Source organism: Catellatospora bangladeshensis, assembly GCF_016862575.1.
Lineage (GTDB): Bacteria > Actinomycetota > Actinomycetes > Mycobacteriales > Micromonosporaceae > Catellatospora > Catellatospora bangladeshensis.
This window is the reverse complement of the sequence record NZ_BONF01000002.1, coordinates 1-57671: the sequence shown is the minus strand read 5'-3', so window position 1 is coordinate 57671 and position 57671 is coordinate 1. Positions and strand designations below refer to the sequence as shown.

The following is a 57671-nucleotide window of genomic DNA, read 5'->3' as shown; positions in this document are numbered from 1 at the left end:
ACGTGCGGTTTTCGTGACCAACCGGGCACCGTGTGAACCGTGTCTGAAACGTGACTATCCGATCTGCAACCGAACGGGTTCGCCGTGGGTCTTACTGGGGTACCACCGGTCACACTGGCACCAGGTGACGCACGAAACGGGGCGGCTATGAAGCGCAGCACTCTGAAGGTCGCGGCAGGACTGTTCGCGGCAGCCCTGCTGCTGCTCGGCGCGCCCGCGTACGCCGCACCGACACCTTCGCCGAAGCCCAGTCCCTCACCGGTGGTGAGGAGCATCACGATCAGCGGCGAGTCGCTGTCGGCGCCCATCACACTGCGCTCCGATCAGCACCCCAAGGAGTTCGGCGCGATGATCACCGAGGTGGACTGGCTGGCGAGCCGGCCCGGTGTGACCAAGTCGCCCGCGGCCGACAAGCTGGGCCCGAAGTTCACCGTGGTGACCGCGCTCAACGACGTCGACAAGCAGACCTACGACATCTACCCGCAGGCCGTCGGCGGGCCTCGGGTGTTCCGCCCGGCCGCCCAGCCGGACAAGCGCAAGGTCGCCGCGGGCTGGTTCATCGGCCGCCTGACCATGGAGACCTCGCTGCGCCAGGCCGGTGTGCCGCTGGGCAGCGCCGAGCTGGGGCAGGGTGGCGGCAAGGGCGGCGGCCTGCCGGAGTCGGGCGCGGCCGAGCCGGACATCCAGGCCATGGTCGGCGACTGGCAGCGCTTCGTCGGGCTGAACGGCGCGGTCGTCGTCGTGATCGCACTCGGCGTCTTCGCCATCGCGTACGCGTTCCGGCGGACCGTCTGACCTGGGCACCGCCGCCCGGCTTCCCGGCGCGGCGGCGGTGCCACATACTGGCCGGATGCGGAAGCTCCGGACCTCCCTGCGCACCCTCGCCGCGCTCGCGCTGGTCGCGTTCAGCCTGACCGGCTGCATGAAGCTCGATTTGGACATGACCGTCAACAGCGACGACACGCTGGACGGCACGGTCGTGCTGGCGCTGGACAAGTCGGTGCTCAAGCTGAGCGGCAAGGACCCGGAGCAGGCCTTCGCCAGCGCCGAGAGCGGGATGTCCGACCTGCCGGAGGGCTCGCGCACCGAGGTGTACGACGACGGGAAGTACTACGGCAAGAAGATCGTCTACGACGACCTGCCGCTGGCGGACTTCAACTCCGGCAAGCCGGGCGCGCCCTCGCTCACCCATGCCGACGGGAAGTACGTCTTCACCGCCGACCTCGGCACCGGCGTCGCCGACCTGGGCAGGCAGGCTGAGCTGATGCGCCCGTTCCTGAGCGGCATCCGGATCACGTTCGCGGTCACCTTCCCCGGCGAGGTGGTCGAGCACGACTCCCGCGCGGTCGTCGACGGCCGCACCGTGCGCTGGGACCTGCAGGTCGGCGAGGACAACAAGCTGCGCGCGGTCGCGGAGGACAGCTCCTTCCCGTGGCCCGTGGTGGCCGTGGTGGGCGGCGTGCTCGGCCTGCTCGTGATCGTCGGCATCGTCGTGCTGGCCGTGTGGCTGAGCCGCCGCCAGCGTGCGGCGCAGGCCGTCGTGGACTCGGCGCCGGCCTACCCGGCGGCGGGCCCGGCGCCGGACCCGGAGACCGCCGCCCCGGCATACCCGCCCACACAGGCTTATCCCACGATCCCGGGAGAGGCGCGCCACCAGCCGTGACGGCTCTGGCCAAGCGGCGTCCCGGGTTCACCGCCGCGCCGGGCGGTGCGCCGTGAGCCGCGGTTCGGCGGGCCGGCGGCTACCTATCATGGGGCACATGACCGACGGGGAGCCGCTGGCCGCGACCCTGCGGCAGATCGAGCGGTCCGCGGGCGCGCTCGCCACCGCCAGCGTGTCGCGCATGGACGAGACGCTGGCCTGGTTCCGGGAGCTGCCCGCCGACCAGCGTTCGTGGGTCATGCTGGTGGCCCAGGCCGGAGTGCAGTCGCTGGTGCAGTGGCTGCGCCAAGGGGCGGGCGCCAGGGGAGGCCCGCAGGCCGTCTCCGACGAGGTGTTCGACGTCGCGCCGCGGGCGCTGGCCCGCAGCATCAACCTGCAGCAGACCGTGGCCCTGATCAAGGTCACCATCGACGTGGTCGAGGAGCAGGTGCCCCACCTCGCCGCAAAGGGTGAGGAGCAGCAGCTGCGCGAGGCGGTGCTGCGCTACTCGCGCGAGGTCGCCTTCGCCGCGGCCCGGGTGTACGCGCGCGCCGCCGAGTCCCGCGGCGCCTGGGACGCCCGGCTGCAGGCGCTGCTGGTGGACGCGCTGCTGCGCGGCGACTCGGCGGACGTGCTGGCCAGCCGCGCGGCCGCGCTCGGCTGGACCGACGCGCCGCCGGTCGCGGTGGTGGTGGGCCGCTCCCCCGGCGGCGAGGCGGCCGTGGTGCTGCACGGCGTGCACCGGGCGGCCCGGCGGGCCGACGTGGAGGTGCTGGGCGGCGTGCACGGCGACCGCCTGGTCGTGGTCATGGGCGGGGCCGCCGACCCGGTCGGCACGGCCGAGCGCCTGCTGCCCGCGTTCGGCGCCGGACCGGTCGTGGTCGGCCCGGCCGTGCCGTCGCTGGAGGCGGCCACCGAGTCGGCCCGCGCAGCGATGGCGGGCTACCGGGCCGCGCCCGCCTGGCCCGCCGCGCCCCGCCCGGTCGCCGCCGACGACCTGCTGCCCGAGCGGGCCCTGGCCGGGGACGGCGAGGCCCGGCGCATCCTGCGCCACTCGGCGTACGGCGCGCTCGCCCGGACCAGCGGGGAGCTGCTGGAGACGCTGGACGCGTTCCTCAACCACGGCGGCGCGCTGGAGGCGACGGCTCGCGCGTTGTTCGTCCACCCGAACACGGTGCGTTACCGGCTGCGCCGAGTGGCTGAGGTCACAGGCTTCGGACCGCTGACTCCCCGTGACGCGTTCACCCTGCGGATCGCCCTCGCGCTGGGCCGCCTGGAGCCCGGTACGCAGGGAGAACAGCAGTCCAAGCCAGCATGAACCGGACAAAATTCCGCCACCGTCCGCCGATCTTTGTGGGGTACCCACAACTTCGGTAGGAGGATTTAGTCAACCCCGGCAACGGCGCGCTGGTCCGTGATCCCTCAGGGTTGAATACGTGCTCGCCGTACTCTCCCCGGGCCAGGGTGCCCAGAAACCCGGTTTCCTCAAGCCGTGGCTCGACCTCGACGGCGCCGCCGAGCGGCTGCGGTCCTGGTCCGAGCTCGCCGGCGTCGACCTGGTGCACCTCGGCACCGAGGCCGACGCCGAGGAGATCAAGGACACCGCCAAGACCCAGCCGCTGCTGATCGCCGCCGCGCTGCTCGCCGCCGAGCAGCTGCCCGTGCAGGGCGTCTCGGTCGTCGCCGGGCACAGCGTCGGTGAGCTGGGCGCGGCCGCCCTGGCCGGCGTGCTGACGCCCGAGTCGGCGATCACGCTGGCCGGTGTACGCGGCCGCGAGATGGCCGCGGCGTGCGCCCTGGAGCCCACCGGCATGGCCGCCGTGCTCGGCGGCGACGAGGCCGAGCTGCTGGCCGTGCTGGACAGCCACGGCCTCTACGCCGCCAACCGCAACGGCGCCGGGCAGATCGTCGCAGCCGGCGCGCTGGACGCGCTGGACAAGTTCGCCGCCGCCCCGCCGGCCCGCACCCGGGTCATCAAGCTGCAGGTGGCGGGGGCGTTCCACACCCCGTACATGGCCCCGGCCGAGGCCGCGCTGGCGTCGTTCGCCGCCGGGATCACCCCGGCCGACGCGCTGCGCCCGCAGCTGTCCAACGCCGACGGCGCCGCCGTCACCAGCGGCGCGGACATGCTGGGCCGCCTGGTGCGCCAGGTCACCGCGCCGGTGCGCTGGGACCTGTGCATGCGCGCCCTGGCCGACCTCGGCGTCACCGCCGTCATCGAGCTGCCGCCGGCCGGCACCCTCGCCGGCCTGGTCAAGCGTGAGCTGCGAACCGGCACCCCGGAGATCGTCACGCTGAACACACCCGACGACCTGCCCGCCGCGAAGGACCTGATCGCGCGCCACGGGTCGGCCCCGTCGTCCGGATCGGAGAGCACCTCATGACCACCAGCGGCAGCAAGATCCTCGCCTTCGGGCACTACCAGCCCTCGCGGGTCGTCACCAACGACGACCTGGCCCAGATGGTGGACACCAACGACGAGTGGATCCAGTCCCGCGTCGGTATCAAGGAGCGGCGTATCGCCGACAGCGAGACCGTCGCCGACATGGCCGGATTCGCCGCGGAGAAGGCGCTGGCCGCGTCCGGCCTGACCGCCGCCGACATCGACCTGGTCGTGGTCGCCACCTGCTCCTCGGTGGACCGCAGCCCGAACGTGGCCTGCCGGGTCGCCGACAAGCTGGGCGTGGCCGGCGCCGCCGCGTTCGACGTGAACACCGCCTGCTCGGGCTTCTCGTACGCGCTGGCCACCGCCGACCACGCGATCCGCGCGGGCGCCGCCCGCCACGCCCTCGTCATCGGCGCCGAGAAGCTGTCGCAGATCACCGACTGGTCCGACCGCAGCACCTGCGTGATCTTCGCCGACGGCGCGGGCGCCGCGGTCATCACCGCGGTGGCCGAGGGCGAGGAGGCCGGCATCGGCCCGGTGGTGTGGGGCAGCGACCCGAGCGACGCGATCGCGATCGAGGGCTGGCAGCCGTACATCACCCAGGAGGGCCAGAAGGTCTTCCGCTGGGCCACCTCCACCGCGCCCCAGGTCGCGCTCGCGGCCTGCGAGAAGGCCGGCGTCGCCCCCGGCGACCTGGGCGGGTTCGTGCCGCACCAGGCCAACCTGCGCATCATCGAGCCCCTCGCGCGGAAGATCGGCGTGGACCCGGCGGTGCTGTCGCGGGACATCGTCGAGTCGGGCAACACCTCGGCCGCGAGCATCCCGCTGGCCCTGTCCAAGATGATCGAGCGCGGCGAGGTGAAGTCCGGCTCGCCGGTGCTCCTCGTCGGCTTCGGCGGCGGTCTGACCTACGCGGGTCAGGTCGTGCGCTGCCCCTGAGCCCCACCCGTGGCTTTGCACCACCGTTCATCAGTTAACCCAACCGAAGGGAAACCGAGTTCCATGGCTACTCGTGAAGAGGTCGTCACCGGCCTGGCCGAGATCCTCGAAGAGGTCGCCGGCGTGAACCCCGACGACGTCTCCGAGGAGAAGTCGTTCACCGAGGACCTCGACGTCGACTCGCTCTCCATGGTCGAGGTCGTCGTGGCCGCCGAGGAGAAGTTCGGCGCGAAGATCCCGGACGACGAGGTCCAGAACCTGAAGACCGTCGGCGACGCTGTCTCGTTCATCGTCGCCAACTCCTGAAGTTGCGAGATTTGACGTGACCAAGCCTGACGTTGTCGTCACCGGTATGGGCGCGACCACCCCGCTCGGCGGGGATGTCGCCTCCACCTGGGACGCGATGCTGGCCGGCCGCTCCGGGGTCAGTCCGCTGACCCAGGAGTGGGCCGATCAGCTGACGGTGAAGATCGCCGCCCAGCTGGCGGTGGAGCCGAGCGAGGTCCTCGACCGCGTCCGGCTGCGCAAGCTGGACCGCTCCGAGGCGCTGGCGCTCATCGCCGCCGCCGAGGCGTGGGCCGACGCGGGACTGGCCGACACCGGCCTGGACCGCGAGCGGCTCGGCGTCGTCGTCGGCTCCGGCATCGGCGGCGCGCAGACCCTGCTGGCCCAGGACGACATCCTGGAGGCGTCCGGCGCGCGGCGGGTCAGCCCGCACACCGTGCCGATGCTGATGCCGAACGGGCCGGCCGCCTTCGTCGGCCTGGAGTACGGAGCACAGGCCGGCGTGCACGCCCCGACCAGCGCCTGCGCCACCGGCGCGGAGGGCCTGGCCTGGGGTCTCGACATGATCCGCTCGGGTCGTGCCGACGTCGTGATCGCCGGTGGCACCGAGGCCGTGATCCACCCGCTGCCGATCGCCGGCTTCGCCTCGATGCGCGCCATGTCGACGCGCAACGACGAGCCGGAGAAGGCGTCCAGGCCGTGGGACAAGGGCCGCGACGGCTTCGTCCTCGGCGAGGGCGCGGGCATCGTGGTGCTGGAGCGGGCCGACCACGCCGCCGCGCGCGGCGCCCGGGTGTACGCCCGCCTCGCCGGCGCGGGGATGACCTCCGACGGGTACGACATCGTGCAGCCCCACCCCGAGGGCACGGGCGCCGCCCGGGCCATCGCGAAGGCGCTGCGCGACGCCGGTGTGGACCCGGCGGACGTCAACCACGTCAACGCGCACGCCACGTCGACCCCGGTGGGCGACATGGCGGAGATCGCGGCGCTGCGGGCGGCGCTGGGTGAGCACCCGGTGCTGACCGCGACCAAGTCGATGACCGGGCACCTGCTCGGCGCGGCCGGGGCGCTGGAGTCGATCGCGACGATCCTGGCGATCCGCGACTCGGTCGTGCCGCCGACGATCAACCTCGACGACCCCGACGACGCTCTGACGATGGACGTGGCCGCGCTCAAGGCCCGCCCGCTGCAGATCGCGGCCGCGCTGAACAACTCGTTCGGCTTCGGCGGGCACAACGTCGCCCTGCTGTTCACGAAGGTCTGATCCGGCCCGCCGACATGCTCGGCAGCCGGCGCAGCCCGGCGACGCCCAGGCGCCCACTCGGTGCCTGGGCGTCGCTGTTCGCGATCGGAGTGCCCGGGCGTCGCTGTTCGCGACCGGAGTGCCTGGCCCGTCGCTGTTCGCAGCTTGAAGTCCCGCGTCACCGTCCGCACCCTCCCTCGGCGTTAGGAGACCCGGATGACCCCGACCTCGGCCGGCGCCGCCGTCGACCACCGCGATCCGCAGGTCAGGCTGCGGTCCCTGTTCGACGCCGGCACCGTACGCGCGCTGACCGCCGCCGACGGCTCCGGTGTGAGCAGCGCGCGCGGCGAGATCGACGGCATGCCCGCGGTCGCCTTCGCCACCGACGCCACCACCATGGGCGGCGCGCTGGGTGCCGACGGCTGCCGGCACATCGTGGACACCATCGACACCGCGGTGCGCGAGCGCCTGCCGGTGGTCGGCCTGTGGCACTCCGGCGGCGCCCGGCTGGCCGAGGGCGTCGCGGCGCTGGACGGGGTGGGCCAGGTGTTCGCGGCGATGGTGCGCGCCTCGGGCCGCGTGCCGCAGCTCTCCGTGGTGCTCGGCCCCGCGGCCGGCGGTGCCGCGTACGGGCCGGCGCTGACCGACATCGTGATCATGAGCAACGCGGGCCGGATCTTCGTGACCGGCCCCGAGGTGGTCCGCTCCGTCACCGGCGAGCAGGTCGACATGGAGCGCCTGGGCGGCCCCGAAGCCCACGGCAAGCGCTCCGGCGTGGTCCACCTGACCTGCAAGGACGACGACGCGGCGCTGGCCGAGGCGCGCCGGCTGGCCCGGCTGCTGGGCAGGCAGGGGCGGCTCGTCCCGGCCGACGTGACCGACGACCGCGACCTGTCCGCGTCCATGCCCGCCGCGTTCAACCGCGCGTACGACGTCAAGCCGGTGGTCGCGGCCCTGCTCGACGAGCCCGGCGTGGAGCTGCACGCCAAGTGGGCGCCGAACGTGGTGACCGCGCTGGGCCGCTTCGCGGGCCGCACCGTGGGCGTCGTGGCCAACAACCCGATGCGCCTGGGCGGCTGCCTCGACTCGGCCGCCGCCGAGAAGGCGGCCCGCTTCGTGCGCATGTGCGACTCGCTGGGCGTGCCGCTGATCGTGCTGGTCGACGTGCCCGGCTACCTGCCCGGCCTGGGCCAGGAGTGGGACGGCGTGGTGCGCCGCGGCGCGAAGCTGCTGCACGCGTTCGCCGAGGCGGTCGTGCCCCGGGTGACCCTGGTGACCCGCAAGGCGTACGGCGGCGCGTACATCGCGATGAACTCCCGCGCGCTCGGCGCGAGCGCCGTCTTCGCCTGGCCGAACGCCGAGGTCGCCGTCATGGGCGCGGGCGCCGCGGTGAACATCCTGCACCGCCGCAGACTGGCCGCCGCCCCCGCCGCCGAACGCGAGGAGCTGCGTACCCGCCTCGTCGAGGAGCAGACCCGCAACGCCGGCGGCGTCAACCGCGCCGTCGAGATCGGCGTGGTCGACGACGTCATCAAACCCGCCGACTCCCGCCGCCGCATCGCCGAGGCCCTCGCCGCCGCCCCCGCCGCCCGCGGCGCCCACAGCAACATCCCCCTCTAGAAGGAAGGGCACCTTCTTAACGTTTTCCGTAGTAGAAGGTGCCCTTCTTAACGTCGGTGGGCAGGGGCGCTCCCCCGCATGGGCAACGGGGTCACGGGCCGCGTCGACAAGCGGCATCCGGCCCCGACACGGGCGCCGCATTAGGCTGATCAGGTGGCACATTCGCATCCGGATCCAGCGTGCGCCCTGGCGCACGGCGACCTGACCGCGCAGCACGGCATGCGTACCCTCGTGGCGGTCTTCGCCTCGCCGGTCGCCGCTCACCTGCTGCACTTCGGCCACGACCTCGGCTACCGCACGGTGCTCGTGGAGCCCGACCTGAGCCGGGTCGACGCCGCGTCCCGTCCCGGCCACCTGCGCCTGGCCAGCTCGGTCGACCCGTCCTTCGCCGACGGGGACGCCGACGTGGTGGTCACCGACCACGACCGGCCCGAGCTGGGCGCGCTGCTGGACGCGGCACTGCAGACGCGGGCACGCTGGATCGGCGTGATGGGCAGTCCCCGGCACACCGCGCCGCACGTGGCGGCGCTGCGCGAGCGGGGCGTGCCCGACGACGCCGTCGCCCGGGTGCACCGGCCGATCGGGCTGAACATCGGCTCGCGTACCCCCGCCGAGATCGCCGTGGCCACCCTGGCCGGCCTCATCGCGGACCGCAACCACCGCCCCGGCGGCTTCTCGTTCTAGATCCACCGACTTGCCCGGCAGATGGGCGAAAGCCAGCCCAAGATACGCCCACCTGCCACGCAAGTCGGACGATCTTGGCCGCGAACCGGCCGGGGCCGCGCCAGGCGTGGACCGTCAGGAGCAGGTGGTGCGGGGTAGGCCCTTGATCTCGACGGGGGCCTTGCCGGTGGGCTTGGCCTTGCCCGCGAGGACGGGGGCCAGGGCGTCCATCGAGAGGTCGCTGGAGGAGTACGTCGCCACCAGCACCTTCGAGGTGGACTGGGCCAGCAGGTACGGCACGTCCATGTGCACCGTGACCGCGGCGCCCGCGCTCAGGTCCTCGGCCGTGTCCCCGTAGCCGACCAGGTGCACCACGCTGCCGCCGGTCTCCACCACGGACACGCCCGCCTCCTTCAGCGCGGCGGCCAGGCGCGCCCGTGCCTTCTCCCGGCCGGACGCCGCGGTGACCCGCACCGGCCCGGTCACCAGCGGCTGGCCGCAGGCGCCCCGCAGCAGCGTGACCGACGCGGCGGCGACCGGGGACACCTGCTGCGCGTGGGTGCCCACGGTGGACAGCGCGGGCGCGGCGGCCTCGCCGAGGCTCAGCTTGAGCTTCAGCACCCGAGTCGCGGCCTCGGTGAGGCGCTCGCGGGAGAGCTTGCCCGCCTTCAGGCCGTCCACGAGGCCCTGGTGCGCCTGCTTCACGTTGGGCACCATCAGCAGCAGGTCGTTGCCCGCGTTCAGCGCGGCGACCGCGGCCTCACCGGGGGGCAGCTTCATGGCCGGGGCCATGTTCATGCCGTCCGACACCACGACGCCCTGGAAGCCCAGCTCGCCGCGCAGCAGGTCGGTCAGCACCTTCTTGGAGAACGTCGCCGCCACGCCCGGGTCCACGGACTGCACGTCCAGGTGGCCCGACATGATCAACGGCGCGCCCGCGGCGATGCCGGCCTTGAACGGGGCCAGGTCGTCCTTGTCGAGCAGCTGGCGCGACTGGGCGAGCACCGGCAGCTCGGAGTGGCTGTCCGCGGTGGTGTGCCCGTGGCCGGGGAAGTGCTTGAGGGTGGCGGCCACCCCGCCCGCCCGCATGCCCTTGATCGCGGCGACGACCTGGTCACCGGCGGCCTTCGGGTCGGTGCCGTACGAGCGCGAGCCGATCACGTTGCTGCCCGCCGCGCCGAGCACGTCGGCGACCGGGGCGAAGTTGACGTTCACGCCGACCGCGGCCAGCTCGGAGCCTGCCGCGCGCCAGGCCGCCTCGGTGAGCCGGGGGTTGCCCGCCGCGCCGAACGCCATCGCGCTGGGCAGCGCCGTCACCCCGGTGGTGAGCCGGGACACCACGCCGAACTCCTGGTCCATGCCGATCAGCAGCGGCACGTCGGCCTCCAGCCGGGCCGCGGCGTTCTGCAGGCCGGTGGTCAGCGCCCGCACCTGCTCCGGGTTCTGCACGTTGTTGACCGGCTGGTTGGCGGCGGTCGGGTCGTCGCCGCCGAAGCCGATCAGGATCATGCCGCCGAGCCGGTACTTCTCCACCATCTGCGCGGGGGTGTCCACCCCGGCCAGGGCCTGGTTGGCCGCCTTCGTCCCGGCCGAGACGTCGGTGGCCGAGCGGCCGTACGCGAACGGCATCAGCACCTGGCCGGCCAGGTCCGCGTCGGACATCCGCTTCACCATGGCGGCGACCTTGGCCGACGGATCGGCCGGGTCCTGCATCGGCAGCGCTCCCCCGTGGTCGGGCGCGGTGCCGCACGCGGCCGCCGCGACCGCCACTGCGCACAGGCCCGACACCGTCGCGCCGAGCCTGCGGAACCACTTCTGCGTTGACGAGGTCACGCGGGACATCCCACCAGCCGGACGGGACGGGGTCAACCGTTACACGCATCCCCGCATCGTCCGTACGGCCTAACCCGCCCTCGTCAGCAGCGTGACCGGCGCCCCTTCCGCCGCGTAGCGGTACGGCTCCAGCTCGGCGTCCCAGGGGGTGCCCATGGCCAGGTCCAGCGCGTGGGCCAGCGCCTCCGGGCTGCGGCTGGACGTGATGATGGTGCGCAGCCGGTCCTCGCCGAGCTGGATGTCACCGGCCGCGCCCATCGCCGCCCGGAACAGGCCCCGGCCGGGGACGTGCATGAACCGCTCGCCGTCCACCCCGGGACTCGGCTCCTCGGTGATCTCGAAGCGCAGCATCGGCCACTGGCGCAGCTCGGCGGCGATGTCCGCGGCGGTGCCGGGACGGCCCGACCAGCCGCACTCGGCGCGCCGGGCGCTGGGCTCGACGGGCTGCACCGACCAGTGCAGGTTGACCGCGCCGCTTTTCAGGGCGCGCGAAATCGCCCACTCGACGTGAGGACACACGGCGAGCGGGCTCGAGTGGACGTGTACGACGCCACGCGTGGGCACGGTGACCTCCCGAGACGGACAGGCTCGTCTTCCCCTACGGCCTGACGACTCCGGCGATCTCACCCACTATGACTGGTGGGACGGATGTGGCGCCAGAGAATCGCGAAACTCGCCGGATGAAATGTCCGACCGGCCCGCGGCGACGTGTCCGTCACACCGGAAGGCGACGCCGGTCAGGGATCGCGTGGACGTCATGTAGAGTTCTCTGGTCAACCAGACTTCAAGGAGTACGTCGTGGCGAGCAACACCTCCAAGACCGCGCGCGCGTCTGTCCGGGCCGGTGAGGCCAAGGGTGGCGCGCTGAGCGTGCTCGGTGAGTTCAAGTACATCATTCCGCTGAACAACGGCAAGCACGCCTACGTGCGGAACCTCACCAACGGCAAGACCGTGCACCTGAGCACGACCTCGGACGCCTTCATCGAGGAGATCCGCGTGCTCGCGGGCGCGGGTCACGCCACCAAGATCCGTGCCGAGCTCGTCGCGCTGAACACCGCGCACCCGGGCCACGGCTGGGACGCCACCGAGAAGCGGCTGGCCGAGGCCGGCATCTTCGAGGGCTGAGCAGCTCCCTCACCCGCACGTCCAGAAGCCCGCAGGCCACGCGCCCGCGGGCTTCTCGTCGTACCCAGGGAGTACGTGAAGATCGCCGTCTCGTGTCGAAAGGCGGCGCCAACCCGCACATTCCGACACGAGACCGCGATCTTCGCACGGCGTGGGCCGGGTCAGAGGAGGTCTACGACGCCGGTGTCGAGGTCGTACACGGCGCCGACGATCTGGACGCGGCCGGCGGCTGCGGCCTGGGCCAGGCGGTCGGCCAGGCGGAGCTGCTCGGCGGTGCGGGTCACGTGCCGGCGCAGCGCCTTGGCCTGCACCTGCGCGTCGTTCAGGCCGGCCTCGGTCACCGCGGGCGCGATCTGGTCCACCAGGTAGCCCATGAAGCCGTCCGGGCGGCTGCCGGTGCGCAGCGCGTCGACGGTGGCGGCGACGGCGCCGCAGCGCTCGTGGCCGAGCACCATCACCAGCGAGGCGTGCAGTTCGGACACGGCGAACTCGACCGAGCCGACGACCGAGCGGTCCAGCACGTGGGCGCCGGAGCGCACCACGCAGATGGAGCCGAAGTTCTGGTCGAACACCGCCTCCAGCGGCACGCGGGAGTCGATGCAGCCCAGCACGACGGCGTAGGGCTCCTGCCCGCCGGAGCGCGAGGCGGCCTCGGCGACGTGGTGCCCGTAGCGGGGACGGCCCGCCACGAACCGGCGGTTGCCCGCCATGAGATCGGCCAGCGACTCTGCCGGCCCCCGGCGCGTGCCGGGCGTGTCCAGGGTGTGGTCGGGGGGCGCGGTCTTCGACTGCGTCATGCGATCAGGGTCGCCGCTAGGCGGCCGTGACCGGAAGACTACTCAGAAGTAGTGCGACCCTTCTCACGGCCGCAACGCCGCGATCCGACACCCCCGCGCGCCCACTAGGGGCTCGAGCCTGATGCGACAGCCCTGCCGGTCGGGTATCTTTCGAGCGTCCCGGGCGGCGTACGACCTCGGGTGCTGCTCACGGGAGAAGGTGAACGATGGAGTTCGTCGGCCAGTGGCTGGAGACCCTCCCGGCCCTCGTCGTGTACCTGCTCGTCGGCCTGGTCATCGGCACCGAGAGCATGGGCATCCCGCTGCCGGGCGAGATCGTCCTGGTCAGCTCGTCGCTGCTGGCGGCGACCACCCAGCACATCTCCCCGTGGGGCGTGGCGATCGCGGCCGCGAGCGGCGCGATCGTCGGCGATTCCATCGGGTACGCGATCGGCAAGCGCGGCGGCCGCCCGCTGCTGGAGCGCCTGGGCCGCCGCTTCCCGAAGCACCTGGGTCCGGAGCAGATCGTGCGCGCCGAGACGATGTTCGGGCGCTGGGGCGTGTGGGCGGTGTTCTTCGGCCGGTTCATCGCGCTGCTGCGCATCCTGGCCGGGCCGATGGCCGGCGCGCTGAAGGTGCCGTACCGGAAGTTCCTGGTGGCCAACGCGGGCGGTGGGCTGGTCTGGGCGTTCGGCACCACCTTCGCGATCTACGCGCTGGGCGAGGTGGCGGAGCACTGGCTCAAGCGTTTCTCGTGGGCGGCGCTGATCCTGGCCGTGGTCGCCGGGCTGGGCACCACCTGGTGGTTCAAGCAGCGCGCGAAGAAGGCGCTGGCGGAGACCGGCGGGGCCGAGCCGGTGGCGGGCGAGTCGCCCGCGAAGCGGCCCGCCAAGGAGCGGGTCGGCTGATCTCCAGTTTATCGGGTCGTACCGCACGCCACATCGGCCCGGTGATCGATCTTCGAGTCGGAGGCAGCCCGTACCCTGGCGAGGCACCATCGCCGCAAGGCCCGGCCCGGGAGACGCATGTCTGACAACACCCTGCACGACGAGATCGCCATCGAGCAGCAGCACGTGGACCGCGTGTACGCGCGGCTCGCGCGGCTGCGCGCCGACGCCGCGAAGGCCGAGGCCGACGGTTATCAACTCGCCCGGGTGGGCACGTACGGCTCACTGGTCGAGCGCGACGCGATGGTGTTCCACGCGGCCCGGCGCCGGCACGCCTTCGACGCCGAGCACGAGGGCCTGGTCTTCGGCCGCCTCGACATGCACCCCGATCACAGCGGGGCGGGCGCCGACGAGGTCGCGGCCGACCCGGAGGCGGCGGCGTGGGCCGAGCGGCCACGCTACATCGGGCGTCTCGGGGTGCGCACCGAGACGGCCGAGCCGCTGCTGATCGACTGGCGGGCCCCGGCCGCGGCGGCCTTCTACCGGGCCACCGCCGCGCAGCCGCTGGGCGTGATCCGCCGCCGGATGATCTCGTCGTTCGGCGAGAAGGTGACCGGCCTCGAGGACGACCTGCTGGACCCCTCGGCCGCGCCGGAGGGCATGCGGGTGGTCGGCGACGGCGCGCTGCTCGCCGCGCTGAGCCGGGCCAAGGGCACCGGCATGCGCGACATCGTCGCCACCATCCAGCACGAGCAGGACCTGGCGATCCGCTCCCCCGCGTCCGGGGTGACCATGGTCGAGGGCGGTCCGGGCACCGGCAAGACCGCCGTCGCGCTGCACCGCGCGGCCTACCTGCTGTACGCAGACCGGGCGCGCTTCGCGGGCGGCGGGGTGCTGATCGTCGGCCCGTCGCCGGTGTTCGTCGAGTACATCGAGACGGTGCTGCCCGCCCTCGGCGAGGAGTCGGCCACGCTGCGCTCCGTCGGGCAGCTCGTGCCCGGGTTCGACGCGACCCGCGAGGAGACGGCGGCCGTACGCGCCGTGAAGGGCTCGCTGCGCATGCGCCGGGTGCTGCGCCGCGCCGCCGAGGCCGCGCCGCCCGGCAACCCCGACGGTCTGCGCCTGCGCTACCGCGGCGAGTGGCTGGAGCTGACCCGCCACGAGGGCGAGGAGATCCGCCGCCGGATCGGGCGCGGCAACCCGCGCAACGCGATCCGCGCGAAGGCGTTCGGCGCCGTGCTCGACCTGCTCTGGGAGCGGATGAAGGCGAAACAGCCGCGGCTGGAGCAGGCCCGCTTCGACGAGGAGCTGTCCGAGCACGAGGGCTTCCGCGACTTCCTCAAGGCCTGGTGGCCGATCGTGAGCCCGGTGCAGGTGCTGGGCTGGCTCGCCGAGCCGAACCGGCTGCGCCGCGCCGCCGAGGGCACCCTGTCGTACGAGGAGCAGAAGCTGCTGTCGCGTGCCCTGGCGCCGCTGCGCGAGCAGGGCCCCAGCATCGACGACGTGCCGCTGCTCGACGAGCTGCACGACCTGCTCGGCACCCAGCCCAAGCCGAAGAGGCGCAGGCGGGAGGCGTTCACGGTGGGCGGCATCCGCGAGGCCGCGACGGTGTACGAGCGCGCCCGCGCCGCGCAGGCCGCCACGCCGCGCGAGGTCGACTACCGCGACTACGCGCACGTGGTGGTCGACGAGGCGCAGGACGTCACACCGATGCAGTGGCGCATGATCGGCCGCCGGGGGCACGCGGCGAGCTGGACCGTGGTCGGCGACCCGGCCCAGTCCGCCTGGATCGGCGGCGCCAACGAGATGATCCGGGCCCGGGACGAGGCGCTCGGCGGCCGCAAGCGGCACCCGCACCAGCTCACCACGAACTACCGCAACTCGACGGAGATCTTCGCGGTGGCGGCCGAGGTGATCCGGAAGGTGTCGCCGGACCTGCCGCTGCCGAAGGCCGTACGGACCACCGGCATCGAGCCGGTGCACCGCCTGGTGCCCGCCGCCGAGCTGGACGGCGCGGTGCGCGACGCGGTGGCCGCGCTGCTGTCCGAGGTCGAGGGCACCGTCGGCGTGATCGCCCCCGACGCGCGGGCGCGGGACCGGATCCGGGCCCGCCTGTCCGAGTGGGACACCGACCGCCTGCGCGTGGTCACCGCGCTGGCCGCGAAGGGCATGGAGTACGACGCCGTCGTCCTGGTCGAGCCCGGCGCCGTCGACGCCGGCACCGACGCGGGCAGGCGCACCCTCTACGTCGCCCTCTCCCGCGCCACCCAGCGCCTCACCACCATCGCCACCCACCCCTGGCGATAAGGAAGGGCACCTTCTTAACGCTATGCGTAGAGGAAGGTGCCCTTGTTAACCCCTTGGCCTGTGCCCGTGCCTGTGGTGGTCTGACGCGCCCGCAGCGGCCACGCGCCGGGTGCGCTCGCCATGATCGGTGTTTCGTGTCAGAAGGTGTGGCCAGACCGCACTTCTTGACACGAAACGCCGATCATGGAGCCTGGGCCACGCCGCTGGCGCGAGGCCGCACCCTGCGGCGCGTTAAGAAGGGCACCTTCCTCTACGCATAGCGTTAAGAAGGTGCCCTTCCTTTCAGCGCCAGGTGTCGGCGTAGGTGGTGGTGCAGGGGGTGGTGGGGGTGGTACGGGAGCGGTTGGGGTCGCTCTCCCAGGTGACGTTGCCGGAGGCGTCCTTCTTTATGTACTTGTAGGTGAAGGTGGTGCCGGGCGGGAGGTTGATCGTCGCGGCCCAGACGGGGTAGGCCGCGCTGGACAGGGCCACCGCGCTGGCGGTGTTCCAGCTGCCGAGGGCGGGGACGGAGCCGATCACGTAGACGTTCTGGCCCCAGACCGTGGTGGCGTTGACCGAGAACGCGGCGGCGATGCTCGCGCAAGCGGTGCCGCTCGGCGAGGGTGACGCCGACGGCGAGGCGGATGGGGACGGGGTGGTGCCGCCGGTCACGTTCCAGGTCTCGCTGTAGGTCACGGCGCAGGCGCCGGTCGGGACCGTGTGATTGCGGTTGGCGATGCTTTCCCAGGTCACGGTGCCCGAGCTGGTCTTCTTGATGTACTTGTACTCGAAGTAGGCGCCCGCCGGCAGGTTCACGGTGACCCGCCAGAGCGGGTACGCCGCGCTCGACATGGCCACGGCGTTCGCCGTGTTCCACGAGCCGAGCTGGGCGATGCTGCCCGCGACGTACACGTTCTGCCCGGTGGTGGTCGTGGTGTTCGACTCGAAGGTGACGGCGACGGTCGTGCACGCCGTGCCACTGGGGGACGGTGAGGCCGAGGCCGAGGGCTGGGGTGAGCTGCTCACCATCGCGCCGGTGTAGATCGCCAGCGCGCTGTTGCCGGCCACCGAGACCGTGGCCTGGCCGGACGAGTTCACGGTCACCGTGCTGCCGGAGCAGGCACCGGCCGTGAAGTCGCCCGTGGCCACGTTGCAGTACACGCCGGCGGGCAGGCCGGTGCTGAAGGTGGTGCTCCAGGCCGACCCGTCGCGGTTGAACGCGGCATAGCCGATGTTGCCGCGCGAGAAGCCGATGCGGGACGAGGACGGCGAGGTCCAGTTGCCGACACCGGTGCCGTTGACCGCGTTGTGGAAGCCGACCAGGTTGGCCACCACGGTGCGGCGGTGCTCGCACTCCCAGCCGGAGCCGCAGGTCACCTGGTTGGTGGTGCCGTTGCTCGCGGCGGGCGGCCCGGCCTCCGGGTTGGTGAAGGTGAAGCTGCTCATCAGCTGGGGCGTGCCGTACGGGTACGCCAGGCTGAACGCCTGCGCCAGCGCGTGGGTCTGCCCGTCCTTGTAGGTGAGCCGGGCCCGCCCGTTGCGCTGTGTGTCGTGGTTGTCGATGAAGTTGACGGCGTCGCCGCTGCTCAGCGCCATCTGCGAGGCGAGGTTGGTCAGGTTGGACAGGTTCGCGTCACGGAACGCGTTGCCGACCACGTCGCCGTAGCGGAACTCGGTGACGTCGCCGATGCCCGCGTACTCGCCGGGCGGGAAGGCGCTGTCCTCGATCACCTCGTGGAACACGTACGGCGCGCCGCTGACGCCGCCGAGGATCGCCTGGAGGTCGGCGACGGGCATGTGCTTGGCCGCGTCCACCCGGAACCCGTCCACCCCGAGCGACACCAGGTCGTTGAGGTACGCGGTGAGCCTGCCGCGCACGTAGCTCGACTCGGTGGCCAGGTCGGAGAGGTTGACCAGCTCGCAGTTCTGCACCTCCCAGCGGTCGCCCCAGCTGACGATGTCGTCGTTGCCGTTGCGGCCGCAGTGGTGGAAGTCCTGATTCTGATAGATCCCCGGGTAGTTGTACTGCGAGTACGTCGAGCCGGCCGAGCCGGTCCCGGTGGAGGCGCCGCCTGTCATATGGTTGACGACCGCGTCCACATAGATCTTCACCCCGGCGTTGTGGCAGGTGGTGATCATGTTGGCGAAGGCGGCGCGGTCGCCGCGGCGGGACACGAGCTGGTAGCTGACCGGCTGGTAGTCCTGCCACCAGGGGTAGCCCTGGCCGCCGAGCACGACGTGCTCCTGCGGCGGGGACACCTGCACTGCTCCGTAGCCCTTCGGGCCGAGCACGCTGGTGCACTCGCTCGCGATGGAGGCCCAGGGCCATTGGAAGAGATGCACGATGACGTCACGGTTGCCCGGGTTGGCGTCGGCCTTGGCGGGGACCAGGTCGGGGCCGGGTGTGGGGCGGGCCGCGACAGCGGCGGCGAGGCCCGCTGCCAGCAATAATGAGGCGAGCGCCGCGGCGAGGGGGCGGTTGCGTCGGGACACGAGTCTCCTCCTGGGTCAGGGAGGGGGCGGATGGAAACTCTTGCGCAAGTTTCAAGGATGTTAGCGCCGCATTGACTCGCCGTGAAGAGCGTCTATCTGCCGGACTTGCCGTACAAATCGGAGCTTCATACAGTTCCGTTTTCAGGGATCACTGTCGGATTCCGTATTGCGCAACGGATTCCCGCACGCAGAGCGCTCCACACCGATCATTCATACTGAAAAGTCTTTCAAAGATTTTTTCGGGTGCGAGCGAGCACACACTGTCTGTAACCAGACCGCGAATTCGTTTTCATGATTGCGTCATCCGTCCTTACCTTGAGTTCACATCCCTCACCGAGACGGAGTGAACCTTGTCTGCCAAGGAGAAGTCCGGGCACGCGATCGTGCTCGGCGCCAGCATCGGCGGCCTGCTCGCCGCCCGCGTGCTGAGCGAGTCGTTCGAGAAGGTCACCATCTTCGACCGCGACGCGCTGCCCACCGACGGCACCACCGGACGCAAGGGCGTGCCGCAGGGCGACCACACCCACGGCCTGCTCGCCCGCGGCCGCCAGGTGCTGGAGGAGCTGTTCCCCGGTCTCGCCGCGGAGCTGACCGCGGCGGGCGCGGTCCCGGTCGACGTCCAGGGCGACGTCGTATGGATCAACGACGGCCACCGCCTCGCGGCCAAGCACACCGGCCTGGCCGGCCTCGGCGTGACCCGGGTCGGCCTGGAGGCCGGCGTGCGCCGCCGGGTCGCCGCGCTGCCCAACGTCGAGCTGCGCGAGCGCCACGAGGCGCTCGGCCTGCTCGCCTCCGCCGACCGCAGCCGGGTCACCGGCGCCCGGGTGCTGCCCGCCGGCGGCACCGAGCAGCACGTCGACGCCGACCTGGTGATCGACGCGACCGGCCGGGGCAACCGCGGCCCGACCTGGCTCGCCGAGCTGGGCTACGAGAAGCCGGCCGAGGAGCACGTCGACCCGGTCACCTACTACGTCTCGCGCACCTACCGGCGGACCCCGGGCCAGGTCAGCGCGACCGCGTTCGTGATCAGCCCGTCGCCGGAGCTGCCGTACGGCTCCGTAGCGGTGCCGGTCGAGGGCGACCGCTGGATGATCACCCTGATCGGCGTGGGCCGGGACAACGTGCCGCCCGCCGACGAGGCGGCGTACCCGGAGTTCGCCCGGCAGCTGCCCGGGGACGAGCTGTTCCAGCTGGTCACCAAGGCCGAGCCGATCGGACCGGCGCTTAAGCTGCGGCTGCCGGTGAGCGTGCGCCGCCGCTACGAGCGCCTCGACCGGCTGCCCGAGGGCCTGGTCGCCGTCGCCGACGCGATCTGCGCCTTCAACCCGGCGTACGGCCAGGGCATGACCGTGGCCGCCGCCGAGGCGATGGTGCTGCGCGACAGCCTGCGCCAGGGCCGCGAGGGCCTGCCGAAGCGCTTCTACGCCGCCGCCGCGAAGGTCATCGACGTGCCGTGGGACATCGCGGTCGGCGCCGACCTGCGCTACCCCGACGTGCAGGGCGCGCGCACCGGCAAGGTCAACTTCCTCAACGCGTACGTCGGCCGCCTGCACCGCGCGGCCGTCAAGAGCCCCGCGGTCGGGCAGGCGTTCCTGTCCGTGGCCAATCTGATGGCCCCGCCGCAGCGGCTGTTCGCGCCGGGCGTGCTGGCCCGGGTGCTGTGGCACGGCCGCCGCACCCGCCCGGCGCCCCGGCCGATGACCACGGCGAACCCGCTGGTCCAGGCCGAGCCCGCCCGCTGAGCAGGGCGCGCCGCCGCTCTCCCCCGTGGCGGCCGGCGCGCCCGCCCCAGCCGCAACCCTGGTGATGCGCGCGCATCATCAGGGTTGCGGCCTATCCGCCTCCCGACGTGACCGCGGCCCCTGCCGCAGTTTCGGGGAAAGTGCACCAAAGGGCCAGGACACAGCTGCGGTTTCCCCGAAACTGCAGCCGCGCCCACCGCGGTGCGGGGCAGGCGGGCCGGTCAGAGGGTGGTGATCATGCCGCCGTCGATGACGAAGTCGGCGCCGGTGACGTTGCCCGCACGGGCACCGGCCAGCAGCGCCACCAGGTCGGCGACCTCCTCGGGCTCGGTGAACCGGCCCGTCGCCGCCTGGCTCGCGACCTGCGCGGCGACGTCCTCCGCGGACGCCCCGCCCGCCGCGCCGAACGACTTCGCCACCCCGTCGTCCCCCACCCAGAGCGGCGTGCGCACCGGGCCGGGGCTGACCGTGTTCACCCGGATGCCCTTCGGGCCGACCTCCTTGGACAGCGCCTTGGAGAAGTTCGTCAGCGCCGCCTTCGACGCGGTGTAGTCGACGATCAGCGGGTCCGGCAGGAACGCGTTGATCGAACTGACCGTAACGATGCAGCCCGCGCCCCGGGCCAGCAGGTGCGGCAGCGCGGCCCGGGTGGTGCGCACGGCGGACATCAGGTTCACCGCCAGCGACCACGCCCAGTCCTCGTCGGTCACCGACGCGACTCCGCCCAGCCGCGGCTTCACCGCCCCCACGTTGTTGACCAGCACGTCCAGCCCGCCGTACGCGGCCACCGCCGCGTCGATCAGCCGCTGCGGCCCGGCCGGTTCCGCCAGGTCCACGGCGACCGGATGCACCGTCGGCTGCCCGGCGAGCGCCTCCAGTTCACCACCCGTGCCACGAGCCGCCGCGACCACCCTGGCGCCCTCGGCGAGCAGCGCCTTCACCACCGCCAGGCCGATGCCCTTGCTCGCCCCGGTGACCACCGCGACCTTGCCGTCCAGCCGCAGATCCATGACGACTCCCCCCGACACGTCCCGGTCCACGCTACGCGCGCCGGGAGCCGCCGGTGGGTGCAACAGGGCAGCTCAGTGGCCCTTGACGCCGTCGACCAGCTCGCGCACCACGTCGAGGTGGCCGTTGTGCCGGGCGATCTCCTCGATCAGGTGGAACAGGATCCAGCGCAGGGTGACCGGCGCGTCGGTGCTGCGCACGTGCCGCTGCGACATCGTGTCCAGGTCCAGCGACGCGACCAGCTCGCGGTAGCGGGCGCTCTGCGCGTCGTACTCGTCGAGCAGCTGCCCGAGCGGGAAGTCGAGCGCGATCCGGAACTCGCGGTCCGGGTCCTCCCGGGTCCACGGGGCGGCGGTGTCCTCCTCGCCCAGCAGCATGACCTGGATCCACCAGTACTCCACCCAGCGCACGTGGTTGACCAGCCCCGCCACCGTCATCAGCGGCGAGTCCGGCAGCGGCGCCTTGCGCGCGTCCGCGTCGGAGATGCCCTCGCACTTGGCCCGCACGGTGGCGCGGGTGTAGTCGAGGAACGTGGTCAGGGTGGCCCGCTCGTCCCAGCTGGACGGCACGTCGGTTCGCGTCATACGGGTGATCATGCTGGCCGGGGCGGGGGCTGTCGAACCGATATGAGCCGGGCCACGGCCAGATCGTCCAGCCGGGAGCCCGCCGTCCACCGCCGGCCGCTCAGGCCAGGGCGGCCCGCAGCACCGCGGCCGTGTCGGCCAGCGACGGCAGCACCGCGTCGGCACCGGCGTCGGCCAGTTCCTCGGCGCTGCACGAGCCGGTGGCGACGCCGATCGCGAGCGCCCCGTTCGCGCGGGCCGCCTCGATGTCGTGCGGGGTGTCGCCGATGACCACGACCTGCCGCGCGGGCAGGGTCGCGGCGTACTTGGCCTGCGCCCGCTCGTGTGCCAGCCGCACCAGCACCGAGCGGATACCGTCGTCGCAGCCGTAACCGCCGACCTCCAGGTCGATCGGGTCCAGCAGGCCGAACGCGGACAGCTTCAGGTGCGCGGCCTCCCGGATGTTCCCGGTCACCACCGACTGCACCACGCCCTGGTGCCCGGCCAGCGCGGCCAGCGCCTGCGCCGCCCCGCTCAGCGCCGCGCCACGTGCCACGAGCTGCGGCCGGGACGCCAGCGTGTGCTCGGCCAGGTGGACGAAGAACTCCTTGACCAGCTCCGGGGAGACCTCCCGGCCGTGCCACTCCAGCGCAGTGGTGAAGATCCAGTGGTCGGTACGCCCGCCGAACTCGGGCAGGCGCGGGGGCTGCTCGCCCACCAGCGCCGCGTACGCCGCGACGAACACGTCCCGGCCGACCCGGCCGCCGTCGATCAGAGTCCGGTCGATGTCCCAGAGGATGAGGCGGTGCACTCTGTGAAGGCTTCACGGCAGCCGCGCACCTGTCAAGGCCCCCTGACGCGGGCAAGCGCACACGTCAGAGGGCCTTGAGCTCAGGAGCAGCGCCAGCGCACCGGCACGTGGTCCTTGCCGTACGGCTCGCTCAGCTGCCGCAGCCCGACCAGCACCCGGCCGTCGTCGCTCACGGAGTAGACCTGCACATGCCACGGCGTCTGCCCGGCCGGCGCGGGTACCGCGGTCCGGTCGCCCGCCGGGGACAGCAACCACAGCGACCCGGCCGGAGTCGGTACCGGGGTCCGCGTCTGCCCCCTGGGGCCGAACACCGGTTCCGTCTCGTGCACGGTCCAGCCCTGCGCGTTGACGACGGTGGGAGGGCCGGACCGGCCGAGTGACTGGGCCTTTCCCGTGCGCAGATTCCACAGCACGCCGGTGATGCCGGACCCTCGCTGCCCGGTCCCATCGGGTAGCAGGACCTGTCCGACGACCCAGCCGCCCCGGATGGCGTAGACGCTCACGTTACGGCCGGTCACACCATCGATGGTCGGGGTCAGCTCCTGCCATGAGCCGTCGGGACGGAGCGCGTACGCCATCTGGTCCTTGGCACTGTTCTCATACCCACCCATCACGATGGTGCCGTCGTCGTCGATGCCGCGGACCAGTACGCCGTGCCGCCAGTCACCCGGCGGCAGCGGCAACAGCTCCATCGGCGAGTCAGGGGTCCGCCAGCGCACCGGTTGGCCACCCGGACCGTCCGGGCCCGAGCTGATGGTGCCGGCGATGACGCCGCTCTCGTTCAGGTCACTCGCGAAGGCCTCGCCGTCGAGCCGGGTGAACTCGCCATCGCGGTACACCCAGGCCGACTCCTTTCCGTCGATCACCGCCGAGGCAAGCGCGGTGCCGGCGGAGTTGACGTCGTGGAAGTACTGCAGCCTGCCGGGCAGCGACAGACGGCGCACCGCGTCCCCGTCCCAGAAGAGCAGATCGCGGTCGTACTTCTTGGCGTCGACGTCGGTCCCACCGACCGCGTACCGGCCGGTCGGGTCGACCTGGTAGACGACGCCGTAGGTGGCCCCGTCGGGCAGCGGCAGGCTGCCGAGAGTGCACGAGGTCGGCAGGGATGGTCCGGCGGACGGCGACACCGCCGGGTCAGGGGCGCTGCCGGGCGCGCCCGGCCACAGGCTCCAGGTCGCGATCGCGGCGACCGCCAGCGCCGCCGCGGTGGTGCCGACGGCCGCGCGCCGCCGCCTGCGCCGCCGGGTGATCGTGAGTGCCCGTTCGGTCACGTCGTAGCTGCCCGCGCGCTCGCCGATGTCGGTGAGCAGTTGCCTCAGGTCGGTCATGCGCTCACTCCGTTCGGCTCCTTGACCAGCACGTGTAGCTCCGGGGCCAGTTCACGCAGCCGCCCGAGTGCGTACGACGTCTGGCTCTTGACCGTGCCCACGGAGACGCCGAGCGCCTCGGCGGCGTCGGCCTCGGACAGGTCCTCGAAGTAGCGCAGCACGATCACGGCGCGCTGCTTGCGGGTCAGCTTCGCCAGCGCCTGCTCCAGCAGGAGGCGGCGTACGGTCTCGGCGGCCATGTCCGGCCCGGACCCGGATTCGGGCAGCTCGGCCGTGGTCAGCTCGCTGCGCAGGTGGCGGCTGCGCCGCCAGGACGAGACGTGCTCGTGGTACATCACCTTGCGCACGTAGGCGTCCGGCACGCCGGTGCGGGACACCTTCGGCCATTTCGACGCCAGCCTGACCAGCGTGTTCTGCAGCAGGTCCTCGGCCGCGTGGTGCTCGCCGGTCAGCAGGTACGCCACCCGTGACAGCCTGGCCAGCCGCGCGTGCACGAACTCGCGGAACCCTTCGTCGTCCGCCAACCCGTCACCTCCCCGTTCCGTGGGTCCGACCTTTCGACCCACGTACACGGGCAGCGGCACCACCGAGGTTGGAACCCTAGGCGAAGAGAGTTAGGAAGGGCACCTTCTACTACGGAAAACGATAAGAAGGTGCCCTTCCTTTTCAGGAGAGGAGGCGGCGGAGTTCGCGTTTGAGGACCTTGTGGCTGGGGCCCATGGGGAGGTCGTCGCGGAAGTGCACGCGGCGGGGGTACTTGTGCTTGCCGAGCTGGTCGCGGGACCAGTCGATGAGGGACTGCTCGGTGACGGGGTCGGCGTCGGGGCGGAGGACGACGACGGCGCAGATCTCCTCGCCGTGGACGGCGTCGGGGACGCCGATGACGGAGACCAGCTCGACGGCGGGGTGGCGGGCGAGGACCTCCTCGACCTCGCGCGGGTAGACGTTGAAGCCGCCGCGGATGACGATGTCCTTCTTGCGGTCCACGATGGCGATGAAGCCGTCGGCGTCCTTGGTGCCCAGGTCGCCGGTGCGGAACCAGCCGTCGACCACGGCCTGCGCGGTCGCCTCGGGGTTGCCGTGGTAGCCCGCGAACACGTTGTGGCCGCGGATCACGATCTCGCCCAGCTCGCCTGTGCCCAGCAGCTCGATGCGGTCGTCGACCTCGGCGCGGGCGATCTCCACCTCGACGCCCCAGATGGGATGCCCGATGGTGCCGGCGCGGACGCCGAAGTGGGGCTGGTTGGTGGTGGCGGTGGGCGAGGTCTCGGACAGGCCGTAGCCCTCGAAGATCGTGGTCGAGAAGGCTGCGTTGAACCGCTCCAGCACCGCGACCGGCAGCGCGGCCCCGCCGGATATGGACAGGCGCAGCTTCGGCAGATCCTCGCGTCCCGCCGCGGCTTCGAGCAGGGCGACATACATGGTGGGTACGCCGTGGAAGACGTCCACGCCCTCCCGCACCATCAGGTCCAGCGCCGCCTCGCCGGTGAACCGGGCCAGCAGCACCAGCGTCGCGCCGATGCGGAACGCGCCGTTCATGCCGACGGTCTGCCCGAACGTGTGGAACAGCGGCAGGCAGCCGAGCACGATGTCGGTGGGGCGGGCGTCGTTGGCGTCGAAGCTGTTCACGGTCGCGTTCAGCACCATGTTGAGGTGGGTGAGCACCGCGCCCTTGGGCCGCCCGGTGGTCCCGCTGGTGTAGAAGATGACCGCCGGGTCGTTCGGCTCACGGGTGGCGTACGAGCGCAGCGGCGCGACGCTCGCGCTCACGTCCTCCAGCCGGGCCGGGCCGGTGCCGCCCGCCTCCAGATCGGGGCGCGGCCCGACGCTGACCAGGGGCACGCCCGCCTCGGCAGCGGCCGGGGCGCCGAGCGCGAGCAGGCCGCTGTGGCAGACGACGAGCTTCGCGCCGCTGTCGCGCAGCACGTACGCGGCCTCGCCCGGGGTGAGCAGGAGGTGCACCGGCACCACGACGCCGCCCGCCGCGAGCACCCCGTAGTAGGCGCGCGGGAAGTCGGTCACGTTCGGCACTACGAGTGCGACCGCGTCGCCGGGCCGGACGCCCAGCTCGCGCAGGCCGGCGGCGTACTCCAGCGCCTGCCGCCACAGGTCGGCATAGGTCTCGCGGCCGAACGCGTCGACGACGGCGACCTTGTCCGGCCGGCGGCGGGCCGCCTCGGCCAGCACGGCGGCCAGGGATAGCGTGCTCACGGCTCCTCCTCGAAGTAGATGCGGCTGACCGTCTCGGCGACGCAGCACGGTTTGTCCTGGCCGTCGGCGCGTATGGTCAGCTGGGTGATGAGCTGCACGCCACCCGGCATGCCATCGTCCACGGGTTCGACCTCGGCGATGCGGGCGAGCAGCCGTATCGCGGCGCCCACCGGCACGGGCGCCGGGAAGCGCACCCGGTTGACCCCGTAGTTCACGCCCAGCCGCACGTTGTCGAACCGGTACACGTCGTGCACCAGCAGCGGCAGCAGGGACAGGGTGAGGTAGCCGGGCGCCGCCGCGCCCAGCCCGGTGCAGCGCGGCCCGCCGGTCGCGTCGGCGAACGCGTCCAGCCGTGCCTGGTCCACCCGCTGCCAGGGGCCGGGCCCGATGCACTGGCCGACGGCGGCGGCCAGTTCCTGCGCGGAGGTGAACACCCTCATGCCAGGTGCCCGCCTATCTTCGTGTACCCGCGCAGCAGGTCCCGGGAGATGATCAGGCGCTGCATCTCGTCGGTGCCCTCGTAGATGCGCAGCAGCCGCATCTGGCGGTACCAGCGCTCCACCGGCAGCTCACGGGTGTAGCCCATGCCGCCGTGGATCTGCATGACCCGGTCCACCAGCCGGTTGATCATGCCGGCGCCGTAGAGCTTGGCCATGGAGGACGAGTGGCGCGGGTCCTGGCCCTGGTCAACCGTCCACGCGGCGCGCAGCACCAGCCAGCGGGCCGCCTCCAGCTCCGTCTCCGAGTCCGCGATCATCCACTGGATCGCCTGGTAGTCGGCGATCGGGTGGCCGAACGTCTGCCGGGTGTTCGCGTAGTCGACGGCCATCTGCAGGGCGCGTTCGCCGACGCCGAGCGCGTGCGACGGGATGATGTAACGACCCTTGCCGATCCACTGCATGCCCAGCTCGAAGCCCTGGCCGACCTCGCCGAGGATGTTGCGGGAGGGCACCCGCACGTCGTCGAAGACCAGCGAGGCCGGGGTCGCCGGGCCCATGGTGGCGATCGGCTCCGAACGCCACCCCATCGCCCGGTCCACCAGGAACGCGGTGGTGCCGCCGCCGCGTACCCCCTTGTCCCTGTCGGTGACCGCGACGACGATGGCGAAGTCGGCGTCGTTGCCGTTGGTGATGAAGGTCTTCTCGCCGTTGAGGATCCAGTCGTCGCCGTCGCGGCGGGCGGACATCTTGATGTTCGCCGCGTCGGAGCCGGCGCCCGGCTCGGTGATGGCGAAGCAGGACACCCGCTCGCCCTCGATGGTGGGCAGCAGGTACTCCGCGCGCTGCGTGTCGTTGGCGTGGAACAGGATGTTGTCGGCCTCGCCGCCGAAGCGGAACGGCACCAGCGTGTGCCCGACCTCGGTCCAGATCAGCGACTGCATGACGGCGGGCAGGTCCATGCCGCCGTGCTCCTCCGGGGTGGCCAGGCCCCAGAAGCCGAAGGCGCGCGCCTTGAGCTGCAGCTCGCGCAGCTCGCTACGCTCGATGCCGGGCTGTCCGGCCCGCTCGCGGCGCAGCAGCTCGTGCTCCAGCGGCACGACCTCCTTGCGGATGAACGCGCGGGCGGTGTCGCGGATCGCCCGCTCCTCGTCGGTGAGCGAGAAGTCCACAGTGGTCCTCTTTCCGGTGGTTGTTAGCGGGCTCCGCCGTTGACGTACAGGGTCTGCCCGGTCACGAACGACGCGTCGTCGCTGGCCAGGAACGCGATCACCGAGGCGATCTCCTCGGGCTGGGCCACCCGGCGCAGCGGCGTGTGCTCCGACGCCCACTGCTGGTGCGCCTCAGCCGTCGAACCGACCCGCTCGGCGGTCGCGGCCGTCATCGCGGTGGCCACGTAACCGGGCGCGACCGCGTTCACGCAGATGTTGAACGGCCCCAGCTCGATCGCCAGCGTCGCGGTCAGCCCCTGCACCCCCGCCTTGGCCGCCGCATAGTTGGCCTGCCCCCGGTTGCCCAGCGCCGACCGGCTGCTCAGATTCACGATCTTGCCGTACTTCTGCCCCACCATGTGCTGCTGCACCGCCTGGCACAGATAGAACATGCTGGTCAGGTTCGTGTTCAGCACCGCGTGCCAGTCCGCCGCGCTCATCTTGAACAGCAGATCGTCCCGCGTGATCCCCGCGTTGTTCACCAGGATGTCCAGCCGCCCGTGATCTCCCACCACCCGATCGACGGTCGCGATCACCGCCGCCTCATCCGTGACGTCACACCCGTACCCCGTGGCCACCCCGCCGGCGTCCCGGATCTCCTTCGCGAGCGCCTCGCTGCGCTCCTCACTGAGATCCACCACGGCAACCGTGGCGCCCTCCCCGGCCAGCCGCTTCGCGGTCGCCGCCCCGATGCCCTGCGCGCCCCCGGTCACCACCGCGACCCGCCCGCCGAACCTGTTCCCCATGCTCATGTCCTCCCTTGAAAGGAAGGGCACCTTCTTAACGCTATCCGTAGTAGAAGGTGCCCTTCTTAACGTCTCGCTGGTCAGAAGGCGTTCACGCCGGTGAGGGCGCGGCCGATCAGCAGCTGCTGGATCTGGCTGGTGCCCTCGTAGAGGGTGGTCACCCGCGCGTCGCGCAGGTACTTGCCGACCGGGTACTCGTCGACGTAGCCGTACCCGCCGAACACCTGGAGGGCCTTGTTCGCCGCGCGCACCGCGGCCTCGCTGGCGAACAGCTTCGCCATCGACGCCTCGGTCGCGAACGGCTGTCCCCGGTCGATCAGGTCGGCGACCCGCCACACCAGCAGCCGGGCCGCCGCGGTGTCCACCGCGACATCCGAGATCAACTGCTGGACCAGCTGGTACGCCGCGATCGGCTTGCCGAACTGGGTGCGCTGCGTCGCGTACGCCACCGACGCGTCCAGGCAGCCCTGCGCGATGCCGACACACCCGGCCGCGACCGACATCCGGCCCTTGTCCAGCGTGGACATGGCCAGGTGGAAGCCGCGCCCCTCGGTGCCGAGCACCGCGTCGCCGGGCACCCGCACCCCGTCGAGCACCAGCTCGGCGGTGGGCTGGCCGCGCAGCCCGAGCTTGCCGTGGATCTCGCGCCGGGTCAGCCCCGGCGCGTCCGTGGGCACCAGGAACGCGGTGACGCCGCGCGGCCCCGGCCCGCCGGTGCGCGCGAACACCAGCGCCACATCGGCCCAGGTGCCGTTGGTGATGAAGATCTTCGAGCCGGTGAGGCGCCAGCCGTCGCCGTCACGCTCGGCGCGGGTGGTCAGCGACGCGGCGTCGGAGCCCGTGCCCGGCTCGGTCAGCGCGAAGCAGCCGAGCAGGTCGCCCCCGCACAGGCCGGGCAGCCAGCGCTGCCGCTGCGCGTCGGTGCCGTACGCCGAGATGCTCTTGGCGACCAGCCCCAGCGAGACCGACACCAGCCCGCGCACGGACGAGTCGCCCCGGCCCAGCTCCTCCAGCACCAGGCAGTACGCCAGGTGGTCGCCGCCGCTGCCGCCGTGCTCCTCGGCGACGGTCAGGCCGAGGAAGCCCAGCTCGCCGAGCTGCTTGACCACGGTGCGGTCGACGCTCTCGCGCCGGTCCCACTCGGCCGCGTGCGGCGCCACCTCGCGGTCGACGAACTCGGCGGCGAGCCGGCGCAGCGCGGCGTGTTCCGGCGACAGTGTCATGTCCACGCCAATAAACTAGCGGTGAAAGTTTTATCGCGTCCAGACCCCGCTGTGGCAGAGTTTCGGGCGAGCACCGACAGAGGGAGAACCGCCCATGCCCCGGCCGAGCCAGGCCCTGCTGAGCCGGCAGCGCATCGTCGAGACGGCCGCCACGATGATCGACGCGGACGGGCTGGCCGCCTTCTCGACCCGCCGGCTGGCCGCCGAGCTGGGGGTACGCGGGCCGTCGCTGTACAACCACTTCGCCACCAAGGACGACATCCTGGACGCGGTCGCCGACGCGATCATCGCGGGCGTGGACGTGTCGTTCTTCACCACGCACGACTGGCGGGACGCGCTGAAGCTGTGGGCGCGGTCGTACCGGGCGGCGCTCACCGCGCATCCGAACATCGTCCCGTTCCTGGCCCAGGGCCCGGGGCGGCGGCCGGCGGCGCTGCACATGGCCGACGCGGTGTACGGGGCGCTGGTCAAGGCGGGGTGGCCGCCCGCGCGGGCCACGCACATCGGCGCGGTGATGCGGTACCTGGTGGCGGGGTCGTCGCTGGGGTCGTTCGCGCGGGGCTTCGTGGAGGATCCGGAGTTGTACGCGGCGCACTATCCGCACCTGTCCCAGGCCCATCGCCTGGCGGAGCACCAACACAGCGTCGACGAAGGGGCGTTCGCCCTCGGGCTGGACGCGCTGATCGACGGCTTGTCCCGGGAGTACGACGCCACGGTCGCCCCGCGCTGACGGTGCGGCACGTTTCGGCAGGTCAGAAACCTACCTAAGTCCGTCCGCCGAGGGTCTCGGCACGTCGGCCGCTGATGATTGCTAGTTCGTGTCAAGATCTGCGGCCTGAGCACAGGTTCTGACACGAGACAGCGATCTTCGACCGAACCCGCCCGAGGGAGCACCGAAACACCCCGGCCGCGGTGGACGGCGGCCTCGTCCGTCCCAGGCCCGGCGTGCTCCGGGCGTGCACCGTGCGACCCGACCCTGGTTCCCGGGGCGGAGTCGTACTACAGTCGAAACTTGCAGCGCTAGTTTTGCGGGCCTCGGCCATCGGCCGGAGCCCGCCCGCTATCGCGGCCCGACGGCGTCGTCCCCGCTCCCCCGCGGTCCCGCCCTGCACGGCCGCCCGATGGGAAGGGACCGCATGGACCTGGCAGCCGCGGCGACGCATCCGGGGCGTACCACCCCGATCGCCGACCGCACCGCGTTCTATATCGACGGGCGCTGGACCGCCCCGCACGGCACCGGCGTCATCGCCGTGGAGGACCCGACCACCGAGCAGGTGATCGCGCACGTGCCCGCCGGTGACACGGTGGACGTGGACCGCGCCGTCGCCGCCGCGAAGGCCGCGTTCGGCCCGTGGTCGGCGCTGGCCCCGGCCGAGCGCGCGGCACACCTGAACCGCCTGCACACCGCCTTGGCCGCGCGAGCCGAGAACATCGCCGCCACGGTCGCCCGCGAGCTGGGCACCCCCCTCAAGATCTCCGCCAAGGTGCAGGCCGGCCTGCCGCTGACCGTGCTGAAGTCGTACGCCGAGCTGGCCGCCGAACCCGCGCCGACGCACACCGTCGGCAACTCGCTGATCGTGGGCGAGCCCGTCGGCGTGGTCGGCGCGATCACCCCGTGGAACTATCCGCTGCACCAGATCGTGGCCAAGCTGGCCGCCGCGCTGGCCGCGGGCTGCACCGTGGTGCTCAAGCCCGCCGACCTGACCCCGCTGGTGGCGTACCTGCTGTTCGACGCGGTCGACGAGGCGGGCCTGCCGCCGGGCGTGGCCAACCTGGTCACCGGGCCGGGTTCGGTGGTCGGCTCGGCCATCGCCGGGCACCCCGACGTGGACCTGGTGTCGTTCACCGGCTCGACCGCGGTCGGCGCGCGCATCTCGCACCTGGCCGCCGACCGCATCGCGCGGGTGTCGCTGGAGCTGGGCGGCAAGTCGGCCAACGTGATCCTGGCGGACGCCGACCTGCGGCGCGCGGTGAAGACCGGCGTCGGGAACGCGTTCCTCAACTCGGGCCAGACGTGCACCGCGTGGACCCGCATGCTGGTGCACCGCTCGCGGTACGAGGAGGCGCTGGCCATCGCCGCCGAGGCGGCCGCGGGGCAGACGCCCGGCGACCCGTTCGACGCGGCCACCCGGCTCGGGCCGCTGGCCTCGGCCGCGCAGCGCGAGACGGTGCGTGGGTACATCGCGCGCGGGCTCGCCGACGGGGCGCGGCTGATCGCGGGCGGCCTGGACGCGCCGGTGCCGGACCGGGGCCACTTCGTGGCGGCGACGGTGCTGGCCGATGTGGACCCGGACAGCGTGGTGGCCCAGGAGGAGATCTTCGGGCCGGTGCTGGTGGTGATCCCGTTCGACACCGACGACGAGGCCGTCGCCATCGCCAACAACTCCCGGTACGGCCTGGCCGGCGCGGTCTGGTCCGGCGACGAGGAACGGGCGCTGGCTGTGGCCCGGCGTTTGCGCACCGGCGCCGTGGACGTCAACGGGGCGCCGTTCAACCCGCTGGCCCCGTTCGGCGGGTACAAGCAGTCCGGCATCGGCCGCGAGCTGGGCCGGCACGGGCTGCAGGAGTTCCTCGAGACCAAGGCGATCCAGCGATGAGCGCCGCGACGGTACGCGCGCTGGTCTGCCACGGGGCCGGGGCGCCGCTGGCCGTCGAGCCGATCGTGCTGCCCGAGCTCGGTCCGCGTGACGTGCGCGTGCGCATCCGTGCCGCCGGGGTGTGCCACTCCGATCTGTCCATGGTGAACGGGACCCTCGCCGCGGCGTACCCCCTCGTCCTGGGGCATGAGGCGGCGGGCGTGGTGACCGCGGCGGGGCCGGAGGCGTCGGTCGCTGTGGGCGCGCACGTGGTGCTGAACTGGGCGCCGCCCTGCCGCCGCTGCTGGTTCTGCACCCACGAGCAGCCGTGGCTGTGCGAGACCGCGGGCGTCGCGAGCACGCCCCGGGGCACTCTCGCCGACGGTACGCCACTGAACGTCACCCTCGGTCTCGGCGCGCTCGCCGAGGAGGTCGTGGTGGGCGACCACGCCGTCATCGCGGTGCCCGAGGAGCTGCCGTTCCACACCGCGGCGCTGCTCGGCTGTGCGGTGCTCACCGGGGTAGGCGCGGTGCTGCGTACCGCCGCGCTGCGGCCCGGCGAGTCCGCGCTGGTCATCGGGCTGGGCGGGGTCGGGCTGTCCACGGTGATGGCGGCGCGCGCCGCCGGGGCCGGTGCGGTGATCGCCGTGGACGTCTCCGACGCCAAGCGGGAGCTGGCCCTGGCCGCCGGGGCGACCCACTTCCTGGTCTCCGGCGACGAGCTGAGCGGCCAGGTGCGCGGGCTGACCGAACGCCGCGGCGCGGATCACGCCTTCGAGTGCGTGGGCCGGGCCGCGACCATCCGCGCGGCCTGGCGGGCCACCCGGCGCGGCGGCCAGGTGACCGTCGTCGGCATGGGCGCCAAGGACGACATGGTCAGCCTCGCCGCGCTGGACGTGTTCCACTCGGCCCGCACGCTGCGCTCGTCGGTGTACGGCAACTCCGACCCCGACCGCGACCTGCCCGGCCTGGCCCGCCAGGTCCTGGCCGGCGACCTCGACCCGGCGGCGCTCATCACCGACCGGATCACCCTCGACGAGGCCCCGGAGGCCTTCGCCCGCATGTCCCGCGGCGAAGGCGCCCGCTCGGTCATCCTCTTCTCCTGACCCCGTCCGCCCCAGTTTCGGGGAAAGTGCAGATAAGGCGTCGCTCATTCGTGCACTTTCCCCGCAACTGCGGACGCATCCGGGCGCGGCCACGGACCACTCACGAGCCCCCCGGGCGACGCCCGCCCAAGATCCGCCGACTTGCCTGGCACATGGGCGAATGGACGGTCAAGATACGCCCATCTGCCCGGCAAGTCGGTGGATCAAGCGAGCCCCGCTAGGTGAGGGCCTTGGCGAGTTCGGTGCGGGAGCGGATGTTGAGGCGGGCGAAGATGTTGCGCATGTGGTGGTCGACGGTGCGGGTGCTGAGGAAGAGGTGGGCGGCCACTTCGCGGTTGGTCGCGCCGTCGCGGACCAGGCGGGCGATCTGCAGCTGCTGAGCGGTGAGGACGTCGGCGGCGCGGACCGCGGGGGCGTCCACCGCCTCGCCCGCCGCGCGCAGCTCGGCGCGGGCCTGGTCGGTCCAGGCGGGCACGTCGAGGCGGGTGAACGTCTCCAGCGCGTGGTGCAGGTGCTCGCGCGCGTCGCGGGGGCGGCGGGCGCGGCGCAGCTCCTGGCCGAACAGCAGCTCGGTGCGGGCGCGTTCGAAGTCGGCCTCCCCGGCCAGGTGCAGCGTCAGCGCCTGCTGGAAGTGCTCCTCGGCGGCGGCGCTGCCACGCGGGGCGAGCAGCGCGTGGCAGCGCGCCGACAGCGCCCGGCGCACCGGGTCGCCGGTGGACGCGGCCCACCCGTCGAATCCGGCCAGCGCCGCGACGGCCTGTTCCCGCCCGTCGGCGCGGACCGCGGCCTCGACCAGCCATGGCGTCGCCATGGCCTGCACCACGACATGCCCCCGGCCGGTACGCGGGCAGGCGATCGCCGCGATCCTGGTGACCGTGTCGGCGGGCCGCCCGGCCAGCAGGTCGAGCACGGCCAGCGCCCACTGGCTCAGCGCCTTGGGACGGTTGGTCTGCCCGGTGCCCGGCGCCACCTCGATGTCGCGGATGCGGCGCAGGGACAGCTCGCGCTCGCCCCGGATGGCCGCGAGCACCGCCAGCATCGCCTGGTGGTCCCCGGCGTAGTTGCCCTGCCCGCAGGCCCGCGCGGCGCGCAGCCCGTGCAGGCTGGTGGCGGCGGCCGCGTCGTACCGGCCCAGCCAGTACTCGGCGTAGGCGGCCATCTCCAGGGCGAGCGGCAGCGCGGACACGTCGCCGGTGTCCCTGGCCACCTCGACCGCGCGGGCGGCGAGCCGGTGCGCGCCCACGTCGTCGGCCAGCAGCAGCGCGGACGCGGCGGCGCAGGTGAGCGGGGCGGCGCTGTCCAGCGCGGCGCCGAGGTCGATGGTGCGCCGCAGCGGCCGCAGCGCCCGGTCGTGGCGCCCGAGGAACGTCGCGCCGAACCCGGCGATGTGCTCGAACACCACCTCCAGGTCGGCGGGGTCGCCGGGACGGCGCAGCGCCGCCGCCCGCGTGGCGACCTCGACGTAGCGGGGGTGGTCGCCGGAGAAGCAGACCGCCTCGCTGGCCCGCAGCAGCGCCAGCACGGCCAGCTCGCGGCGGGTGCCGGCGAGCCGGTCGGCCAGCGACAGCAGCGACTCGACGGCGTTGACGGTGGCCCCGGCGCGCAGCTCGATCTCGCCGGACAGCACCTCGCTCTCGGCGGTGGCGGCCCGGTCTCGGGCCCCCGGGTGAGCGCGTCGCAGCAGGCTGCGGGCCCGGTGCGGGCTGCCGGACTGCCAGGCGTAGCGGGCGGCGGTGACCAGGCGGCTGGCCGCTCCGGCGGGTTCGGTGGTGAGCTGCGCGGCGTGCTCGAGTGCCGCCGAGGCGCGCGAGTAACCGCCGTCGCCCGCCGCGTCCTCCAGCTCCGCGGCCAGCCGCGCGTCGGGTCCGTACGCGGCGGCGGCCAGGTGCACGGCCCGCCGCAGCCGCTCCCGGTCGGGGTCGAGCGTGCGGGCCAGGTGCAGGTGGGCGGCGCGGCGCTGGGCCAGCGGCGCCTCCTCGTAGGCCAGTGTGCGGGCCAGCGGCTGCGGGAACACGATGCCGCCCCGGCCGACCCGGACCAGCCCGGCGTCCTCGGCCGGGGCGAGCGCGGCGATGTCCACTCCGGACCCGAGCGCGGCGCGGACCAGCCCGGCCGCGTCGTTCTCCTCGTCGGCCGCGGCGAGCAGCAGCAGCCAGCGCGTGTCGGAGGGCAGCCGGTCGAGGCGGGCGCGGTATGCCCGCAGCAGCGCGCTGTCGGCGGGCAGCCGGGTGGGCAGCGGCGCCTCGCCGCGGCGCTGGCTGTCGGTGAGCGAGGCGGCGAGGTCTGCCAGCGCGCGCGGATTGCCGCCGCCCAGCGCGGCCAGCGCCGCGAGCGGATCGCCGTCACCGCCGTCGCCGTCGAGCGCGCCGGGCAGCGCCTCCAGGCCGGCGGCGCACCCGAGCGCCGGGGACGTGCCCGCCGGGCCGCCGTCCAGCGTGTCGCCGCCCAGCGGGGAGGCCGGGAGCGGGCCGTCCGGCACATGGCCGCGCAGCAGGTGGGCCGTGAGCGGGCCGTCCGGTTCGTCACCGCGCAGCAGGTCGGCGAGCATGGTTCGGCTCGCGCGCGGGTCCAGCTCGCGGACGGGCAGCAGTGGTACGCCGCTGAGCGCGGGCTCGGCGGAGGCGGCGAGCAGCAGGGCCACCCGGTGCGCGCGCAGCCGCCGCGCGACGAACGCGATGACGTCGAGGGAGGGCCGGTCCAGCGCGTGCACGTCGTCCACGCAGCACAGCACGAGGTGTTCCCGGCCCAGCTCGCCGAGCAGGGTGAGCACCGCCATGGCCAGGGCGAGCCGGTCGCCGTCGGCGCAGCCCGCGCCGGACAGCGCCCCGGTCAGCACGCGCGCCTGCAGCGGGGGCAGCAGCGCGATGCGGTCGGTGACCGGCTGGAGCAGGCCTTGCAGCCCGGCGTATGGCAGGTCGGCCTCCTCCGCGAGCCCGGTGGTCTCCAGCAGGCAGGTGCCCTCGGGCACGGTCGCGGCGGCGGCGCGCAGCAGCGCGGTCTTGCCGCTGCCCAGGTCGCCGTGCAGGAGGAGGGCGCCGCCGGTGCCGGACGCCGCGGCGGCCAGCAGCGCGGCGACGGTCTGCTGCTCGCGCTCGCGGCCGCGCAGCGGGAGCTGGTGGGCCGCCGGGCGCGGCGCTACCGCGACCTGCCCGGACGAGCCGCGCTCCGTTGGTATGTGCACTGTCGATGCATTTACCATGCCCCACAGTGTTACCTATAAGTAACGGGATTGGAAAGACGTGAATCGTGCCGCTATGCCATGCCGGAGGCCATGGCGTTCAGCAGCAGCGCGGTGACCGTGCGGACCATGACGCCGCGCGCCTGGTCGACGTCCAGCCCGAGGCCGTCGCGCAGCATGGACCAGTTGGACCACATGGCGGCCGCGAGCAGCGCGTGCAGCAGCTGCTCCCGCCCCGCGCCGGCCATCTCCAGCTCCGGCGCGAACAGCACGGTCACCTCGTCGCGTACCCGGTCGATGTGCTTGAGCCGGTTGCGGTGCAGCTGCGCGGACACCGGCTCGCGCATCGCCGCCGCCCGCGCCATGGGGGCGATCAGCTGGAGCAGCTCGGCGCGCTGGGCGCAGAACTCCTCCACCCGGCGGCGCAGCGGCAGCGCCGGATCCACCGGGCGGTACGCGGCGTCCTGGCTGGCCAGCACGCGTGCGCCGCTCGCCTCGAAGAGCGTCTCCATGTCGGCGAAGTTGGTCCACAGCGCGCGCAGCGACACCCCGGCCCGCTCGGCGATGCGCTCACCGGTCGGCCGCAGATCACCCTCGGTGATCAGGGCGAGGTGCGCGTCCACGATCGCGGCGCGGGTCCGCTCGGCGCGGGCGGTCCGCCCGTCGACCCTGCCCGCGGTGCCCGTCCTGGTCATCGCGCCACCGCCTGTCTCTCCGCGGTCCGCCGACCGCCCTACCGTAAGTGCACGCAGAGTGTAGTCGCGCGGCCGCGCCCGGCCCGCAGGCCGAACGCGCCGCCCGGAGGTATCCCCGGCCCGGGTTCACAACTTCTGTGTTGTAGCCACAACACCGAAGTTGTGGGCTGCGGCGACAGGTACCTCGCCGAGCGGTGCGCGCTGCCCGAAGGGGTCGATCAGCCTGCCGGAGGCAGTCACGCGGCCCAGGACCGCAACCTCTGGGTTGCGCGCGCGTCGCAGGGTTGCCGGCCGCGCCGGCGAGCGCACCCCGCCTGGTCCTGACCCACGTCTAGCACGGCGTCACCCCGTGCCGAGGCGCTTTTCCAGGTCCTGCTGCAGCCGGTTCATGCCGCGCAGCCACCGGTCCGGGTCGGTCGCGCGGCGCTGGTAGAAGTCGGCCACCTCGCCGTGCGGCAGCACCAGGAAGCTGTCGCCGCCCAGCGCCTCGACCACGGCCTCGGCGACCTCCTCGGCGCTGATCGCGCCCGGATCGAGCAGCACCCCGCCGCCGGGACCGGACGCCTCCAGCATCGGGGTGCGCACGCCCTGCGGGCACAGCGCCTGCACGGTGATGCCGCGGTGGGCGTAGCTGGCACGCAGCCATTCGGCGTAGCTGACCGCCGCGTGCTTGGTGACCGCGTACGGCGCGTTGCCGAGCATGGTGAGCAGCCCGGCCGCCGAGGCGGTGACCAGCAGGCGGCCCCGGCCCGCGGCCAGCCAGCGCGGCAGCAGCGCCTCGGCGGCGTGCACGTGTGCCAGCACGTTGACCCGCCAGGCCAGCTCCCACGCGTTGGCCGCCTCGGCGGGCGGGGCCACGCCCGCGTTGGCGCAGAACAGGTCCAGCGCGCCGAAGGACTCCCAGGCGAAGTCGACCAGGGCCGCGACCTGCGCGGGGTCGGTCACGTCGGCCGGGAACGCCGGGCCGCCCACCTCGGCGGCGACCCGCTGCGCCGCGACGGGATCACGGTCGTTGACGACCACCCGCGCGCCGGCCGCGGTGAGACGGCGGGCCAGGGCGGCGCCGATGCCGGACCCGGCACCGGTGACGACGACCGCGGCGCCGTCGAGGAGAAGGGCGGTCACAGGGGATTCCTTCCGGTCAGCTAGTTGCACTAGCAGTGCTGATATTAGGGACGCCATGCGGCCCGGTCAACGCGTGTCATGAGGGTGACAAGGCCCACCCGGCACGCCATTGACATGGGCCACCAGAAAGACGCAGCGTGAGTGCATAAAGTTTGCCCGTACTCGTGAAAGGACAAGGACGTGCCTGAAGCTGTGGTGGTCGCCGCCGCCCGCTCCCCGATCGGCCGTGCCAACAAGGGCTCGCTCGTCACGAAACGCCCCGACGACCTGGCCGCCGACATCGTACGCGCGGCGCTGGACCAGGTGCCCGGCCTGGACCCGCGCGAGATCGGCGACCTGGTGCTCGGCTGCGGCCAGCCGGCCGGGGAGCAGGGCCACAACCTCGGCCGCGTGGTCGCCACCATGCTGGGATTCGACCACCTCCCCGGCACCACCATCAACCGCTACTGCTCGTCCTCGCTGCAGACCACCCGGATGGCGCTGCACGCGATCAAGGCGGGCGAGGGCGACGTGTTCCTCTCCGTCGGCGTCGAGTGCGTGTCCCGCTACGGCAACGGCCGCAGCGACGGCATGCCCGGCACCCGCAACGACGTGTTCGCCGGCGCCCTGGCCCGCACCGAGGCCCGCGCCGAGGCCGGGGCGGGCACCTGGCACGACCCGCGCGAGGACGGCGAGCTGCCCGACGTGTACATCGCCATGGGCCAGACCGCCGAGAACGTGGCCCAGCTCCGGGGGATCTCCCGTGAGCTGCAGGACGAGTTCGCCTGCCGCTCGCAGAACCTCGCCGAGCAGGCGATCAAGGACGGCTTCTGGGCGCGCGAGATCACCCCGGTGACGCTGCCGGACGGCACCGTGGTCAGCGCCGACGACGGCCCGCGCCCCGGCACCACCATGGAGGCGCTGTCCGGCCTCAAACCCGTGTTCCGGCCCGACGGCACGGTGACCGCGGGCAACGCGTGCCCGCTCAACGACGGCGCCGCCGCCCTGGTCATCATGTCCGACCGGCGCGCCGCCGAGCTGGGCCTGACCCCGCTGGCCCGCATCGTCAGCACCGGCCTGTCCGGCCTGTCCCCCGAGATCATGGGCCTGGGACCGGTCGAGGCGTCACGCCAGGCGCTGGCCCGCGCAGGCATGTCCATCAAGGACGTCGACCTGGTCGAGATCAACGAGGCGTTCGCGGTCCAGGTCGTCGCCAGCGCCGCCGAGCTGGGCATCGAGTGGGACAAGCTGAACGTCAACGGCGGCGCGATCGCCGTCGGCCACCCCTTCGGCATGACCGGCGCCCGCATCACCAACACCCTGCTCAACTCGCTGCGCTGGCACGACAAGAGCATCGGCCTGGAGACCATGTGCGTCGGCGGCGGCCAGGGCATGGCCATGGTCCTGGAGCGCCTGTCCTGACCTCGCCCAACCTGAAGGCCCGGTACGCACGACGCGTACCGGGCCGCTTCCGGTCAGCGGATCAGGCGGACGGGATGCTGTTGGCGGGCGGCGTGGGACGCTGCTCGCCGTACTCGTTGACCGGGCCGGACTCCGAGTCGGTCTCGTAGACCGGGCCGAAGAACTCCTGCGAGTCGCCGCTGACCTTGGTCAGGCGGTGGCCGCCGAAGCCGGAGTGGTCGTCCTTGGAGAAGCGCAGCGGCGCGTACCACGGGCCCTTGAAGCCGCCCTTCTCGACCGCGGCGATCAGGCCCTCGCGGGTCAGGTCCTTGCCGGCCGCCTGCAGCGACTGCACGAACAGGTACGCCACCGACATGCCGTACACCGCGTTGCCGTTGAACGGGGCGGCGCTGTTGTACTGGTCGTGGATCTTCTTGAACATCGCGGTCCACGGGTCGGCCGCGTCCACCGGCGAGGGCAGGTTGGACACACCGATCATGCCCTCCAGCAGCACCTTGCCCGCGCCCAGCGTCTTGGCCAGGGTCTGGTAGTCGGAGCCGACGTTGGAGACCACCCACTGCGGCTTGAAGCCGATGCGGGCGGCGGTGCCCATGGACAGCGCGGTGAAGCCCGGCACGGTGGCCAGCACGACGACCTCGCAGCCCGCCGCCTTCAGCGCGCCGATCTGCGGGGCGACGTTGGTGTTGCTGGTGACGTACTTCTCCTTGGCCACCACGGCGCCCGCGCCGAGCACCTGCTCGACGCCGACCAGGCTGTCCCGGCCGAAGTCGTCGTCCTGGCCGAAGAAGCACACCTTCTTGCCCGCGTAGGTGGCCTTGATGTGGGTGGCCAGGATCTTGCCCTCGACCGTGTAGTCGGTGTTGAAGCCGAACGTGGTCGGGTACTTCGACGGCTGGTCCCAGCTGCGGCTGCCGGAGGCTACGAACAGGTCCGGCACCCGGTTGGTCTTGAGGAAGTCGAGCACGCCGGTGTGGGTGGGCGTGCCCAGGCCGTTCAGGATCGCGAAGACCTTGTCCTCCAGGACCAGTTTGCGCACCACGGTCTGGGTGTTGGCCGGGTTGTAGCCGTCGTCAAGGAACTTGTAGTTGATCTTACGGCCGTGCACCCCGCCGTTGGCGTTGACGTAGTCGAAGTACGCCTTGCTGGCGGGCGCGATCTCCGAGTAGCCGGCCGCGGCGGGACCGGTCAGCGGCATGTGCGAGCCGACCAGGATCTCGGTGGCCGACACGCCCGGCACCTCGGCGGGCGGGGTGTTCGCGTCGTCGCTGCAGGCCGCGACGGCGGTGAGCAGCGCGGCGGCCGCGGCGAGCGCGACACCGCGTCGGGTCAGGGCATTCATGGTGACACCGATCCCTTCGAATACATTGATGATTATCGATATAAATGCGGTGGAGCGGGTTGGTGCGGTGGTGCGGCCGTGTGATCAGCGGGTGGGGACCCGCCGCCGGACCAGGGCGCCGAGCCGGCGCAGCAGGCCCTGCACGCCGCCCGGGGCGGCGATCATCACGACGATGAGGGTCAGCCCGAAGACGGCCAGCGGGAGGTTGCCCTCCAGCCGCTGCGCCACCTCGGGCGACAGGGTCACCCAGTCCGTGGTGTCGTGGGTGAGGTCGGGCAGCGCGACGAGCAGGAGCGCGCCCCACACCGCGCCGGACAGGCTGCCCAGCCCGCCGATGACCACGGCCATCAGCAGGAACAGCGACAGGGTCAGCGAGAACGCGCCGGGCGAGACGCTCTGCGCCAGCAGCGCCATCAGGCCGCCGCCGAGGCCCGCGCAGGCCGCGCTCACCACGAACGCGAGCACCTGGGTGCGGGCCAGGTGGATGCCGGCCAACCGGGCGGCCACCTCGTCGTCACGCACCGCGCGCAGGTTGCGCCCGATCCGGCTGCGCACCAGGTTGGCCAGCAGCAGCATGGTGAGCAGGGCCCCGGCCAGGGCGATCCAGGCCTGCCAGCGCTCGTTCGGGAAGTACAGGCCCAGCGACAGGGGCGGCGGCTCGACGTACACGGGCAGGCCCTGCTCGCTGTTGAAGACCTCGTCGAAGGTGACCGTCGCGGCGGGCACCGCGATGGCCACGGCGAGCGTGACGCCGGCCAGGTACGGCCCGCGCAGGCGGGCGGCGGCCAGCCCGATGACGGCGCCCGCGGCCATGGTGACCAGCACGCCCAGCGCCAGCGACAGCGGCAGCACCTGGTTGCCGGTGACGCCCGCGTCGGAGAGCCTGTTCTGGCTCAGCGCGACGGTGTACGCGCCGACCGCCATCAGCGCGCCGTGTCCCAGCGAGAGCTGCCCGTTCAGGCCGACCAGGACGGTCAGCCCGGCCGTGGCGCACAGGTACGCCGCGACGGTGGCCAGCTGGAAGTTGCGGAACGGCTCCAGTTGCAGCGTGAGCAGGTAGAGCACCACCCCCGCCAGCAGCGTCAAGGCGAGATGCCGGAGCAGTGTCGAGTTGCGGAGGATGCTCATACCTGCCTCGCCACGGTGCTGGAGAAGAGGCCACCCGGACGCACCAGCAGCACCGCGAGCAGCAGCACGAGGACCGCCATCGGGGTGACGTCGCTGCCCAGGTAGCCGCTGACGTACGAGAGGATCAGGCCGACGGACAGGCCGCCGACCACCGCGCCGACCGGGCTGTCCAGCCCGCCGACCACGGCCGCGGTGAACGCGGAGACGAAGACCAGGTCCATGGCGTGCGGGTGCAGGCCCAGCTCGGTCGGGATGACCAGCATCGCGGCCAGCGCCCCGACCGCCGAGGCCAGCGCCCAGCCCAGCGTCAGCATGCCGCCGACGTTCACGCCGAGCAGCCGGGACACCTCGGGGGCGAAGGCCGAGGCCCGCATGCGCAGTCCCACGGGGGTACGCGTGAACAGCAGCGCGAGCGCGACCACGACGAGCAGCACCGCCCCGAACACGAACAGGTCGTAGCGGGACAGCAGCGGCACCCCGCCCGCCGTGAGCGCCGTCCTGCTGAACGGTGTGCCGGTGGGCAGATACTCGTTGCCGTAGAAGATGCCGAGCAGCGCCTGGAACACCAGCACCAGGCCGAGCGCGACGATCACCTCGGCCAGCGGCGAGGTGTGGTCCACGAAGCGCATCACCGCGCGCTCCACGACCAGGCCGATCAGCAGGCCGCCCGCCAGCGCCGCGCCGAAGCCCAGCCAGTACGAGCCGGTCGCGCTGGTGACGCTGTAGGCGGCGTACGCGGCGGCCACCGCCATCGCGCCCTGGGCGAAGTTGACGATGCGGGCGGCCCGCCAGATGAGCACCAGGGCCAGCGCGAACGCGGCCAGCACCGCACCCTTGGACAGGCCGTCGAAGGTGAGGAAGACGAAGCGGTCCAATGTGCCCTCCTTTCATGGATCGCGGGGTCAGAAGCCCAGGTAGGCGTGGCGGAGTTGCTCGTCGTCGCGCAGCCGGCCGGCCGTGGTCGCGGTGACGATGCGGCCCAGCGACATGACCACCGCCTCGTCGGCGACCGACAGCGCGCTGCGCACGTTCTGCTCGACCAGCAGCACGGTCAGCCCGGTCTGGTCGCGCAGCTGCCGCAGCAGGCCCATGATCTGTGCGATCACGCGCGGGGCCAGGCCGAGCGACGGCTCGTCGAGCAGCAGCAGCTTCGGCCGGGCCACCAGGGCGCGGCCCAGCGCCAGCATCTGCCGCTCACCGCCGGACAGCTGGTGCCCGGCGTGCCGGCGGCGCTGGGCCAGCGGCTCGAACAGCTCGTACACCTCGGCCAGCGCCCTGGCCGCGTCGGCGCGGTCGCGCCGCCACAGGCCGCCCAGCCGCAGGTTCTCGTCGACGGTCAGCTCGGCGACCACGCCCCGGCCCTCCGGTACGTGCGCCATGCCGCGCCGCACCAGCTGCTCCACCGGCACGTCGCGCAGCGGCCGCCCGTCGAACACGATGTCCCCGGCGCTCGGCCGGACCAGGCCGGACAGGGTGCGCAGCAGCGTCGTCTTGCCCGCGCCGTTCGCGCCGAGCACGGCCGCGATGGTGCCGGTCCGCACGGTCAGCTCGATGTCCTGGAGCACCGGCGCCGCGCCGTACCCGGCGGTCAGCCCGCTCACCCGCAGGATCGCGTCGCCGGTCGCGCCGCCCGCGCTCACCGGCGCGGGCAGGGCATCGGCGGTGGTGTCGGCGCTCATGCCGCGGCCTCCTGCGCGGACGGGGCGGCCTCCCGCACGAACGGGACGGCCGCCGGGGCGGGTGGGGTGGTCTCCTCGCCGAGCGGGATGGGGTCGGCCTCGGCGCCTAGGTAGGCCTCGGTGACCGCCGGGTTCTCCCGGACCTCGTCCGGGGTGCCCTCGGCGATGCGCCGTCCGAAGTCGAGCACCGCGATCCGGTCGCAGACCCGCATCACCAGGTCCATGTGGTGCTCGACGAGCATCACCGAGCAGCCCGCCTCGCGCGGCAGCGTGGTGATCAGCTCGGCCAGCTCCTCGATGTCCTGCGCGCCCAGCCCGCCCGCGGGCTCGTCCAGCAGCAGCAGGCGCGGGCGGGCGGCCAGCGCGCGGGCCAGGGCGACGCGCTTGCCCACGGCGTACGGCAGCGTGCCGGGCAGCGCCGCCGCGTAACCGGCCACGCCGAAGCGCTCCAGCTGCGCCATCGCCTCCTCCCGCAGCCGCCGCTCGTCGCGGTCCGCGCGGGGCAGGGCGAGCAGACCTGAGAAGAACCCGGTGCGGGCGGTGCAGGTGGCACCGGCCATCACGTTCTCCAGCACGGTCAGCCCGCGGAAGAGGCCGACGCCCTGCAGGGTGCGGACGACGCCGAGCCCGGCCAGCCGATGCGGCTGCGGCACCAGGCGCGCGCCGTTCAGCTCCAGCGTGCCGCTGGTGGGCCGGACCAGGCCGCAGACCACGTTGAACAGCGTGGTCTTGCCCGCGCCGTTCGGGCCGATCACCCCGACCACCTGGCCGGGCGCGACGTCGAGCGACACCCCGTCCAATGCGGTCAGGCCGCCGAATCGCACGCCGATGCCGCGCAGGGCGAGGCGGTGCCCTGCCGCGGATGTCTCGCCGGACGGCGCTTTCATCGTCACCTCTGCAATCGCCGGGATGAAGGAGGACTAAGTAATTACACTAGGAGTGTAGGTTTGAGAAACGGCTCGTCAATACCCTCGTTACGAGCCCGTGACCTCCCCTGACGAACCCACTGAAATCACCCCGGCGCAAGATCAAAACTTGCACTCGTGATGAATCAACCGCGATGCGGTCAGGCGGGGGTGAGGTCGGTGAGGGTGGCGAGGACGGTGCGGTGGTGGGCGGCGGTGCCGTAGGCGATCGCGGCGCTCTTGGCCCGTTTCAGGTACAGGTGGGCGGGGTGCTCCCAGGTGAAGCCGATGCCGCCGTGCAGCTGCACGCACTCCTCCGCCGCGCGCACCGCGACCGGGCCGCAGTGCGCCTGCGCCAGCGACGCCGCCAGCCGCGCGTCCGGGTCCTCGGATGCCACGCAGGCCGCCGCGTGCCTGGCCACCGCCCGCGCCTGCGCCAGCTCCACCCACAGGTCGGCGAGCCGGTGCTTGAGCGCCTGGAACGAACCGACCGCCCGCCCGAACTGATACCGGGTGCGCAGGTGCTCGACCGTCGTGTCCAGACACCACTGGGCCAGCCCGAGCTGCTCCGAGGCCAGCAGCGCGGCACCGGTCACCAGCGCCGCGTCCAGCGCCGCCGCCGCCCGCTCCCCCGAGGCGAGCAGCCGCGCGGGCACGTTCCACAGCGAGACGTCGCACAGCGGCCGGGTCTCGTCCAGCGACACCACCTGCTCGCGCCGCACTCCCGCCGCCGAGGTGTCCACGGCGTAGAGCCCGCCGCCCGCCGGCACCAGCAGCACCCGTGCCCGCAGCGCCTCCGCGACGCTGTGCACCGCCCCGTTGAGCAGCGGCTCGCCGTCGCCGGAGAGGGTCACCTCGACCTCGGATCGCGCGGCAAGATCGCTGTTTCGTGTCACGAAGTGCGGCTGGACCTCAGGTTTGGACACGAACTCGCGATCATCCCTCGGTGGTCCGGCGCTGAACGGGAGGGCCAGGGCGATCACCTCGCCCGCGGCCACGGTGCGCAGCAGGTCCGTGTCGCCGAGGTGGAGCAGGGCGCGGGTGGCGACCGTCGTGCCCAGGTACGGCACCGGGGCGCAGGCGCGGCCCAGCTCCTCCAGCACCACGGCCGTCTCCGCGAAGCCGCCCCCGGCCCCGCCCAGGTGCTCGGGCACGGCCAGGGCGGCCAGTCCGGTCTCGACGGCGAGCAGCCGCCACAGGTCGGCGTCGTCGGGCTCAGGACTCTCGGCGACCTTGAGCACCCGCGTCCACGGCGCGTGGTCGGCGAGCATGGCCCGCACCGAGTCGCGCAGCAGCTCCTGGTCCTCGGTGTAGCGCAGGTCGAGGTTCATCGCGGCAGGTCCTTCCAGGCGGCGCCGGTGTCGGTGCGCGGCTCGGCGGGCAGTCCGAGCACCCGCTCGGCGACGATGTTGCGCAGGATCTCGGACGTGCCGCCCTCGATGGAGTTGCCTTTCGCGCGCAGCCAGCGGTAGGTCGCGCCGCGCCCGATCAGGTCCACCTCCTCGGGCCGGGTGGCGTCCCAGCCGTCGTGGCGCAGGCCCTCGGCCCCGAGCAGCTCCACCTCGACGCCGGAGATCTGCTGGGTGAGCGCGGCGAAGGCGAGTTTCATGGCCGAGCCCTCCGGGCCGGGCTCCCCCGCGGCGAGCTGCTGGCGCAGGCGTACGCCGGTGAGCCGCAGCGCCTCGGCGCGCACCCACAGCCGCAGCACCTCGTCGTGCAGCGCCGGGGTGCGCAGCTCGGGGCGCTCCCGCCAGGTCCGGGCCAGCACGCCGATCATGCCGCCCTCGCGCGGCAGCGCGTTGCCGCCGATCGCGACGCGCTCGTTCATCAGCGTGGTGCGGGCGACCGCCCAGCCCTCGCCGACGGCGCCGATCCGCAGCTCGTCGGCCAGCCGTACGCCGGACAGGAACACCTCGTTGAACTCGGCCTCGCCGGTGGCCTGCCGCAGCGGGCGTACCTCGACGCCGGGGGCGTGCATGTCGCACACGAAGTAGGTCAGGCCCTGGTGCTTGGGCACGGCCGGGTCGGTGCGGGCGAGCAGGATGCCCCAGCGCGCCTGGTGCGCCATGGAGGTCCACACCTTCTGCCCGTCGACGAGCCAGCCGTCGCCGTCGCGTACCGCCCGGGTGGCCACGCCCGCCAGGTCGGAGCCGGCGCCGGGCTCGCTGAACAGCTGGCACCACACCTCCTCGCCGGTCCACAGCGGACGCAGGTAGCGGGCGCGCTGCGCGGCCGTGCCGTGGCGCAGCACGGTGGGCGCGGCCATGCCGAGGCCGATGCTGATGCGCCGGGGCCGGTTGTCGGGCGCGCCCGCGGCGGCGAAGCGCTGGTCCACCACGGATTGCAGCACTCGGGGTGCACCGATTCCGCCCAGCCCGACCGGGTAGTGCACCCAGGCCAGCCCCGCGTCGAAGCGGGCACGCAGGAACTCCAGCCGGTCACCGGCCGGATCGTGCGCGGCCAGGAAGCCGTCGACCCGCGCCAGCAGGTCGTCGGCGGTGACAGGTGCGGCCACGCGGCCCTCCTTGCATACTGAAACAAGATGCACTGTGAGTGCAATATAGGGGTCGCGGTGGTCCCGGCGGAAGGGGGCGGCGGTTCCGGAAGATCGCGCGCGGCAAGACCGGTGATTTCGCCGATGTCACCGGCGCGTTACCGGCAGACAGTGTCCTGATCACTCAGCGCGATCCCCGGCACGGCGTGCCGCCGCCGGGGCGGACCCGAAAGGAGGCACCGGTGGCCGAGCACGGAGCACGTCCGGCACGGCGCGGATGGCAGTGGCTGCTGCTCATCCCGATCCTCGCGCCGCTGCCGGTCGGCCTGTACGACCGGCTGGAGCCGCGGCTGTGGGGCATCCCGTTCTTCTACTGGTACCAGGTGGGCTGCGCGTTCCTGGCCACGGCGGTCACCGTGCTGGTGTACCAGCTGAGCAGGCGGGGGCGGCGGTGAGCGCCCGCCAGGTCGAGATCGGCACCTTCACCGTGCTGCTGGGCGCCATGCTGCTGCTCGGCTTCCTCGCCGCGCGCTGGCGCCGCCCGCCGAGCCTGCACTCGCTGGAGGAGTGGGGCGTGGGCGGCCGCGCCTTCGGCAACTGGGTCACCTGGTTCCTGCTCGGCGGCAGCATGTACACGGCGTACACCTACATCGCGGTGCCTGCGCTGGTGTACGGCGTCGGCGCGGCCGGCTTCTTCGCGGTGCCGTTCGCCATCATCAGCGCGCCGCTGGCGTACGTCATCAGCACGCGCACCTGGTCGGTGTCGCACGCGCACGGCTTCGTCACCTCGGCCGAGTTCACCCGGGCCCGGTTCGGCTCGCGCGGGCTGGCCGCGCTGGTCGCGGTCACCGGGATCGTGGCCACCATGCCATACATCGCGGTGCAGCTCGTCGCGCTGCGGGCGATGTTCGCCACGCTCGGCGTCACCGGCGAGTGGCCGCTGGCCGCCGCCGTCCTGGTGGCCTCGGTGTGCACCTTCCGGTCCGGGCTGCGCGCCCCGGCGCTGCTGTCCATCGCCAAGGACATCCTGCTGCTGTGGCTGGTGCTCGCGGTGATCCTGCTGGTCGCCATGTCCGGCGGCTGGGTCGCGGCGTTCCGGAGCGCGGGCGAGCGCTTCACCGCCGACGCCTCCCCGGCCAGCGGCCTGCTGCTGCCCGAGGGCGGCTGGTCAGGCTACCTGACCTTGGTCATCGGCTCGGCGCTGGCCATCTTCGCGTACCCGCACGCGCTGACCGGCATCCTGGCCGCCCGTGACCGGGCCACGGTGCAGCGCAACGCGGCCGCGCTGCCGGTGTACTGCCTGGCCCTGGGGCTGCTGGCGATGCTCGGCTTCTTCGCCATCGGCCAGGGCGTGCGCCCGGTCGGCGGGGACCTGAACACAGTCGTGCCGCAGCTGTTCCACGAGGTGTTCCCGGCCTGGTGCGCGGGCATCGGCTACGCCGCGATCGGGGTGGCCGCGCTGATCCCGGCCGCGGTCATGTCCATCGCCGCGGCGAACCTGTTCACCCGCTCGGTCTACCGGGAGTACCTGCGCCCCGGCGCCACCCCCGCCGAGGAGGCCCGGGTCAGCCGCTGGGTGTCGCTGCTGGCGAAGTTCGGCGCGCTGCTCGCGATCCTGCTGCTCGACCAGGAGTTCTCCATCGAGCTGCAGCTGATCGGCGGCGTCATCGTGCTGCAGACCGTGCCCGCCGTGGTGCTCGGCCTGTGGACCGGCTGGTTCCACCGCTACGCCCTGGCCGCGGGCCTGCTCACCGGCCTGGGCACCGGCCTGCTCGCGATGTACCACATCCCGCAGCGCGCCGCCGACGGCCGCGTCCTCAAGGCCCACTTCGGCGGCTCCAACCTCCCGCTGGCCCAGCTCGGCCTCGACACCCGCGCCACCGTCTACACCGGACTGCTCGCCCTGGCCGTCAACCTGCTCGTCGTGGTCGCCGGCACCCTGCTCCTGCGCGGCCTGCGCGTACCCGCCGGCCTCGACGCCACCCGCCCGTCCGACTACTACGCCGACGCCCGCGACGCCGCCCCCCGCCACTCCGACGCCCTCATCGACGGCCCGACCCCCAGCCGCTCCCGCTCCCCCGCCCACGCCCGATAGAAGGAAGGGCACCTTCTTAACGCTATGCGTAGTAGAAGGTGCCCTTCTTAACCTGTGCCAGGTCAGGCCGGATAGTCGTCGGGTGCGGTGACGACGGCGACGACCGTGGCGGCGGTGACGTCGAAGGACAGGGTGAGCAGGCGGCCGTCCGGCAGCTGGGCGCTGGACGGGTTGGCCTGGTCGTCCACGCCGGAGTCGTAGAGCGGCAGGTCGGGCACGCCGGACCAGTCGCCGCCCGGGTCGCGGATCAGGCGGCCGGAGGTGATGCGGCGGGGCGAGAAGCGGCCGGAGGTGTCGCCGTACGTCACCAGCACGCCGCCGCCGTCCAGCGCCAGCACATGGTGGGACGAGGCGGGCAGGTCCAGCTCCTCGGGGGCCGTCCAGGTGCGGCCACCGTCGGCGGAGCGGGCCAGCCAGGCGTGGGCGCCCGCGGTGCGCACCAGCGCAACCAGCCCGCCGCCGGGCAGCACGGTCAGCGTCGGCTCCTGGAACTCGACGCCGCCGACCGCGGCGAAGACGGTCTCGGAAGCCGCGGGCCAGGTCCGGCCGCCGTCGGTGCTGCGTACCACCGAGGCGACCGAGCCACCCTCGGACTGCGGCAGGCCGTAGAGCGGGAGCAGCAGGTCACCGCCGGGCAGCTCGACCGCGGCGCCGTGCGAGGCCGGGCCGCGCAGCGCGGTGCCCACCGCGGCCGGCGCCGACCAGGTGTGCCCGCCGTCACTGCTGCGCCGCACGTGGACGCCGCGCACCGCGAAGTCGCGGGCGCTGCTCCAGTCGAGGGTGAAGCAGCTGAGCAGCACCGTGCCGTCGGCGAGCACGGCGAGCTTGGGGTCCCGGTCGTCGTACGGCCCGTCCACCGCGACCACCGGTGCCGACCAGCTCCGGCCGCCGTCCTCGGAGCTGGTGAGCCGGATCCGGCCCTCGTGGCTGACATGCCCGGCGCCCTCCCGGAAGGCCGCCAGCAGCCGCCCGCCGTCCAGGCGCACCACGTCGGGGAAGTGCGCCAGGTCACCGGCGGCGGCCCGCGCGACGACCCGGACCTCGAACCCGTTCACCGTCGCGCCCTCCCCTGGATACGGCGAAGCCCCGCCCACTGCTGTTGTAGCAGTGGCGGGGCTTTCGCACACCTTGATCAGGCGGCGTACGGACCCTGCCCGTACTTGGCCATCACCAGGTCGGCGGCCATCTTCTCCCACTTGGCGTAGTGGTTCGGGAAGGCCGAGACCTGCACGGTCTGGGCGGCGTCGGTCAGCGCCATGGTGTCGTAACCGGGCACGTTCTTCAGCCCGTTGTAGAACGCCTTCGCGGAGTACACCGGGTCGGTGATCTGCTCGGGCGTGCCCCAGCCGGCCGACGGGCGCTGCTGGAACAGGCCCAGCGAGTCGTGGTCGTTCATGTCGCCCAGGTGACCCAGGTTGTTCAGGGTCGACTCCTGCGCGGCGGTCGCCACGGCGATCACCCACGCGCGGGGCGGCAGGCCCATCTTCTGCCCGGTCTCGATGATGACCTCGGCGTTGCGCTTCTGCTCGGCGGTCGGCTTGAACGCGGTCTGGTACTCCGCGACCGGTGCCGGCATCAGCTGCTGGCGGCTCGGGGCCTTGGCCAGTGCCTCGGCCTTCGGCTTGGCAGCCGGGGCCTGGGCGGCCGGCTTCGCGGCCGGCTTGGCGGCCGGAGCCTGCGCGACAGCCTTCGCCTCGGTCTTGGTGGCGGGTGCCGCGACCGGAGCTGCCACGGCCTTGGCCTCGGTTACGGCGTCGGACGCCGCGGCGGCCGGGCTGGCCGCGATACCGGTGAGCACTGCCATGCCGGTGGCGGCGAGGACGGCTCGGAAGGTCGTGCGCTTGATCAGGTCGACGTTGACCACGGGGTAGATCCCTTCGTTGGGAAGTCTTACGGGAGGGTTCAACCGGGCGGGCATTTCCGAGATTCCGGAACTATCCCCTTTGTGGCCCAGGCCACGCGGGCGGTTCCAGGTCGCCGGTCAGCCCCGGACGAAGTACGTGCCAGGGCGCTGAGCTGGACATATCCCCCGCGCGAGGGGCCGCGGAGGCGATAACGTATACGAAAAGCTGTCATAATCGCTTAATTCGGGCCGCGTGCCGCCCCGCCTGCCGCGCCGGAAGGAGGAGCGTGTCAGCCCGCAGAGTGATGGCCTGGTACGGCGTCTGGATGGCCCTGCTGGCGGGGGCCTTCTACGCCTTCCCCGCCGCGCACATCCCGCTGTGGTGCGCGATCGGCCTCAGCAGCGCCGGAGCGATCGTCTACGGCCTGTTCCGCTACCGCCCGCGCCGCTGGTCGCCCTGGTTCTGGATGATCCTGGGCCTTGCCCTGCTCTGCGCCGGGGACACCCTTTACAACGTGATGACCGACGTGTTCGGCCAGGCGAACCCGTTCCCGTCCCCGGCCGACATGCTCTACCTGGCGATGTACCCGGCGGTCACCATCGGCCTGCTCGGCCTGTCGAAGGCGGGCGCGGCGGCGCGGGACCGGACCGTGCCGCTCGACGCGCTCATCGTCACCGCCGGGCTGGGCCTGCTGTCCTGGGTCTTCCTGATCAGCCCCCAGATCCTCAACCAGGACCTGACCATGACCCAGCGGCTGGTCTCGGTGGCCTACCCGCTGGGCGACATCCTCGTGCTGGCCACCGTCGGCCGCCTCATCTCCGTGGTGCCGTTCAGCCCGACCGTGGCGCTGCTGACCGTGGGCGCGGTCGGGCTGATGGCCGCCGACGTGATGTACGGGCTGGTGCAGCTGCACGGCTACTGGACCGTGGGCGGCCCGGTGGACCTGGGCTGGATCGTCTTCTACGCCTGCTGGGGCGCCGCCGCGCTGCATCCCTCGATGGCCGACCTGACCACGCCGCGCGTGGTCCGGCCGCGCGAGATGCGCACCACGCACCAGGCGCTGCTGGTCGTCTTCGTGCTGATCCCGCTGCTCGTGCTGGTGATCGGGGTGGGCCAGGGCCGTCTGCAGTACCCGATGGTGATCGTCGCCTTCGTGGTCACCACCGTGCTGCTGACGCTGGGCCGGCTGTTCGGCGTGATCAACAGCTATCGCGGCAACACCATGCGCACCAGCGGCATCCGGGCCAGCAACGCCGCGCTCATGTCCGCCACCACGGTCGACGGCGTCACCTGGGCGCTCAAGCGCACGGCGGAGCGGCTGCTGCCCCCGGGCAACGACTACCGGGTCGCCATGATCATGAACGACGACGGCAACGCCACCGACCTGTTCCAGCCGGGCATGACCACCGGCTCCCAGCTGCGGTTCACCCGCTCGCTGCCGCCGGACATCGCGGCCCGGATGGGCGATTTCGAGATCACCATGATCTGCCCGCTGGCGCTGGAGGACCGGCCGACCGGAGACCCGCACATCGGCGTACTGCTCATCGCGTCGGACGAGAACTCGCTCAGTTACCTGCAGATGCCCATGGAGCTGGTCGCCTCGCAGGCGGCGCTCGCCATCGAGCGCATCATGCTGAGCAACGAGATCACCCGGCACAACAGCGAGCAGTACTTCCGCACGCTGGTGCACAACGCCGCGGACGTCATCCTGATCATCGAACCGGACACCGGGCGCATCCGGTACGCCAGCCCGTCGGCCCAGACCGTCTTCGGCACCGCCGAGCTGACCGGCAAGAACCTGTCCGAGCTGGTCGCGGGTCCGCACGACACGCTGGTGGCCGACCTGTTCGCCCTCGCCGCCGCCGACGATGACGCGGACACGGCCGACTGGACCGTGCTCCGCCCGGACGGGACCACCGTGCAGACCGAGGTCTCCTGCCGGGACCTGCGCGAGGAGACGACCGTGGGCGCGCTCGTGCTGACCCTCCGGGACGTCACCGACCAGCGCCGGATGGAGTCCGAGCTGACCCACCTGGCGTATCACGACTCCCTCACCGGCCTGGCCAACCGGGTGCGCTTCGCCGAGCGCATCGGGCAGGCCATCGCCCGCGCCGACGCGGACGGCTCCGTGGTCGGCGTGCTCTTCATCGATCTGGACGACTTCAAGGTGGTCAACGACACCCTGGGCCACGAGCACGGCGACCGGCTGCTGCGGGCGGTGGGGCAGCGCCTTGCCGCCGTGCTGCGCACCGACGACGTCGCGGCCCGGCTCGGCGGCGACGAGTTCGCCGCGCTGATCGAGGGCGCCCCCGACGCGGCCACCATCGACGAGGTCGCCGACCGCATCGTCGCGGCGCTCGGCGAGCCGTTCACCATCGACGACCGGCTCGTCTCCGGCGCGGCCAGCATCGGCATCTCCACCAGCGCCGACGCGCGCAGCGCCCCGGAGCTGCTGCGCCAGGCGGACCTGGCGCTGTACGTGGCCAAGGGCGAGGGCAAGGGGCAGTGGCGGCGTTACCTGCCGGACCTGCACACCGCGATCGTGGAGCGGCTGGAGCTGCGCACCGAGCTGGACCAGGCCATCGCCGGCAAGGAGTTCACCGTCGAGTTCCAGCCCATCGTCGAGCTGCGCACCGGGGTGACCGCCGGGTACGAGGCGCTGGTGCGCTGGAACCACCCGCACCGGGGCCGGCTGCTGCCCGGCGAGTTCATCGAGGTGGCCGAGGAGTCGGGCCAGATCGTCGCGATCGGCACCGAGGTGCTGCACCAGGCCGTGGCCGCCGCCGCGCGCTGGCAACGGGAGGCCGGCGACGCCGCGCCGTACGTGAGCATCAACGTCTCCGCGCGCCAGTTCCGCACCCCGGGCTTCGTGTCCAGCGTGCACGACATCCTCACCGCGGAGGGCCTGCCGCCGGGCCGGCTGATGCTGGAGATCACCGAGAGCCTGCTGCTGCGCGACGACGACCAGGTCTGGGAGGACCTCACCGAGCTGCGCACCACCGGCATCCGGGTGGCCATCGACGACTTCGGCACCGGCTACTCGTCACTGAGCTACCTGCGCCACGTGCCGCTGGACGTGGTGAAGATCGACCGGCTGTTCACCAGCACCATCGCCTCGTCGGCGCAGCAGGCCGCGCTGGTCGACGGCATCGTCCGGCTGGCGCACACGCTCGGCCTGCAGGTCATCGCCGAGGGCATCGAGCGCACCGTGGAACGCGACCTGCTGTCGCGCATCGGCTGCCGCTACGGCCAGGGCTTCCTGTTCGCCCGGCCGCTCACCGGCGAGCAGGCGATCACCGTCATCACCGAGCAGAAGGTGGCCGCATGACCACCGATTCCGAGGAGGCAGTGTGACGAAGGCATCCGGCGTGCACACCCCCGACGCGCACCGGGTGCCGTCGACCGATCAGCTGGACCGGCTGCGCGCGCAGACACCTATGTACGACGCCGTCATCGAGGAGGTGGACGGCAGGCGCATCCGCATCGGCGACCACTGGCTGGTCGACTTCGCCTCCTGCAACTACCTCGGCTTCGACCTGGACCCCGAGATCATCGCCGCGGGTGAGGCGGCGGTGCGCCGCTGGGGCACCCACCCCGGCTGGTCGCGGCTGCTGGGCAACCCGCGCCTCTACCCCGACATCGAGGAGCGGCTCACCGAGCTGCTCGGCGCGCCCGACAGCCTGGTGCTGCCCACCATCACGCACATCCACATGTCGGTGCTGCCCGCGCTGGTCGACAGCGGCTCGGTGTTCGTCGAGGCCAGCGCGCACAAGACCATCTACGACGGCGGCTCGTACGCCCGCGGCCTGGGCGCGCAGCTCTACCGCTGGCACGCCGACGACCCGGACGAGCTGGCGCGGCTGCTGCGCTCGGCCGCCGCGGACCGGCCCCGCGTGGTCTGCCTCGACGGCGTGAACAGCATGACCGGCAACATCCCGGACCTGCCCCGGCTCGCCGCGGTATGCCGCGAGTGGGGCGCGCTCCTCTACGTCGACGACGCGCACGGCTTCGGCGTGATCGGCGAGCGCGACGGCACGGGCGACGGGGCGGGCGGCGGCACGCCGTACGGCACGCGCGGCAACGCCGTGGTGCGCCACTGCGCCGAGACGTACGACGACGTGGTGCTCGTCGGGGGCTTCTCCAAGGCGTACTCGGCGCTGCTGGCGTTCGTCGCGGTGCCGACGGCGCTCAAGGAGGAACTCAAACTCGCCGCCCCGCCGTACCTCTACTCCGGCCCGTCCCCCGTGCACTCGCTGGCCGCGGTGCTGGCCGGCTTCGACGTCAACGACTCGCGCGGCGACGAGCTGCGCGCCACCCTGCACCGGCTCACCGCCCGGGTCCTGGCCCACCTGCGCGAGCTGCGCGTGCACACGCCCAACCGGCACGCCACCCCGGTCATCGAGCTGCCGCTGTCGGCCGGCTACGACCTCAAGGACGCCGCCGACCTGCTCTGGCGCCACGGCGTCTACGTCACGCTCGCCGCATACCCCCTGGTCCCGCGCGGCCAGGTGGGCTTCCGCGTGCAGCTCACCGCGGCCCACACCGACGAGCACGTCGACCAGCTCAACGCCGCCCTCACCGAACTCGCCGCCCACAACGCCCTCCGCCCCACCCTCCTCTGAAAGCAAGGGCACCCTCTTAACGGACGTCGGTGTAGAAGGTGCCCTTCCTAACCTCGGGCAGGATGGACGGATGGACACTGCCGCTGATCGGGATCGGGATCGGGATCGGGATCGGGACGGGGCGGGACGCGCCCGCAACGCGCGGCCGCGCGACGAGCTGGGCCGGCCGCTGCCGCGTGGTGCGCAGGGCGTGCCGACCACGCCCGACGACCTGCGGCTGACCCCCGACGAGGCGCTGGCACAGGCGCAGGAGCTGCTGGATCAGGGGCGGGCGTTCCACGCGCACGAGGTGCTGGAGGGCGCCTGGAAGGCGGCACCGGATCCCGAGCGCGAGCTGTGGCGCGGGCTGGCACAGCTGGCCGTCGGCCTCACCCACGCCCGGCGCGGCAACGCCACCGGCGCGCCGCGCCTGCTGGGCCGCGCCGCCGACCGCATCGAGGCGTACGCCGCCGCCCCGCCCCACGACGTGGACGTCCCCGGCCTGGTGGCCTGGTCGCGCGCGCTCGCCGCCCGCATCGAACGCGACGGCCTCGACGGCGTGGACCCGGACGCGCTCACCCCTCGGCTGCGCGCCCACGGGTGAGCGTCAGGCCAGCTCCACGCCGGTGATCCGGGCGCCCGGCGGCAGGTTGCGGACCTGCTCGTGGATCTGGCCAAGCATGTTCAGCGCCACGGCGAAGTCCTCCACGCTCACCGCCTCGGCGGTGGCCCGGCCGCCGAGCACGGGCGGGGGCAGCAGCGCGTACACCTGATCCGGGCCGAGCACGAGGCCACGCCCCTCGGCCGCCTCCGCGAGCCCGGCCAGCAGGTAGCGGTTCTCGCCCTCCTCGGTGGACAGGTCGCGCTCCAGCTCGTCGGCCGACGCCCAGGGCCTGGTCAGCGTGCCCTCGATGGTGTCGAGATACCAGCACCCGTCCGGCCCGGCCAGGAACACGTCGCCGAACAGCGAGGTGAACAGCGGCTTGCGCCCGGACGGCTCCAGCCACGCCCAGGACTCCAGCGCCTGGGCGAACTGCTGCTCGGAGAAGGTCTTCGTCAACCGCATCCGGGCAGTATGGCAGCGCGGGCACGCCGAGGGGTCGTCAACTGGCTGGACAGCGCGGGACGGGTGGACGGTAGTCTCTGCTCCATGCTTCTTGATCATGATATCGACGGTCCGGCCGACGCGCCTGCCGTCGTGCTGCTGCACTCGTCCGTCTGCGACCGCCGGATGTGGCAGCCCCAGTGGCAGCCGCTGCTCGACGCCGGATTCCGGGTGCTGGCCGTGGACTTCCGCGGCTTCGGCGACACCCCCGCGCCGGCGGAGACCTACGACAACGCCGCCGACGTGATCGCCCTGCTGGACATGTACGGCATCGGGCAGGTTTCGCTCGGCGGCGCGTCGATGGGCGGCCGGGTCGCCCACGAACTCGCCGCCAGGTGGCCCGACCGCGTCGGCACCCTCGTGCTGCTCTGCGCGGCGCTGCGCGGGCACCCGCCAACCCCGGCGATCATCGCGTTCAGCGACAGCGAGGACGCGCTGCTCGAAGCCGGGGACGTGGACGCGGCCGTGAAGCTGAACGTGGACACCTTCCTCGGGCCGCGCGCCACCGACGAGACCCGCGAGCAGGTCGCGGCGATGCAGCGCCGGGCGTTCGAGGTGCAGCTCGCCGCGGACGACGTGGCGTCGGTGCAGGTCGACACCGAGCTGTCCGCGATCACGGCCCGCACGCTGGTCGTGTCCGGCGCGCACGACGTCGACTTCTTCGGCGACATCGCGGCGCGCCTGACCGCCGAGATCCCCGGCGCCCGGCATACCGCCCTCGACTGGGCCGGGCACCTGCCCAGCCTGGAGGACCCGGCCGCCCTCAACCCGCTTCTGCTCGACTTCCTCCGGGGCTGACCGTCACCAACCCGATCGCCGCCTCCGACCTAGCCGGACGCGCGGCCGCTCACGTCGTGCAGCTTCGGGGAACCCGCAACGCGGAGCCGCCTCGGGCCTGCAGTTTCAGGGAAACTGCACCGTGAAGCCTTCTCGGACGTGCAC

Annotated in this window: 50 protein-coding genes; 23 read left to right on the top strand and 27 right to left on the bottom strand. The window is 72.8% G+C overall.

The genetic code is table 11. The features are described 5' to 3' along the window. Positions 1–147: 147 nt before the first annotated feature. From Cba03nite_RS00910 to Cba03nite_RS00870, 9 genes are all read left to right on the top strand, one after another. Complete coding sequence (locus tag Cba03nite_RS00910) at positions 148–795, top strand: hypothetical protein (RefSeq protein ID WP_203740554.1); 648 nt, start codon at positions 148–150, stop codon at positions 793–795. Positions 796–850: 55 nt separating this feature from the next. Next, positions 851–1663: an LppM family (lipo)protein gene (locus Cba03nite_RS00905; RefSeq protein ID WP_203740552.1), complete on the top strand. Its 813-nt coding sequence runs from the start codon at positions 851–853 to the stop codon at positions 1661–1663. A 97-nt stretch (positions 1664–1760) separates the two neighbouring features. Continuing rightward, a complete protein-coding gene (locus tag Cba03nite_RS00900) occupies positions 1761–2960 on the top strand; it encodes a PucR family transcriptional regulator (RefSeq protein WP_203740550.1) in 1200 nt (399 codons plus the stop codon). A gap of 118 nt (positions 2961–3078) precedes the next feature. Beyond that, complete coding sequence (locus Cba03nite_RS00895; RefSeq protein ID WP_203740548.1) at positions 3079–4026, top strand: ACP S-malonyltransferase; 948 nt, start codon at positions 3079–3081, stop codon at positions 4024–4026. After that, positions 4023–4967, top strand: a complete 945-nt coding sequence (locus Cba03nite_RS00890) for a beta-ketoacyl-ACP synthase III (protein WP_203740545.1) — start codon at positions 4023–4025, stop codon at positions 4965–4967. Before Cba03nite_RS00895 ends, Cba03nite_RS00890 begins: the two co-directional genes overlap by 4 nt. A gap of 63 nt (positions 4968–5030) precedes the next feature. Beyond that, positions 5031–5273, top strand: coding sequence for an acyl carrier protein (locus tag Cba03nite_RS00885; RefSeq protein ID WP_120316303.1), 243 nt, complete (start codon positions 5031–5033; stop codon positions 5271–5273). 16 nt (positions 5274–5289) lie between these two features. Further along, on the top strand, positions 5290–6516 hold the full coding sequence (gene fabF, locus Cba03nite_RS00880; protein WP_203740543.1) for a beta-ketoacyl-ACP synthase II: 1227 nt from the start codon (positions 5290–5292) through the stop codon (positions 6514–6516). A 195-nt stretch (positions 6517–6711) separates the two neighbouring features. After that, complete coding sequence (locus Cba03nite_RS00875; protein ID WP_203740541.1) at positions 6712–8115, top strand: acyl-CoA carboxylase subunit beta; 1404 nt, start codon at positions 6712–6714, stop codon at positions 8113–8115. A gap of 153 nt (positions 8116–8268) precedes the next feature. Next, on the top strand, positions 8269–8799 hold the full coding sequence (locus Cba03nite_RS00870) for an XdhC family protein (RefSeq protein ID WP_239125365.1): 531 nt from the start codon (positions 8269–8271) through the stop codon (positions 8797–8799). A gap of 114 nt (positions 8800–8913) precedes the next feature. On the opposite strand, the gene Cba03nite_RS00865 is transcribed toward Cba03nite_RS00870, so the two are convergent. Then, complete coding sequence (locus tag Cba03nite_RS00865) at positions 8914–10620, bottom strand: glycoside hydrolase family 3 protein (protein ID WP_203740539.1); 1707 nt, start codon at positions 10618–10620, stop codon at positions 8914–8916. 60 nt (positions 10621–10680) lie between these two features. Continuing rightward, positions 10681–11175 carry a DUF3145 domain-containing protein gene (locus tag Cba03nite_RS00860; RefSeq protein WP_203740537.1) on the bottom strand — a complete coding sequence of 165 codons (495 nt, stop codon included), beginning with the start codon at positions 11173–11175 and terminating at the stop codon, positions 10681–10683. Positions 11176–11409: 234 nt separating this feature from the next. Between Cba03nite_RS00860 and Cba03nite_RS00855 the strand changes: the two genes are divergently transcribed. After that, positions 11410–11736 carry a hypothetical protein gene (locus Cba03nite_RS00855; RefSeq protein WP_203740534.1) on the top strand — a complete coding sequence of 109 codons (327 nt, stop codon included), beginning with the start codon at positions 11410–11412 and terminating at the stop codon, positions 11734–11736. A gap of 161 nt (positions 11737–11897) precedes the next feature. On the opposite strand, the gene Cba03nite_RS00850 is transcribed toward Cba03nite_RS00855, so the two are convergent. Further along, a complete protein-coding gene (locus Cba03nite_RS00850) occupies positions 11898–12533 on the bottom strand; it encodes a carbonic anhydrase (protein WP_203740532.1) in 636 nt (211 codons plus the stop codon). A gap of 206 nt (positions 12534–12739) precedes the next feature. On the opposite strand from Cba03nite_RS00850, the gene Cba03nite_RS00845 reads away from it, so the two are divergent. After that, positions 12740–13420 (top strand): DedA family protein, encoded by a 681-nt coding sequence (locus Cba03nite_RS00845; RefSeq protein ID WP_203740530.1) that lies wholly within the window; start codon positions 12740–12742, stop codon positions 13418–13420. Between the two features lie 117 nt (positions 13421–13537). Then, positions 13538–15706 (top strand): HelD family protein, encoded by a 2169-nt coding sequence (locus Cba03nite_RS00840; protein WP_203740528.1) that lies wholly within the window; start codon positions 13538–13540, stop codon positions 15704–15706. 282 nt (positions 15707–15988) lie between these two features. Here the strand turns inward: Cba03nite_RS00840 and Cba03nite_RS00835 are convergent, their stop codons facing one another. Continuing rightward, on the bottom strand, positions 15989–18178 hold the full coding sequence (locus tag Cba03nite_RS00835) for a carbohydrate-binding module family 20 domain-containing protein (RefSeq protein WP_203740526.1): 2190 nt from the start codon (positions 18176–18178) through the stop codon (positions 15989–15991). Between the two features lie 350 nt (positions 18179–18528). Here Cba03nite_RS00835 and Cba03nite_RS00830 point away from each other — a divergent pair, with 350 nt between their 5' ends. Next, the gene (locus Cba03nite_RS00830; protein ID WP_203740523.1) at positions 18529–19920 is read left to right on the top strand and encodes an FAD-dependent monooxygenase family protein; all 1392 of its coding nucleotides are present in this window, start codon (positions 18529–18531) and stop codon (positions 19918–19920) included. A 221-nt stretch (positions 19921–20141) separates the two neighbouring features. Here Cba03nite_RS00830 and Cba03nite_RS00825 read toward each other — a convergent pair whose 3' ends face one another. The 10 genes from Cba03nite_RS00825 to Cba03nite_RS00780 all read right to left on the bottom strand — a co-directional run bounded on the left by Cba03nite_RS00825 (position 20142) and on the right by Cba03nite_RS00780 (position 29464). After that, entirely contained in the window at positions 20142–20930 is a 789-nt protein-coding gene (locus Cba03nite_RS00825) for an oxidoreductase (RefSeq protein ID WP_203740521.1), read from the bottom strand. Between the two features lie 72 nt (positions 20931–21002). After that, positions 21003–21512, bottom strand: coding sequence for a DinB family protein (locus Cba03nite_RS00820; protein ID WP_203740519.1), 510 nt, complete (start codon positions 21510–21512; stop codon positions 21003–21005). A 100-nt stretch (positions 21513–21612) separates the two neighbouring features. After that, a complete protein-coding gene (locus Cba03nite_RS00815) occupies positions 21613–22302 on the bottom strand; it encodes an HAD family hydrolase (RefSeq protein WP_203740517.1) in 690 nt (229 codons plus the stop codon). A gap of 80 nt (positions 22303–22382) precedes the next feature. After that, positions 22383–23630, bottom strand: a complete 1248-nt coding sequence (locus Cba03nite_RS00810; protein ID WP_203740515.1) for a hypothetical protein — start codon at positions 23628–23630, stop codon at positions 22383–22385. After that, positions 23627–24154 carry a SigE family RNA polymerase sigma factor gene (locus Cba03nite_RS00805; RefSeq protein ID WP_203740513.1) on the bottom strand — a complete coding sequence of 176 codons (528 nt, stop codon included), beginning with the start codon at positions 24152–24154 and terminating at the stop codon, positions 23627–23629. Before Cba03nite_RS00805 ends, Cba03nite_RS00810 begins: the two co-directional genes overlap by 4 nt. A gap of 142 nt (positions 24155–24296) precedes the next feature. Continuing rightward, positions 24297–25841 carry a long-chain-fatty-acid--CoA ligase gene (locus Cba03nite_RS00800; RefSeq protein WP_203740511.1) on the bottom strand — a complete coding sequence of 515 codons (1545 nt, stop codon included), beginning with the start codon at positions 25839–25841 and terminating at the stop codon, positions 24297–24299. Beyond that, complete coding sequence (locus tag Cba03nite_RS00795) at positions 25838–26281, bottom strand: hotdog family protein (RefSeq protein ID WP_203740509.1); 444 nt, start codon at positions 26279–26281, stop codon at positions 25838–25840. Before Cba03nite_RS00795 ends, Cba03nite_RS00800 begins: the two co-directional genes overlap by 4 nt. Then, positions 26278–27450 (bottom strand): acyl-CoA dehydrogenase family protein, encoded by a 1173-nt coding sequence (locus Cba03nite_RS00790; RefSeq protein ID WP_203740507.1) that lies wholly within the window; start codon positions 27448–27450, stop codon positions 26278–26280. Before Cba03nite_RS00790 ends, Cba03nite_RS00795 begins: the two co-directional genes overlap by 4 nt. Positions 27451–27473: 23 nt before the next feature. Then, positions 27474–28235, bottom strand: a complete 762-nt coding sequence (gene fabG, locus Cba03nite_RS00785; protein ID WP_203740506.1) for a 3-oxoacyl-ACP reductase FabG — start codon at positions 28233–28235, stop codon at positions 27474–27476. Positions 28236–28315: 80 nt separating this feature from the next. Beyond that, a complete protein-coding gene (locus Cba03nite_RS00780; protein WP_203740504.1) occupies positions 28316–29464 on the bottom strand; it encodes an acyl-CoA dehydrogenase family protein in 1149 nt (382 codons plus the stop codon). Between the two features lie 88 nt (positions 29465–29552). Here Cba03nite_RS00780 and Cba03nite_RS00775 point away from each other — a divergent pair, with 88 nt between their 5' ends. The 3 genes from Cba03nite_RS00775 (at position 29553) to Cba03nite_RS00765 (ending at position 33140) form a co-directional block, all read left to right on the top strand. Beyond that, complete coding sequence (locus tag Cba03nite_RS00775; RefSeq protein ID WP_203740502.1) at positions 29553–30188, top strand: TetR/AcrR family transcriptional regulator; 636 nt, start codon at positions 29553–29555, stop codon at positions 30186–30188. 406 nt (positions 30189–30594) lie between these two features. Then, the gene (locus tag Cba03nite_RS00770; protein WP_203740500.1) at positions 30595–32055 is read left to right on the top strand and encodes an aldehyde dehydrogenase family protein; all 1461 of its coding nucleotides are present in this window, start codon (positions 30595–30597) and stop codon (positions 32053–32055) included. Then, a complete protein-coding gene (locus Cba03nite_RS00765; protein ID WP_203740498.1) occupies positions 32052–33140 on the top strand; it encodes a zinc-binding dehydrogenase in 1089 nt (362 codons plus the stop codon). The genes Cba03nite_RS00770 and Cba03nite_RS00765 overlap by 4 nt, the downstream gene beginning before the upstream one ends. Before the next feature lie 217 nt (positions 33141–33357). On the opposite strand, the gene Cba03nite_RS00760 is transcribed toward Cba03nite_RS00765, so the two are convergent. The 3 genes from Cba03nite_RS00760 to Cba03nite_RS00750 form a co-directional block, all read right to left on the bottom strand. Beyond that, complete coding sequence (locus tag Cba03nite_RS00760; protein ID WP_203740496.1) at positions 33358–36321, bottom strand: AAA family ATPase; 2964 nt, start codon at positions 36319–36321, stop codon at positions 33358–33360. 71 nt (positions 36322–36392) lie between these two features. Further along, on the bottom strand, positions 36393–37013 hold the full coding sequence (locus Cba03nite_RS00755) for a TetR/AcrR family transcriptional regulator (protein WP_203740494.1): 621 nt from the start codon (positions 37011–37013) through the stop codon (positions 36393–36395). A gap of 342 nt (positions 37014–37355) precedes the next feature. Further along, positions 37356–38138, bottom strand: a complete 783-nt coding sequence (locus Cba03nite_RS00750) for an SDR family oxidoreductase (protein ID WP_239125363.1) — start codon at positions 38136–38138, stop codon at positions 37356–37358. Between the two features lie 180 nt (positions 38139–38318). Between Cba03nite_RS00750 and Cba03nite_RS00745 the strand changes: the two genes are divergently transcribed. Further along, the gene (locus tag Cba03nite_RS00745) at positions 38319–39539 is read left to right on the top strand and encodes an acetyl-CoA C-acetyltransferase (RefSeq protein WP_203740490.1); all 1221 of its coding nucleotides are present in this window, start codon (positions 38319–38321) and stop codon (positions 39537–39539) included. Between the two features lie 61 nt (positions 39540–39600). Here the strand turns inward: Cba03nite_RS00745 and Cba03nite_RS00740 are convergent, their stop codons facing one another. The 7 genes from Cba03nite_RS00740 to Cba03nite_RS00710 all read right to left on the bottom strand — a co-directional run bounded on the left by Cba03nite_RS00740 (position 39601) and on the right by Cba03nite_RS00710 (position 47105). Continuing rightward, positions 39601–40878: an ABC transporter substrate-binding protein gene (locus Cba03nite_RS00740; protein WP_203740488.1), complete on the bottom strand. Its 1278-nt coding sequence runs from the start codon at positions 40876–40878 to the stop codon at positions 39601–39603. A gap of 84 nt (positions 40879–40962) precedes the next feature. Continuing rightward, entirely contained in the window at positions 40963–42006 is a 1044-nt protein-coding gene (locus Cba03nite_RS00735) for a branched-chain amino acid ABC transporter permease (RefSeq protein WP_203740487.1), read from the bottom strand. Beyond that, entirely contained in the window at positions 42003–42881 is an 879-nt protein-coding gene (locus tag Cba03nite_RS00730) for a branched-chain amino acid ABC transporter permease (protein ID WP_203740485.1), read from the bottom strand. Before Cba03nite_RS00730 ends, Cba03nite_RS00735 begins: the two co-directional genes overlap by 4 nt. Positions 42882–42908: 27 nt before the next feature. Continuing rightward, positions 42909–43685: an ABC transporter ATP-binding protein gene (locus Cba03nite_RS00725; RefSeq protein WP_203740483.1), complete on the bottom strand. Its 777-nt coding sequence runs from the start codon at positions 43683–43685 to the stop codon at positions 42909–42911. Continuing rightward, positions 43682–44572: an ABC transporter ATP-binding protein gene (locus Cba03nite_RS00720; RefSeq protein WP_203740481.1), complete on the bottom strand. Its 891-nt coding sequence runs from the start codon at positions 44570–44572 to the stop codon at positions 43682–43684. The genes Cba03nite_RS00725 and Cba03nite_RS00720 overlap by 4 nt, the downstream gene beginning before the upstream one ends. Positions 44573–44751: 179 nt before the next feature. Next, positions 44752–45921, bottom strand: coding sequence for an acyl-CoA dehydrogenase family protein (locus tag Cba03nite_RS00715; protein WP_203740479.1), 1170 nt, complete (start codon positions 45919–45921; stop codon positions 44752–44754). After that, the gene (locus tag Cba03nite_RS00710; RefSeq protein WP_203740476.1) at positions 45918–47105 is read right to left on the bottom strand and encodes an acyl-CoA dehydrogenase family protein; all 1188 of its coding nucleotides are present in this window, start codon (positions 47103–47105) and stop codon (positions 45918–45920) included. Before Cba03nite_RS00710 ends, Cba03nite_RS00715 begins: the two co-directional genes overlap by 4 nt. 221 nt (positions 47106–47326) lie before the next feature. Between Cba03nite_RS00710 and Cba03nite_RS00705 the strand changes: the two genes are divergently transcribed. Together Cba03nite_RS00705 and Cba03nite_RS00700 are read left to right on the top strand one after the other, a co-directional pair. Continuing rightward, positions 47327–47539, top strand: a complete 213-nt coding sequence (locus Cba03nite_RS00705; RefSeq protein WP_203740474.1) for a DUF3311 domain-containing protein — start codon at positions 47327–47329, stop codon at positions 47537–47539. A 47-nt stretch (positions 47540–47586) separates the two neighbouring features. Further along, positions 47587–49179, top strand: a complete 1593-nt coding sequence (locus Cba03nite_RS00700; protein WP_203740737.1) for a sodium:solute symporter family protein — start codon at positions 47587–47589, stop codon at positions 49177–49179. A gap of 62 nt (positions 49180–49241) precedes the next feature. Here Cba03nite_RS00700 and Cba03nite_RS00695 read toward each other — a convergent pair whose 3' ends face one another. Then, positions 49242–50234 carry a sialidase family protein gene (locus tag Cba03nite_RS00695; RefSeq protein WP_203740472.1) on the bottom strand — a complete coding sequence of 331 codons (993 nt, stop codon included), beginning with the start codon at positions 50232–50234 and terminating at the stop codon, positions 49242–49244. A 77-nt stretch (positions 50235–50311) separates the two neighbouring features. After that, entirely contained in the window at positions 50312–51043 is a 732-nt protein-coding gene (locus Cba03nite_RS00690; RefSeq protein ID WP_239125361.1) for a hypothetical protein, read from the bottom strand. Between the two features lie 266 nt (positions 51044–51309). Between Cba03nite_RS00690 and Cba03nite_RS00685 the strand changes: the two genes are divergently transcribed. The 3 genes from Cba03nite_RS00685 to Cba03nite_RS00675 all read left to right on the top strand — a co-directional run bounded on the left by Cba03nite_RS00685 (position 51310) and on the right by Cba03nite_RS00675 (position 56228). Further along, positions 51310–54351 carry a putative bifunctional diguanylate cyclase/phosphodiesterase gene (locus tag Cba03nite_RS00685; RefSeq protein ID WP_203740470.1) on the top strand — a complete coding sequence of 1014 codons (3042 nt, stop codon included), beginning with the start codon at positions 51310–51312 and terminating at the stop codon, positions 54349–54351. A 22-nt stretch (positions 54352–54373) separates the two neighbouring features. Next, positions 54374–55645, top strand: a complete 1272-nt coding sequence (locus Cba03nite_RS00680; RefSeq protein ID WP_239125360.1) for an aminotransferase class I/II-fold pyridoxal phosphate-dependent enzyme — start codon at positions 54374–54376, stop codon at positions 55643–55645. A 70-nt stretch (positions 55646–55715) separates the two neighbouring features. Continuing rightward, on the top strand, positions 55716–56228 hold the full coding sequence (locus Cba03nite_RS00675; protein WP_203740468.1) for a DUF309 domain-containing protein: 513 nt from the start codon (positions 55716–55718) through the stop codon (positions 56226–56228). 3 nt (positions 56229–56231) lie between these two features. On the opposite strand, the gene Cba03nite_RS00670 is transcribed toward Cba03nite_RS00675, so the two are convergent. Then, a complete protein-coding gene (locus Cba03nite_RS00670) occupies positions 56232–56690 on the bottom strand; it encodes a T6SS immunity protein Tdi1 domain-containing protein (RefSeq protein WP_203740466.1) in 459 nt (152 codons plus the stop codon). An 84-nt stretch (positions 56691–56774) separates the two neighbouring features. On the opposite strand from Cba03nite_RS00670, the gene Cba03nite_RS00665 reads away from it, so the two are divergent. Then, complete coding sequence (locus tag Cba03nite_RS00665) at positions 56775–57527, top strand: alpha/beta fold hydrolase (RefSeq protein WP_203740465.1); 753 nt, start codon at positions 56775–56777, stop codon at positions 57525–57527. The last annotated feature ends 144 nt before the right edge of the window (positions 57528–57671 follow it).

Coding starts and splice junctions, on each gene's coding strand:
- Cba03nite_RS00910 (WP_203740554.1), top strand. CDS start 148: ATGAAGCGCAGCACTCTGAAGGTCGCGGCAGGACTGTTCGCGGCAGCC.
- Cba03nite_RS00905 (WP_203740552.1), top strand. CDS start 851: ATGCGGAAGCTCCGGACCTCCCTGCGCACCCTCGCCGCGCTCGCGCTG.
- Cba03nite_RS00900 (WP_203740550.1), top strand. CDS start 1,761: ATGACCGACGGGGAGCCGCTGGCCGCGACCCTGCGGCAGATCGAGCGG.
- Cba03nite_RS00890 (WP_203740545.1), top strand. CDS start 4,023: ATGACCACCAGCGGCAGCAAGATCCTCGCCTTCGGGCACTACCAGCCC.
- Cba03nite_RS00885 (WP_120316303.1), top strand. CDS start 5,031: ATGGCTACTCGTGAAGAGGTCGTCACCGGCCTGGCCGAGATCCTCGAA.
- Cba03nite_RS00875 (WP_203740541.1), top strand. CDS start 6,712: ATGACCCCGACCTCGGCCGGCGCCGCCGTCGACCACCGCGATCCGCAG.
- Cba03nite_RS00865 (WP_203740539.1), bottom strand. CDS start 10,620: ATGTCCCGCGTGACCTCGTCAACGCAGAAGTGGTTCCGCAGGCTCGGC.
- Cba03nite_RS00850 (WP_203740532.1), bottom strand. CDS start 12,533: ATGACGCAGTCGAAGACCGCGCCCCCCGACCACACCCTGGACACGCCC.
- Cba03nite_RS00845 (WP_203740530.1), top strand. CDS start 12,740: ATGGAGTTCGTCGGCCAGTGGCTGGAGACCCTCCCGGCCCTCGTCGTG.
- Cba03nite_RS00840 (WP_203740528.1), top strand. CDS start 13,538: ATGTCTGACAACACCCTGCACGACGAGATCGCCATCGAGCAGCAGCAC.
- Cba03nite_RS00825 (WP_203740521.1), bottom strand. CDS start 20,930: ATGGATCTGCGGCTGGACGGCAAGGTCGCGGTGGTCACCGGGGCGAGC.
- Cba03nite_RS00820 (WP_203740519.1), bottom strand. CDS start 21,512: ATGACGCGAACCGACGTGCCGTCCAGCTGGGACGAGCGGGCCACCCTG.
- Cba03nite_RS00810 (WP_203740515.1), bottom strand. CDS start 23,630: ATGACCGACCTGAGGCAACTGCTCACCGACATCGGCGAGCGCGCGGGC.
- Cba03nite_RS00795 (WP_203740509.1), bottom strand. CDS start 26,281: ATGAGGGTGTTCACCTCCGCGCAGGAACTGGCCGCCGCCGTCGGCCAG.
- fabG (WP_203740506.1), bottom strand. CDS start 28,235: ATGGGGAACAGGTTCGGCGGGCGGGTCGCGGTGGTGACCGGGGGCGCG.
- Cba03nite_RS00775 (WP_203740502.1), top strand. CDS start 29,553: ATGCCCCGGCCGAGCCAGGCCCTGCTGAGCCGGCAGCGCATCGTCGAG.
- Cba03nite_RS00770 (WP_203740500.1), top strand. CDS start 30,595: ATGGACCTGGCAGCCGCGGCGACGCATCCGGGGCGTACCACCCCGATC.
- Cba03nite_RS00765 (WP_203740498.1), top strand. CDS start 32,052: ATGAGCGCCGCGACGGTACGCGCGCTGGTCTGCCACGGGGCCGGGGCG.
- Cba03nite_RS00755 (WP_203740494.1), bottom strand. CDS start 37,013: ATGACCAGGACGGGCACCGCGGGCAGGGTCGACGGGCGGACCGCCCGC.
- Cba03nite_RS00740 (WP_203740488.1), bottom strand. CDS start 40,878: ATGAATGCCCTGACCCGACGCGGTGTCGCGCTCGCCGCGGCCGCCGCG.
- Cba03nite_RS00735 (WP_203740487.1), bottom strand. CDS start 42,006: ATGAGCATCCTCCGCAACTCGACACTGCTCCGGCATCTCGCCTTGACG.
- Cba03nite_RS00725 (WP_203740483.1), bottom strand. CDS start 43,685: ATGAGCGCCGACACCACCGCCGATGCCCTGCCCGCGCCGGTGAGCGCG.
- Cba03nite_RS00720 (WP_203740481.1), bottom strand. CDS start 44,572: ATGAAAGCGCCGTCCGGCGAGACATCCGCGGCAGGGCACCGCCTCGCC.
- Cba03nite_RS00715 (WP_203740479.1), bottom strand. CDS start 45,921: ATGAACCTCGACCTGCGCTACACCGAGGACCAGGAGCTGCTGCGCGAC.
- Cba03nite_RS00700 (WP_203740737.1), top strand. CDS start 47,587: ATGCTGCTGCTCGGCTTCCTCGCCGCGCGCTGGCGCCGCCCGCCGAGC.
- Cba03nite_RS00675 (WP_203740468.1), top strand. CDS start 55,716: ATGGACACTGCCGCTGATCGGGATCGGGATCGGGATCGGGATCGGGAC.
- Cba03nite_RS00670 (WP_203740466.1), bottom strand. CDS start 56,690: ATGCGGTTGACGAAGACCTTCTCCGAGCAGCAGTTCGCCCAGGCGCTG.
- Cba03nite_RS00665 (WP_203740465.1), top strand. CDS start 56,775: ATGCTTCTTGATCATGATATCGACGGTCCGGCCGACGCGCCTGCCGTC.